The 57,671-nt window shown below is 41.1% G+C and carries 39 protein-coding genes and 1 pseudogene (1 of these 40 running past the window's edge); 22 read left to right on the forward strand and 18 right to left on the reverse strand.

The window, feature by feature from the left end; genetic code table 11:
• From VF06_RS40690 to VF06_RS13140, 4 genes and pseudogenes are all read left to right on the forward strand, one after another.
• A pseudogene (locus VF06_RS40690) lies at positions 1-185 on the forward strand (hypothetical protein); the annotation flags it as partial.
• A gap of 3 nt (positions 186-188) precedes the next feature.
• The gene (locus VF06_RS13130) at positions 189-1,466 is read left to right on the forward strand and encodes a sensor histidine kinase (protein ID WP_099072624.1); all 1,278 of its coding nucleotides are present in this window, start codon (positions 189-191) and stop codon (positions 1,464-1,466) included.
• A gap of 114 nt (positions 1,467-1,580) precedes the next feature.
• Positions 1,581-2,822, forward strand: coding sequence for a molybdopterin molybdotransferase MoeA (locus tag VF06_RS13135; protein ID WP_099072625.1), 1,242 nt, complete (start codon positions 1,581-1,583; stop codon positions 2,820-2,822).
• A 238-nt stretch (positions 2,823-3,060) separates the two neighbouring features.
• The gene (locus VF06_RS13140) at positions 3,061-4,824 is read left to right on the forward strand and encodes a Rieske (2Fe-2S) protein (RefSeq protein ID WP_099072626.1); all 1,764 of its coding nucleotides are present in this window, start codon (positions 3,061-3,063) and stop codon (positions 4,822-4,824) included.
• Positions 4,825-4,926: 102 nt separating this feature from the next.
• Here VF06_RS13140 and VF06_RS13145 read toward each other — a convergent pair whose 3' ends face one another.
• Positions 4,927-6,159 carry a cysteine desulfurase-like protein gene (locus VF06_RS13145; RefSeq protein ID WP_099072627.1) on the reverse strand — a complete coding sequence of 411 codons (1,233 nt, stop codon included), beginning with the start codon at positions 6,157-6,159 and terminating at the stop codon, positions 4,927-4,929.
• 505 nt (positions 6,160-6,664) lie between these two features.
• On the opposite strand from VF06_RS13145, the gene VF06_RS13150 reads away from it, so the two are divergent.
• Complete coding sequence (locus VF06_RS13150; RefSeq protein WP_099072628.1) at positions 6,665-6,898, forward strand: DUF4327 family protein; 234 nt, start codon at positions 6,665-6,667, stop codon at positions 6,896-6,898.
• 467 nt (positions 6,899-7,365) lie between these two features.
• On the opposite strand, the gene VF06_RS13155 is transcribed toward VF06_RS13150, so the two are convergent.
• On the reverse strand, positions 7,366-7,617 hold the full coding sequence (locus VF06_RS13155; protein ID WP_099072629.1) for a hypothetical protein: 252 nt from the start codon (positions 7,615-7,617) through the stop codon (positions 7,366-7,368).
• A gap of 1,225 nt (positions 7,618-8,842) precedes the next feature.
• On the opposite strand from VF06_RS13155, the gene VF06_RS13160 reads away from it, so the two are divergent.
• Complete coding sequence (locus VF06_RS13160; protein ID WP_099073089.1) at positions 8,843-12,718, forward strand: PAS domain S-box protein; 3,876 nt, start codon at positions 8,843-8,845, stop codon at positions 12,716-12,718.
• A 305-nt stretch (positions 12,719-13,023) separates the two neighbouring features.
• Complete coding sequence (locus tag VF06_RS13170; protein ID WP_099066345.1) at positions 13,024-13,407, forward strand: protein tyrosine phosphatase family protein; 384 nt, start codon at positions 13,024-13,026, stop codon at positions 13,405-13,407.
• A gap of 111 nt (positions 13,408-13,518) precedes the next feature.
• On the opposite strand, the gene VF06_RS13175 is transcribed toward VF06_RS13170, so the two are convergent.
• On the reverse strand, positions 13,519-13,770 hold the full coding sequence (locus VF06_RS13175; protein ID WP_099066344.1) for a HetP family heterocyst commitment protein: 252 nt from the start codon (positions 13,768-13,770) through the stop codon (positions 13,519-13,521).
• 590 nt (positions 13,771-14,360) lie between these two features.
• Here VF06_RS13175 and VF06_RS13180 point away from each other — a divergent pair.
• The 3 genes from VF06_RS13180 (at position 14,361) to VF06_RS13190 (ending at position 21,876) form a co-directional block, all read left to right on the forward strand.
• Positions 14,361-16,781 carry a sucrose synthase gene (locus VF06_RS13180; protein WP_099066343.1) on the forward strand — a complete coding sequence of 807 codons (2,421 nt, stop codon included), beginning with the start codon at positions 14,361-14,363 and terminating at the stop codon, positions 16,779-16,781.
• A gap of 240 nt (positions 16,782-17,021) precedes the next feature.
• Positions 17,022-20,021 (forward strand): beta-phosphoglucomutase, encoded by a 3,000-nt coding sequence (gene pgmB / locus VF06_RS13185; RefSeq protein WP_099066342.1) that lies wholly within the window; start codon positions 17,022-17,024, stop codon positions 20,019-20,021.
• Between the two features lie 439 nt (positions 20,022-20,460).
• On the forward strand, positions 20,461-21,876 hold the full coding sequence (locus VF06_RS13190; protein ID WP_099066341.1) for a PAS domain-containing sensor histidine kinase: 1,416 nt from the start codon (positions 20,461-20,463) through the stop codon (positions 21,874-21,876).
• A gap of 46 nt (positions 21,877-21,922) precedes the next feature.
• Here VF06_RS13190 and VF06_RS43375 read toward each other — a convergent pair whose 3' ends face one another.
• On the reverse strand, positions 21,923-22,750 hold the full coding sequence (locus VF06_RS43375; RefSeq protein WP_099066340.1) for a Uma2 family endonuclease: 828 nt from the start codon (positions 22,748-22,750) through the stop codon (positions 21,923-21,925).
• Positions 22,751-22,928: 178 nt separating this feature from the next.
• Here VF06_RS43375 and VF06_RS13200 point away from each other — a divergent pair, with 178 nt between their 5' ends.
• Positions 22,929-23,690 (forward strand): N-acetylmuramoyl-L-alanine amidase, encoded by a 762-nt coding sequence (locus VF06_RS13200; protein WP_099066339.1) that lies wholly within the window; start codon positions 22,929-22,931, stop codon positions 23,688-23,690.
• Positions 23,691-24,550: 860 nt separating this feature from the next.
• Here the strand turns inward: VF06_RS13200 and VF06_RS13205 are convergent.
• Both VF06_RS13205 and mnmG read right to left on the reverse strand, forming a co-directional pair.
• Positions 24,551-25,930 (reverse strand): hypothetical protein, encoded by a 1,380-nt coding sequence (locus VF06_RS13205; RefSeq protein WP_099066338.1) that lies wholly within the window; start codon positions 25,928-25,930, stop codon positions 24,551-24,553.
• A gap of 230 nt (positions 25,931-26,160) precedes the next feature.
• Positions 26,161-28,083 carry a tRNA uridine-5-carboxymethylaminomethyl(34) synthesis enzyme MnmG gene (gene mnmG, locus VF06_RS13210; RefSeq protein WP_099066337.1) on the reverse strand — a complete coding sequence of 641 codons (1,923 nt, stop codon included), beginning with the start codon at positions 28,081-28,083 and terminating at the stop codon, positions 26,161-26,163.
• Positions 28,084-28,476: 393 nt separating this feature from the next.
• On the opposite strand from mnmG, the gene VF06_RS13215 reads away from it, so the two are divergent.
• The 6 genes from VF06_RS13215 (at position 28,477) to VF06_RS13240 (ending at position 36,861) form a co-directional block, all read left to right on the forward strand.
• Positions 28,477-29,346 carry a D-alanyl-D-alanine carboxypeptidase family protein gene (locus VF06_RS13215; protein WP_099066336.1) on the forward strand — a complete coding sequence of 290 codons (870 nt, stop codon included), beginning with the start codon at positions 28,477-28,479 and terminating at the stop codon, positions 29,344-29,346.
• Between the two features lie 68 nt (positions 29,347-29,414).
• Complete coding sequence (locus VF06_RS13220; protein WP_218963832.1) at positions 29,415-30,569, forward strand: NYN domain-containing protein; 1,155 nt, start codon at positions 29,415-29,417, stop codon at positions 30,567-30,569.
• Positions 30,570-30,644: 75 nt separating this feature from the next.
• Entirely contained in the window at positions 30,645-31,220 is a 576-nt protein-coding gene (locus VF06_RS13225; protein ID WP_099066335.1) for a TIGR04376 family protein, read from the forward strand.
• Between the two features lie 324 nt (positions 31,221-31,544).
• The gene (locus tag VF06_RS13230; protein ID WP_099066334.1) at positions 31,545-33,779 is read left to right on the forward strand and encodes a hypothetical protein; all 2,235 of its coding nucleotides are present in this window, start codon (positions 31,545-31,547) and stop codon (positions 33,777-33,779) included.
• Between the two features lie 12 nt (positions 33,780-33,791).
• Positions 33,792-36,089 carry a COG1470 family protein gene (locus tag VF06_RS13235; protein WP_099066333.1) on the forward strand — a complete coding sequence of 766 codons (2,298 nt, stop codon included), beginning with the start codon at positions 33,792-33,794 and terminating at the stop codon, positions 36,087-36,089.
• 118 nt (positions 36,090-36,207) lie between these two features.
• Positions 36,208-36,861: a CheB methylesterase domain-containing protein gene (locus tag VF06_RS13240; protein ID WP_099066332.1), complete on the forward strand. Its 654-nt coding sequence runs from the start codon at positions 36,208-36,210 to the stop codon at positions 36,859-36,861.
• A 58-nt stretch (positions 36,862-36,919) separates the two neighbouring features.
• Here VF06_RS13240 and VF06_RS13245 read toward each other — a convergent pair whose 3' ends face one another.
• Positions 36,920-37,831, reverse strand: coding sequence for a hypothetical protein (locus VF06_RS13245; protein ID WP_099066353.1), 912 nt, complete (start codon positions 37,829-37,831; stop codon positions 36,920-36,922).
• Between the two features lie 590 nt (positions 37,832-38,421).
• Between VF06_RS13245 and VF06_RS13250 the strand changes: the two genes are divergently transcribed.
• Complete coding sequence (locus tag VF06_RS13250) at positions 38,422-38,925, forward strand: GNAT family N-acetyltransferase (RefSeq protein ID WP_099066331.1); 504 nt, start codon at positions 38,422-38,424, stop codon at positions 38,923-38,925.
• 160 nt (positions 38,926-39,085) lie between these two features.
• Here the strand turns inward: VF06_RS13250 and VF06_RS13255 are convergent, their stop codons facing one another.
• From VF06_RS13255 to VF06_RS13285, 8 genes are all read right to left on the reverse strand, one after another.
• Positions 39,086-39,286, reverse strand: a complete 201-nt coding sequence (locus tag VF06_RS13255) for a type II toxin-antitoxin system HicB family antitoxin (protein ID WP_099066330.1) — start codon at positions 39,284-39,286, stop codon at positions 39,086-39,088.
• Positions 39,270-39,536 carry a toxin HicA gene (locus VF06_RS13260; protein WP_099066329.1) on the reverse strand — a complete coding sequence of 89 codons (267 nt, stop codon included), beginning with the start codon at positions 39,534-39,536 and terminating at the stop codon, positions 39,270-39,272. Before VF06_RS13260 ends, VF06_RS13255 begins: the two co-directional genes overlap by 17 nt.
• Positions 39,537-40,318: 782 nt before the next feature.
• Complete coding sequence (locus tag VF06_RS13265) at positions 40,319-41,287, reverse strand: acetamidase/formamidase family protein (protein ID WP_099066328.1); 969 nt, start codon at positions 41,285-41,287, stop codon at positions 40,319-40,321.
• 187 nt (positions 41,288-41,474) lie between these two features.
• On the reverse strand, positions 41,475-43,145 hold the full coding sequence (locus tag VF06_RS13270) for an alpha-amylase family glycosyl hydrolase (protein ID WP_099066327.1): 1,671 nt from the start codon (positions 43,143-43,145) through the stop codon (positions 41,475-41,477).
• A 144-nt stretch (positions 43,146-43,289) separates the two neighbouring features.
• The gene (locus VF06_RS13275) at positions 43,290-44,003 is read right to left on the reverse strand and encodes a 2OG-Fe(II) oxygenase (RefSeq protein WP_099066326.1); all 714 of its coding nucleotides are present in this window, start codon (positions 44,001-44,003) and stop codon (positions 43,290-43,292) included.
• 103 nt (positions 44,004-44,106) lie between these two features.
• Positions 44,107-44,703 (reverse strand): CDP-alcohol phosphatidyltransferase family protein, encoded by a 597-nt coding sequence (locus VF06_RS13280; protein WP_099066325.1) that lies wholly within the window; start codon positions 44,701-44,703, stop codon positions 44,107-44,109.
• Positions 44,704-45,068: 365 nt separating this feature from the next.
• On the reverse strand, positions 45,069-45,233 hold the full coding sequence (locus tag VF06_RS40695) for a hypothetical protein (protein WP_180267646.1): 165 nt from the start codon (positions 45,231-45,233) through the stop codon (positions 45,069-45,071).
• A complete protein-coding gene (locus VF06_RS13285; RefSeq protein WP_099066324.1) occupies positions 45,230-47,695 on the reverse strand; it encodes an ATP-dependent helicase in 2,466 nt (821 codons plus the stop codon). Before VF06_RS13285 ends, VF06_RS40695 begins: the two co-directional genes overlap by 4 nt.
• A gap of 341 nt (positions 47,696-48,036) precedes the next feature.
• Here VF06_RS13285 and VF06_RS13290 point away from each other — a divergent pair, with 341 nt between their 5' ends.
• A complete protein-coding gene (locus tag VF06_RS13290; protein ID WP_099066323.1) occupies positions 48,037-48,705 on the forward strand; it encodes a Uma2 family endonuclease in 669 nt (222 codons plus the stop codon).
• Between the two features lie 366 nt (positions 48,706-49,071).
• Positions 49,072-50,919, forward strand: a complete 1,848-nt coding sequence (locus VF06_RS13300; RefSeq protein WP_099066322.1) for a vWA domain-containing protein — start codon at positions 49,072-49,074, stop codon at positions 50,917-50,919.
• Between the two features lie 213 nt (positions 50,920-51,132).
• Here VF06_RS13300 and VF06_RS13305 read toward each other — a convergent pair whose 3' ends face one another.
• From VF06_RS13305 to gyrA, 3 genes are read right to left on the reverse strand one after another with little or no spacing between them, the layout of a single operon-like run.
• Positions 51,133-51,996 (reverse strand): DUF6671 family protein, encoded by an 864-nt coding sequence (locus VF06_RS13305; protein WP_099066321.1) that lies wholly within the window; start codon positions 51,994-51,996, stop codon positions 51,133-51,135.
• Positions 51,997-51,999: 3 nt separating this feature from the next.
• Positions 52,000-53,616 carry an apolipoprotein N-acyltransferase gene (lnt, locus tag VF06_RS13310; protein WP_099066320.1) on the reverse strand — a complete coding sequence of 539 codons (1,617 nt, stop codon included), beginning with the start codon at positions 53,614-53,616 and terminating at the stop codon, positions 52,000-52,002.
• Positions 53,597-56,185, reverse strand: a complete 2,589-nt coding sequence (gyrA, locus tag VF06_RS13315; RefSeq protein ID WP_099066319.1) for a DNA topoisomerase (ATP-hydrolyzing) subunit A — start codon at positions 56,183-56,185, stop codon at positions 53,597-53,599. The genes lnt and gyrA overlap by 20 nt, the downstream gene beginning before the upstream one ends.
• Positions 56,186-56,776: 591 nt before the next feature.
• Between gyrA and VF06_RS13320 the strand changes: the two genes are divergently transcribed.
• Positions 56,777-56,977, forward strand: coding sequence for a hypothetical protein (locus VF06_RS13320; RefSeq protein ID WP_099066318.1), 201 nt, complete (start codon positions 56,777-56,779; stop codon positions 56,975-56,977).
• Positions 56,978-57,215: 238 nt separating this feature from the next.
• On the forward strand, positions 57,216-57,671 hold the 5' portion of the coding sequence (gene sat / locus VF06_RS13330) for a sulfate adenylyltransferase (RefSeq protein ID WP_099066316.1). 723 nt of this gene lie beyond the right edge of the window; 456 of the gene's 1,179 nt are visible here — the first part of the coding sequence; its start codon is at positions 57,216-57,218; the stop codon falls past the right edge of the window.

Here is a 57,671-nt window from a genome sequence, read left to right on the forward strand (position 1 = left end):
GGGGGAGACAAGGGAGACAAGGAGAGAAGTCTGAGCGGAGGTTTCCGACCATCAGAACTTCGGAGAGAAAGATTGCTACCTTGTCTCCCTTGTCTACCTTGTCCTCTTCCCATGCCCAATGCCCAATGCCCAATGCCCAATGCCCAATGCCCAATGCCCAATGCCCAATGCCCAATGCCCAATGACTAATGTTTGAACATAGCCGCCGTAATCTTGCTCACTGGTTTGCCCTGTCGATGGGTGGAATTTTGTTTGCCTTTGCTGGGGTGGGTTACTGTCTGAGTGTGGAAGAACAGTTGCGGGTTTTTGATGACGAAGTATTTTCACAAAGCAAGGCTTTTGCTGCTAAAACTGAATACTCGTTTTATCAAAGTCAATGGCAAAATCAGCGCAGGCAACAAAGTTCTCTGGAAAACGGTGCATCGTTAAATGGTGGGCTGGTGTACGCTCGATGGTACAACTCTAAGAAACAACTGGTGCAGTTTATTGGTTCGTCTGGCGATCAACAATTAATGACTGAACCAGGATTTCACACGCTGCAAACAGCACTCAACTCAGATTATCCTACTCAAACCACTTGGGTTCGCCAAGTTACGCTTCCTGTTTTGTCAGATAAAGAGTTAATTGGCTATTTCCAAACGGCAGTTCCCATGAACTCTTTACGCAATAGCTTGAACCAAGCCCGCTTGTTTTTAACTTTGGGGGTTCCTGTGACTTTTGGTGTGATTGGAATTACGGGTTGGTTTTTGGGCGGGTTGGCGATGCGCCCAAGTTTGCGGGCTTATAAGCAATTGCAACGATTTACGGCTGATGCTTCTCATGAATTACGCGCACCGGTGGCTACGGTATTGAGTAATGCCCAGGTTGCTTTGATGCCACCGGAAGATTTATCGGAACAAAGATTGCGGTTGCAAAATATTGCCGAAACTGCTAAATCTATGAGTACGCTGATTAATAATCTGCTTTTTCTGTCGCGTCACAATGGTTCGCTGACGGACACGATATTAAAACCCGTTGATTTGTGTGAAATTTTAAAATCCTTGAGTGAAGATTTTGCAGTTCAGGCTCCTGCTCAAAATCTGAATTTTAATGCACGATTTCCAGAACAACCCGTAATGTTAGAAGCTGATGCCAATTTGCTCAAACAAGCGGTGATTAATCTGTTGACTAATGCTTTCAAATATACACCAGCAGGGGGTAAGGTAGAATTACTACTTTTTACCCAATCCCACTGGGCAGTAATTCAGGTGAAAGACGATGGTATTGGGATTCCGGCTGCTGATTTACCACATATTTTCGATCGCTTTTATCGTGTAGATACTGTTCGATCTCGGCAAACTGGCGGCTTTGGATTGGGACTAGCCATCGCTCAACAAATTGTGCAAGGATACAATGGCCAAATCACTGTTAAAAGTACAGTTGGTCAAGGTTCAATTTTTCAAATTAATCTTCCCCTCAAAGTTTGAGTTGAAAAAATATTAGCAGGGTCGGCACTGGGCGATATCAGTACATCAGTTTGTTCTGTTGTGTGCGATCGCTATACTGATTAACTTAAGAGTACGAAACTAAAGCCATTAGTTATGCTATCAGTCAGCAATGCACAAGCAATAATCTTAAATTTGGTGCAGCCGTTGGATAATCAACGGGATACAGAAGTTGTAGATTTATTAGCGGCTGCTAGTCGAATTTTGGCAGCACCAGTCAGCAGCCCTCTAGATTTCCCCCATTGGGATAACTCGGCTATGGATGGGTATGCAGTCCGATACGAAGATGTGCAAGACTCCAGCGCCCAACAACCAACAGTTTTGGACATTATTGAAGAAATTCCGGCCGGGTATCAGCCTCAATCTATCATTGGCAGAGGGCAAGCGGCGCGGATTTTCACAGGTGCCGTTATGCCAGCTGGTGCTGACACTGTTGTGATGCAAGAAAAGACGCGTCAGGAAGAAAACCACGTTTTTATCCTTGCTGCGCCACAAGCCCAAGAATTTGTCAGACATAAAGCATCTTTTTACCAAGCTGGAACACAACTACTACCAGCCGGTATTCAGTTAAATGCCCCAGAAATCGCCGTTTTAGCAGCAGCCCAGTGTCCGCAATTAAATGTTTACCGCCGTCCCCGCGTGGCCATCTTTTCTACTGGCGATGAGTTGGTAACAGTTAATCAATCGTTGCAACCAGGGCAAATTGTGGATTCTAATCAATATGCGCTGGCTGCTTTAGTCAGAGAATGTGGGGCGGAACCATTACTATTGGGCATTGTCAAAGATGAACCAGTGGCCCTTGAGAAAGTTATTACCGATGCCGCTGCGATCGCTGATATAGTTCTATCTTCCGGTGGTGTTTCAGTGGGAGATTATGATTACATTGACAAAATTCTCCAATCACTAGAAGCCAAAATCCACTTTCAGGCTGTAAATATCAGGCCAGGTAAACCCCTCACCGTCGCCACCCTCCCCACTCCCCACTCTCCCCTCTACTTTGGCTTACCAGGAAATCCTGCATCAGTATTAGTAACTTTTTGGCGGTTTGTGCTACCAGCCATCAAAAAACTTTCAGGAATTCAGCAAGGTTGGGAACCAATATTTTTAAAAGTGCCATCGTATGATGAATTGCGATCTGATGGTCAGCGTGAAACTTATCTTTGGGGAAAATTACATCTAAATGATGGAATTTATCAATTTCATAAAGCTAGTGGTAGTCATAGTTCTGGGAATTTAATTAATCTCGCTCAAACCAATGCTTTAGCAGTTATTCCTGTGGGTAAAAAATTAATTTCTCCACAACAAGAGGTACAAGTTTTACAGTTAACTATTCCTTAAAATCAAGGATTTTTCAATAAAAAAATATTCAATTAACTCTTGTGGGTTTGGCGTCTCGCTCGCCATATAAACTGGGCGGGCAAGATGCCCACCCCACAATTACAGACCACTGTTTTGCAGCTTTATCTGGCAAAAACAGAGGTTTTATTCACAAAAATTAGAATTCAAAATCCTCAAAGCCAGCAAAATTTTGTCACAGTAGAAGTAAAGCTTTTTATTTCACTTGGGTGCTAATTAAATGACTCAAATATTTGAACTTCCAACCAATAAAGACCATTATACGCCTGTTGCTAAACTTGCCGATGTTCGGGCAGCAGGTAGTTTGTTAGTCCACAAAGAAAAACATACCATTGTTTTGTTTTATTCAGACAATAGAGTCTATGCCATAGATAACCGTTGTCCACACATGGGCTTTCCGCTAAACGGTAGTACTTGCAAAGATGGTATTGTTACCTGTCCTTGGCATTATGCCCGCTTCGATGTTGCTAGTGGTGGAACCTTCGATTCTTGGGCAGATGATGTGCCTTCTTTTCCTGTAGAAATTCGGGATGGTGAAGTTTGGGTAAATTTAGCACCTCCAGTTAACCTTGATGCTCACCAACGCCAACGTCTCCAAGATGGCTTAGAGCAGAATATTTCTTTAGTGATTGCTAAATCAACCATCGCCCTTTTAGATTTAGCAGTAAATCCCGCCGAAGCATTTCAAATCGGGCTAGAATTTGGCACTCGTTACAACAAAGCAGGTTGGAGTACGGGTTTAACCATCCACACCTGCATGATGAATTTACTACCTTATTTAGATAAAGAAGATCGACCCCGTGCCTTATTTCAAGGACTTTCCGCCGTAGCCAATGACAGTGCAGGTGCGCCGCCTTTGTTTCCCGTTCACCCATTACCCAACTCTACAGTTGATTTTGTGACTTTAAAAAGCTGGTTTCGCCAGTTTATTAAAGTACGGGATGGTGAAGCTGCTCAAAGATGTTTGGTATCTGCAATTCGCTCAGGAGCCAATGCCAACCAAGTTGCTGATATGTTGTTCTGTGCTGCTACAGACCATCGCTATCTTGACATTGGGCATACCGTTGATTTTATTAACAAAGCGCTAGAAGCCCTTGATGCTGTGAATTGGCAAAAAGCAGAATCGATTCTCGCTAGCTTAGTTTCGGGTTTAGCGGATGCATCTAGGATGGAAGAATCTAATTCCTGGCGCTATCCTGTAGATTTGGTAGCCATTTTAGAGTCGGCTTTCGAGCAATTACCCTCGGTTTTAACTGCGGGGAAATCTCTACAGGGAACTTGGTCTAACTGGGATGAATTAGTACCAATTTTATTAGGTGAAGACCCCCAAGCGATCGCCGATTCGTTGCTAAATGCACTCCAAACTGGTTGTACTGAAGAACAGTTAGCAAGGGTAGTTACCTATACAGCAGCGCTGCGTGTAGCTCGTTTCAATACCAATAATGACTTTGGAGATTGGGATTCTGCCCATCATCCATTTACTTTTGCTAACGCCGTGCATCAAGGCTTACGAAGAGTTACAACAGTGGAATTACTTAGAGGTGTGTTTGATGCAGCCATGAGTGTGTACTTAAATCGTTTTTTGAATGTACCGCCAGCACGGCTACCAGAACCTAAAGATGTTGTAGAAAATCCTGAAGAACTACTCCAGCAGCTACCAGATTTATTAAATCGTCAACAGCAAGTAAACCAGACAGGTAAATTAGTCGCTAGTTATTTATATAGTGGTGGTGCTGCTGAAAGACTCATGGCCATGTTGGGGAAAATGATGTTGCGAGAAAATCGTAATTTTCATGTAATTCAAGAAATTGAAGCCGCCTTTCGCCAGTATTCTCTATTGGGTGATAGTCAGGCTGGTATTCACGTGTTAGTGGCAGCTTCTCGGTATTTAGCAGCCCATTCTCCCACAATGCGATCGCAAGGGCAAACTTATCAAATTGCTTATCGATTACATCGGGGCGAGCGATTATTTGAGGAAAGTTGAGGGAGTTTGAGATTTTAAATTTTGGATTTTGGATTTTGGATTAAAAATTTGGTATCAGTCAACAGTCAACAATCATCACTTTTAATCTCCCCTTTCCAAATATTAAAACACCTGTTCAAAAGCCTCAATTAACCGATTAACTTCCTCAAGGGTGTTGTAATGCACCATACTCACCCTCACAATTCCACCTTTGGATGCTAAACCTAAATATTCAATTAACCGTTTAGCATAAAAGTCTCCGTAGCGAATTCCAATATAATGTTTGTCAATTTTTGGCGGAATTGTTGAACTATGGATGCCATCGACGACGAAAGATATAGTCGGAACGCGGGAATTGCGGTCGGCTTTTGGTTGACCGATGATTCGGACATTAGGCTTACTGTTGAGGTAATTTAGGAGGCGATCGCTAATCTCTTCTTCATGTATGCTAATTAAATCAAATGCCTGCACCATTTGATTTCTCAAATCCGTTGCAGTTTGATTATCGTAGTGAATTTGTGCTAGTTCGCTGAGATAATCACATAAACCCAACATGCCATAACTTAATTCAAAATTGACATTTCCTAGTTGAAATTTATAAGGTATATCTGTTTGGGAAATAAAATAATGGTTCAGCCCAGGTAATCTTAATAAATGTTCTTTTTTACCATAAAGTAAAGCATGATGTGACCCGTAAACTTTATAAAAACTTAGAGTATAAAAATCAACATCTAAATCTTGGACATCAATCAATCTGTGTGGTGCATAAGCAACACCATCGACGCAAATCATAGCATGGCGATCGCGTACAAATGCAGCAATTTCTTTAATAGGGTTGATAGTTCCTAAAACATTAGAAGCATGAGTTAAGGCTACTAATTTTGTGCGCTGATTCATCAATGGTTCTAAATCTGCTAAATCAAGTTCCAAGGTATCTGGACGAATTTGCCAGACTTTAATCTTTATTCCTTGTTTTTCCAAAGCAACCCACGCACCAATATTCGCCTCATGGTCGCAATTAGTAACAATAATTTCATCACCTGGTGTGAAGGTTTGACCTAAACAAATTGACAAAACTCTTAACATCATCGTAGTAGATGGCCCCATTACCACTTCTTGGGGGGAGTTGGCATTAATCAAAGTAGCTATTCCCCTAGTGGCTAAAGCTAATCGTTCTCCTGCAAGTTGTGAAACTCCATAAGAAGCTCCCAACTGAACATCAGAAGTTAAGAGAAATTCGCTAATTCTATCTACTACTTTTTTCAGAGTTTGTGAGCCGCCAGCATTATCAAAAAAAGTCCATTCACCAGCCAGGGCAGGAAAATATTGACGAACTTTATCAACATTCAGGAGCATGGTAGAAATTCTCTAGAGAACGTTCTTTACACTAGCTTATATTTTGGCAAGTCGCCCAGAGAACGTGTCCATCGTTTTTTGTTTACAGTTTGTCATACCAGCTTTCTGACCTTGCAAAAACCTCTATCTGAAGGGGTATACTTAGAAGACAAAAGATGATCTTACTCACATATCTTGTTTCCAACAAGCATTAATGTCTTGATTCTTCACAATTTTTCTGAATTTTTTTGATAATTTTAAGGTAGAGTCAAAGCAAGTCTTGTTTAGATTCTGAGAGTAGATTTTAAGGAAAATCAAGTACACAAGCTAAATTGCAAAACTAGCTATTAAGCTTGTTTGCCTCTTTGAAGTTTCCTTCGCCCTTGGTGTTGGCAAAGCCAAATGCTCGCAAACACGGGTTAACTGTGCCATCGCCCCAAGTCAGTGGTCTAATTTCTCAGCCATTTTTGTATTTTGAATTGTGAATTTTACTGTAATTCCTTGATTAAAAACAAAGGAACAATCTATGAAAACTACGGTTAAATATGACATCAAGCTGATCAAGGAAGAAGCACTTGAACTTGTTAAAAAGAAACTTGTTAACCGTCAGCAGCAAATTTATACTCTGTGTAAATATATTCCTCATCGGGACTGGATTAATTTTGAACTTGAGCTAGAAAAAAATGAGTTTCTACTCAGAGATAGAATTATTGACTTACTAGAACATGAATCTTGGGATGAAGACGGAAGTTGCATCTAAAAGCTGATATTATTAGCAACACCGTAATAAAAAGCAAATTACAAATTAACTTTTCAAAACGAAAAATCTTTAAATTGATTCGGGATTTAACCTTTTTCAAAAAACAAGGCAGTCCCGATGAACTTTGTACATCACCAAGGATGAAAATGTTCTTTCCCCCCACTCGCCACTCAATACGGTTCGGATAAGCAGTATGAAGTTCCCTTGTGGTCTGGGAAAAGGTTAAGGGGTAAGGGGTAAAGGATGTATTTGAAACCTTTCCCCTTTCCCCTTTAACCGAACCGTATTGAAAGTTTCCGAGCGTCGCCTCAAGATTGCTGAATTCTGAATTCTGTATTCTGTATTCTTCTTCAAGGTTTTGTGTCAGGTAATACTTAATAAGTAGACTATAACCTAACATTTTCTATCAATTCATTACTGAAATACATACTAAGAAATTATACCTATCTTAAATCAGATAAGTTGTATTAGGCAGGTAACTCTTGTAATCCAATCCATCCACTAATGGATCGCCGTTGCCTTGCGTAGCCAAATGTATTAGTATGTTCTGCTTTTTGTAGTTTATTAGGTAATTTTTCCATGACTGTCTCTGCAAACGAACTCACTTGATTCTGCTCATAAACAGGCATTTCTTGCCAACAGCGGCGACAGAACCAGTAAGTTTCTCTACCACGTAGATGTTCTAAAAGTAATCCGGAACAGCAAGGACAGTAATTCATATTTTGTCAAATCCTGTTAATAAAAGTGTTATTGCAAATCCAGGCAGCCAGTTGATAAAGCCGTAATTACTTAAACTAATTTGTCTATATTTTGACTATAGTCTCAGAATGTGAGGAAGTTGTGAGGAAATTTAAAATACTTATTATTTTTATAATATTTATACATATTTATTGAGTAATCACCCCAGGATATTGAACTATTTTCTTCTAAAATCCTGAAATTTTTCTATGGATTGTTGACTGTTGACGGTTCACAGTTAACAGGAGCCACTGTGGTCTCAATACTGCTCGCGCTTTGTGCATTTTCAACTCGGAATTTGGTTTTGGGAAAAGGTGAGCCAGCGCGGTCTTGGGGGTTTCCCCCATGAGCGACTGGCGAACCCCGAAGGGGTTAAAGGGTAAAGGTTTTTTCTTTCTCCTTCGCCTTTTCCCCAAAACCCGACAAGTATTGACTGTGGTCTTGGGGTTCCCCGACTTGTTCGGAGACAGGCGCGTGTATCTGTCACATTCTTTTCTCAAATTAGGATAGATTATTTAAATTTCCCGTTTTTATCGATGTTCTGATAGTCTTAGCGAAATACCGTACCCCTTGGTGCAGCATAAGGAAAAATATTTATTTCATAACAAAAAAATCAACTTTTCAATGAACTTGACTTTCATTTACATACTTCGGTTTTTTTTGCGCCATTCTACTAAGTTGGTGCTGAATTTGTGTAGTCTAATTCTCTACCTTATGGAATAGGAAAGTAACGATCGGTACTCCTTGAAAGAATCCGAAGCTTACACGCGCTGGTGACTTCTTTATTTACAATTTTATTTGTCTTCCCATATTTTCCTCCAATTCCTTACTGGAGCGGTATTTCATGCCTCGAATGCTATTATTAATTGCCAAAATTTGATTCTACGTAATACTACAAGCCCGTTAAATAAGGTAATCTCTTTAAATAACAGCTCATCTATATTGAATTTGACAATAGAATGAGTTTGTCTACTCTGAAATTCTATCTTCTCTCTACTTGGCGTTCCTGGCTTAGTTACTATATTGTGCTGTTTTTCCTGTATTCGTTTAGTGAAATTTACAGGGCATACTTATCAAAATCGTTAATTACTTGCTTATTTCAAGACAAAAATTATTGATTTGCAAGATTTTACCGACTTTTATTTATGCTAGCTTCTGCTAGTTCGTCCTATTATCAACAAGATAATTAGAATTGACTGATTAACTATGCAATTCAACGAGCGGCTGATTGATTTACCTACCTTATATCATGTTATTAATCGTACTCCCATAACGATTAATCCTGATAATTATGTAGTCGAAGCTATTGTCTTAATGAATCAGGAAAGATGTCATAAATATGCACAGTCTAGTTATATATCATGGGATTTCAGGCTACAAGAGCGATCGCTAACTGATTGTGTCTTGGTTATGGAAGCAGGAAAATTATTAGGTATTTTTACACAACAAGATGTAGTCAGACTCATAGCTTCTGCAATTGATTTATCGAAGACAACAATGGCCGAGGTGATGAGGCAGCCAGTTGTTACCCTGAGAGAATCAGATGCTCAAGATATTTTCATGGTCTTATCGCTGTTCCGCCACCGTCAAATTCACCATTTGCCAGTTTTAGATGATGATGGACAATTGGTAGGAATCATCGGTGAGGCTGACTTGCTACAAGCGTTTGATTTAGTCAAAATGGCTGGGGTTGTTGAAGGATTGCAACAATGTTTCCAAAAACCCACAGATGAGTTTACCCAAGCTAATGAGCAAGTTGAAATAGACCAAATGCGCTACCAAACTCAAAATTACTTGAAACTATGGGTTGAAGCACAATCTCGTGAAATTATCCAAGTTAATCAACAACTTCAGCAAGCCCTAGAAGAATTTCGGACGACACAAGAGGAACTGCGGCAACAAAATGAAGAACTGCTGACTGCTCGCGAGATCATAGAATTAGAGCGGCGGCGTTACCAAGATTTGTTTGAGTTTGCTCCAGATGGTTACTTGGTAACTAATACAGCAGGTGTTATCCAAGAGGTTAATCAGACGGCAGCAACGTTGCTGGCTATGCCCCAAGAATATTTGTTAAACAAACCTTTAGTATTGTTTGTTGCTCAGGAAGACCGCCAGATCTTTAGCACCCGATTGAAAAATTGCCAGCAGGTGCAGGAGTGGGAAATAAACCTCAAACCACAGAAAAAGAAACCTTTCCTGGCTAGGATTAAAGTGACTGCGATTTACGACTCACAAAACGAGCAAATTGGCTGGCGGTGGTTACTTTGCAATATTACCGAACGGCAACAAGCAAAAGAAGCACTGCGCCAAGCTCACAATCAGTTAGAAGCACGAGTGGCGGAACGAACAGCAGAACTTGTGTTGTCTAACGCACTGTTGCAAAAAGAAATTGGGCAACGCCAACGGATGGAAGAGGCATTAAGGCAAAGTGAAAACCTCTATCGCCAACTGGTAGAAAGCCAAACGGACATTATTATTCGCATTGATTTGCAAGGGCAGGTAACCTTTGCCAATGCGGCTGCTTGTCAAACCTTTGGTTGGAGGGCAGATGAGTTTCGTACTCAGTCGATTGTTGACTTTCTTCATCCAGATGACTTACCGCAAGCCAAGGAAAATATCACAAGTTTAATATCTTCCTCTTGTGTATTGACAACTGGTGAGCGACGTGCATTTACTGTTAACGGTATTCGCTGGTTTCAATGGAAGAGTATTGGGATTAGAAACGAAGAAGGAGAAATTGTTGAAATTCAAGGGGTAGGGAGAGACATTACCGAACAGCAAGCAGCAATGCGCGATCGCCAAATTGCCGAAGAAGCACTGCGCCAAAGTGAAGAGAAATTCCGCTATTTCGCCGAAAATACCGAAGCAGTGATTTGGATTGCTAGCGCTAATTCATTGAAACCTTTGTACATTAGTCCTGCTTATGAAAAAATTTGGGGTCGTTCTTGTGAGATTTTGTTTGAGCAACCAGAGTTTTGGATAGATACGGTTTATCCAGACGATCGCCAATGCGCCAGCCAATTCATAGAACAACTGCTGAAAAATCAGTCGGCTTCAGCAGAATATCGAATTTTCCAACTTGATGGCTCCTTACGCTGGATTTGGAATCGGGGCTTTTCTGTGTGCGATGACGAAGGAAAAATTAACTACTACAGCGGTATCGCCGAAGATATCACAGAGCGCAAACTCGCGGAAGAATCACTGCGCGAAAGTGAAGCGCGATTGAATTTAGCTCTAGAAACTGCCCACATGGGCATCTGGGACAGGAACCTCAAAGCCAACACCGTTATTTGGTCTGCCAATATGGGACTACTTTATGGTTTGCCCTCCGGTAGCCCATGTCCCAGCTTTGAAGAGTATCTAAATTTAATCCATCCAGAAGACCGAGAATCTGTGGTTACATGTATAACTCGCGTTCTTGAAGAAGGAAGAGGAACCATAGAGTATCGAGTCGTCTGGCCTGATGGCAGTATACACTGGTTAAACTGTACGAGCCAGGTATACTACAACGAAATCGGCGAGCCGATACGAACCATCGGTACAAACAGAGATATCACCGATCGCAAACTCAACGAACAAAAAATCTCCGAACAAGCGGCTCTACTTGATATTGCCACCGATGCCATATTAGTCAGAGATTTCCAATTCCAAATATTATTTTGGAATAAAGGTGCAGAGCGGATCTACGGTTGGCTCTCAAAAGAGGTGCTGGAAAAAGACTCTAGAGAGATTTTGTTTGCACCAGAAACTCAAACGCAATTAGAAGTGCCCCTAAAAAGTGTAATTGAAAAAGGTTGTTGGCAAGGTGAGTTAAATAAAATTACCAAATCTGGTAAGAAAATTGTCGTTGAAAGCCGTTGGACATTAATGCAGGATGGAAACGGTAAACCCAAATCTATCCTCTGTGTTGACACAGATATTACAGAAAAAAAACAACTCCAAGAACAGTTTTTTCGTACCCAGCGATTGGAAAGCGTTGGTACTCTTGCAGGCGGCATTGCCCACGACTTGAATAATATATTGACGCCAATTTTAGCTGCATCTCAATTGTTACAAAACAAATTGTTTCAAGAGGAAGAGCGTTGTCAACAACTAATGACACTTGTAGAAAGCAACGCTAGACGCGGGGCGACATTAGTCAAGCAAGTCTTATCCTTTACGCGAGGATTTCAAGGAGAGCGCAGAATTATCCAAGTTGAGTATTTGATTTCAGAAATTATCCAAATCACTCAGCAAACATTTCCTAAATCCATTGAATTTTCCACAAGCATTGCAGAAGATATTTGGGCTGTGACTGGAGACACCACACAACTACATCAAGTATTGATGAATCTCATAGTAAATGCTCGTGATGCTCTCCCAGATGGCGGCATTATTGCTATTTCTGCAACCAATCAGTTTCTTGATGAAACTTATACAAAAATGAATCTTGATGCCAAAGTTGGTAATTATATTGTGATTACTATTACCGATAATGGAATAGGCATACCGCCAGAAATATTAGATAAAATTTTTGAGCCATTTTTTACTACAAAAGGCGTTAATACAGGGACTGGGCTAGGACTTTCAACTGCACTTGGGATTGTTAAAAGCCACGGTGGTTTTATTAAAGTATCCAGCCGAGTTGGTAAAGGTAGCAAATTTCGAGTTTTTTTACCAGCGGTGCAAGCAACGGAAGTACTGAATGTAGAAAATTTAGAAGCACATACAGGACAGGGAGAATTAATTTTAGTTGTAGATGACGAACCTCAAATTCGTGAAATTGCTCAAATCATCCTCGAAAATCACAATTACAAAATGCTCGCTGCCAGTACAGGCATTGAAGCCATTGCCCTTTATGCCCAGTACAAGCATCAAATTAAAGCTGTATTAATGGATATCATGATGCCAGAAATGGATGGTATCATCGCTATTCGCACCTTACAAAAAATGAACAAAGAAGTTAAAATTATTGCCTGTAGCGGTTTGAATTCAATGGAAATGTTGACTGAAGCTGCTGATACCAAGGTGCAAGCAGTTTTATCAAAACCGTACACAGCAAAAGAATTGTTGAAAATATTAGACCAAATATTTAGAAATTGAGAATTTAGGTTAAGATTTGTTGACTGATGACTGGGAAGAGGATGGGGAGGCAATAGGGTTCGGTTAAAGGGGAAAGGGGAAAGGGGAAAGGGGAAAGGGAAAAGGGGAAAGGGGAAAGGGGAAAAGGGGAAAGGGGAAAGGGGAAAAGGGGAAAGGTTTCAAATACATCCTTTATCCCTTACCCCTTAATCTACTGCTTATGCGAACCGTATTACCTCATCTCTCTACTTCACTCACAACTTCCTCAAATTGTTGTTTTAATGTGGGTGTGTGGGTAAGATATTGCCAAAGTTGGGATACTCCCGATGAATATTGTTAGGAAGATTAATGATGAGTTAGCGATCGCTGGACAAATTACGTTAGTTCAGCTAAAACAAATAGCTGATGAAGGTTATAAGTCTGTAGTGAATTTGCGTTTACCTGATGAAACAGGTTTGTTAGCTAATGAAAAGGAAAAAATTGAGCTGTTGGGATTGTACTATCTAAACCTACCTTTCAAAGCTCAAGATATTAATGATGTAGTCATGCTGGAAATATTTCAGAGAATTGCTGAATTACCAAAACCGACGTTGATTCATTGTGATAATTCAATTCGCTCAGCCACTATAGTATTGCTATATATTGCCTTAAAACAAGGCATAGCTTTTGATAAAGCGCTGCAAAAAGTTATTAATTTAGGTTTAATTTAGCTTAATTTTATACAGTGATAGCCTGAAAAATTGGAAATATCGGAATTTTGTCCTGATTCAGCAAGCTCTACTTAATCATTGCCTAAAGTAATTCCAAATTAGGAATTTATCCTAGTGTTTAGACACAGAGGAATTGGCAATATAGTTATTTTCTTCGATTAAACGACTGTAATTTTCTTTGATTAAACGGCTGTAAGTTCTTTGGGGAATAAAATGAAGTGGATTGTAACCAATGAAACGCAAAATCAGCACACAGGCCCAGGAATATCGACCATCGGTAATTGCTGCAATTACCTGCTCTAATTGTTCTGGACTCATGGCTTTTTGAAAGTTTTTTTGAGAGGAAGAAATTTGGTAGTTCATGGTTAACCCTGGTGTAACTTACTAAAACAGTGTTATTCGATAGTGATTACTCAGCAATTTGGTCTGGTTCAAGGGTCTTGATTCGTCAATAAAAAATTTGGCTTTTGATTTTAGATAGCGTCTAGTGTCTTTGGTAAGTAAGCTCGTTGAATCAAGAATATACCAGACTTCAACCCGCAGAGTTTCAAACCAGTCCTCAATTACTAAGGAAAACTCTATCTCTGTATAACATTCCTATTTGATTTGTTAACTTACTTTTGGGAGAAGATGATAAACAATAAATGTTGTTTACAACTCATTTAGGATTGTTACAGTTATGCCTGATTGAGAAGTTATACACATCTAGAATAATATGTATTTGCGTCTGCTTTAGCCAATTTGGCAGTTTTTTTAATCAAAAAAATTTGTATTTTTTGATTCTAGAAGTTTGTATCTATCTTCATTCTTTCATACCACAGCTAGAAGCAGCAGTAGTCCTATTTATCTACCATTATAGTAATAATGTGTCTTCCAGAACTATCAAGAGAACAAATTGCAGGTAGAGGAGAAAAAATCAAGTTCTGAATTAGTTAAATCTCTGGAATTTGGTCATGTATGAATTATTTCAAGCTGTATTGAACAGTGAAGAAAAAACTGTTCTACGTCAGTTGATAGATATTTTGAGTGCTTCTGGTAAGCGCTACTTCCTGAGGAATGAGATTTTGCAAATTTTTGCTGACTACTGTCAGCAATGGCAAAAACCAGCTTACTTTTATCACTCTTCTTCTGTGGGGAAAATCATACACTACACCCATGAAATAATTTTAGACAATGAATGTAGTTGGTTTGTTGTTCGTCCCCGGATTGCTAGCCAAGAAGTTTGGCAATTGACAGCTGACTTTAATAGCTTTGAGCAGAGGACACCCCAAGCGTTATTAGATGTGAGCGATCGCTTGGTGAACCGCTACCAAGATCGCATCCTAGAAATCGACCTCCATCCTTTTTACCAAGATTCTCCCAGAATCGATGACCCCAGAAATATCGGTCAAGGCTTAGGTTTTCTCAACCGTTATCTTTCCAGTCAATTATTGACTGACCCCCAACATTGGCTAGAACTTTTGTATTTAGCTTTAGACAAAATTAGTTACGAAGGAATTGAACTGCTAATTGGCGATCGCATTACCTCAGGTATACAGCTAGCTAAACAAATTAAGCTAGCCATCAAATTCCTGAGTCAGCAACCCCCAGATGAACCCTATGAAAAATTTCACTCCCAGCTGCAACAACTCGGCTTTGAACCGGGTTGGGGTAATACTGTAAGACGAGTCCGAGAAACTTTAGAACTTTTTGATCGACTAATTTACTCGCCAGAACCCGCAATTCTAGAAACATTTGTCGCCCGTGTCCCCGCCGTATTTCGCATAGTTTTGATTTCCATACACGGCTGGGTTGGACAAGAAGATGTCTTGGGAAGAGATGAGACATTTGGTCAAGTGATTTATGTCTTGGAACAAGCCCGCAGTTTAGACAAGAAACTTCATGAAGAAATCAAACTCGCTGGTTTGGATTTTTTAGGAATTAAACCCCATGTAATTATTCTCACTAGATTAATTCCTAACTGTGAAGGAACATGTTGTAACCTGCGCTTAGAAAAAGTTGAAGATACCCAAAACACTTGGATATTGCGAGTTCCTTTTGCGGAATTCAATCCAGAAATTACCAACAATTGGATTTCCAAATTTGAAATTTGGCCATATTTAGAAACATTTGCCGCCGACGCTCAAAAAGAATTACTAACTCAATTCCAAGGTAAACCCAATCTGATAATTGGTAACTACAGCGATGGTAACTTAGTAGCTTTTCTTTTATCCCATAGCCTGAAAGTTACCCAGTGTAACATTGCTCATTCCCTAGAAAAACCGAAATATCTATTTAGTAATTTATATTGGCAAGATTTAGAAGAAAAATATCACTTTTCGGCACAATTTACCGCCGATTTAATTAGCATGAATGCAGCTGACTTCATCATCACATCGTCCTATCAAGAAATTGTCGGCACCCCCGACACCATAGGTCAGTATGAGTCATATAAGTGGTTTACTATGCCACAACTGTATCACGTAGTTGATGGCATTGATTTATTTAGTCCTAAATTTAACTTTGTACCGCCGGGAGTCAATGAAAATATTTTCTTCCCCTACAGTCAAAAATTACACCGAGAACCGCAACTTTCCACACAAATCCACGAACTACTTTTTAGTAGCGAACATCCCCAAATATTTGGTTATTTAGATAATCTTCAGAAGCGACCCATTTTTGCCCTCGCTACTTTCACTTCCATTAAAAATCTCACTGGTTTAGTTGAATGCTTCGGTAAAAGTCAGGCGTTGCAAGAACGTTGCAACCTGATTCTCTTAGCTAGTAAACTACATTCAGATGAAGCGACAAATCCAGAAGAAGCAGGAGAAATTAAAAAACTCCACGAAATTATTAATCAATATCAACTGCACGGCAAGATTCGTTGGTTAGCAATGCGTCTTCCCAGCCGCGACCTCGGCGAAGCCTATAGAGTAATCGCAGATTGCCAGGGCATTTATGTACAATTTGCCCGTTTTGAATCCTTCGGCAGGTGTATTTTAGAAGCCATGATTTCTGGCTTACCAACTTTTGCAACTGAATTTGGCGGCTCTTTAGAAATTATTGAAAATCAAGAAGATGGATTTAATATTAATCCTACAGATTTAGAAGGAACAGCAAATAAAATTTTAGACTTCCTGGAAAAATGCGAACTTCATCCCCAACACTGGCAAGAAGTTTCAGAATGGATGACTCAGCGAATTCATCATAGATATACATGGCATTCACATACTAATCAATTATTACTGCTGACGAAAATATTTAGTTTTTGGAACTTTATTGCTCCAGAAAATAACGAAGCCAGAGATCGTTACATGGAAACTTTATTTCACCTGATCTATAAACCAAGAGCCGAAAAGATTTTAGAAAAACATCTTAGTAGGCATAGGGCATAGGGGAGGCAGTGCGGTCTTGGGGTCTCCCCAAGTGGAGCAACTGCCTTCATGGGGCATGGGGCATGGAAGAGGATAAGGGAGATTTAAAACTGAAAGTTTTGAGCTTCAGAGGCTCAAAGTTAAAGTTCAAAGGTTCAAGGTTCCAGTTCAAAACCTCAAGGTTCAAACTTATTTCTCGATGCCCCATGCCCGATGCCCCATGCCCGATGCCCAGTCCCCAGTCACCACTCACCAGTCAACATGGAAACAAAAGGTCGTTCTCGCCATTTTATCTACACAGACTGGATATTAACCGAAACCCAGTTTGACCCCGATCAATTACACTCCAAAGAAACTGTCTTTACTATCGGTAATGGATATCTGGGAACAAGGGGTAGTTTTGAGGAAGGTTACCCCAGTGCATTGCCGACTACTTTTATCCACGGTGTTTATGATGATGTGCCGGTGGTGTACACTGAGCTAGTTAATTGCCCTGACTGGTTACCCTTGGTAGTGATGGTCAATGGGGAACGCTTTCGTCTCGACCAAGGTGAAATATTGCAGTATGAGCGAAGCCTAAATCTGCGTCAAGGACTTTTAGGCCGTTCTGTGCGTTGGCGTTCTCCCAGTGGAAAAACCATAGACTTTTACTTTGAACGCTTTGTCAGTTTTGCAGACCAGCACGTGTTAGCACAACGATGTCAGCTCACACCAGTGGATTTTGATGGGGTAATTGAAGTTCAGGGAAGCATAAATGGGTATACGGAAAATCAGGGTTTTAATCACTGGGTAGGACTAGACCAAGGAAAGACTGACGAAGGAATTTGGTTGCAACGCCGCACTCGCAACTCCCAAATTGAATTGGGTATCGCAGCTAAAATGACGATATCAGGGGCACAAGCATCGTTGCAAGTCAGTACTGCACCTGGTTATCCCACCCTCAGCATGACTTTTTTAGCGAAAGCACAACAAATTGTAACGGTGGAAAAATTCGTGACAATTTTTACGTCGCGGGAAGTTGAAACACCAGTTGCAGCAGCTAAAGAAAAACTCGCGTACCTACCAGACTATGCAAAATTACTAAAAGCCAGCGAACAGGCATGGCAGGAGGTTTGGCAACAATGCGATATTGTAATTGAGGGAGATGGCACGGCGGCTTTTGCTGTTCGCTACAATTTGTTTGAGCTGCTGATTGCTGGCCCACAGCATGATGATAAAGTCAGTATTCCGGCGAAAACTCTTTCAGGATTTGGCTATCGCGGTCATATTTTTTGGGATACAGAAATTTTTATGCTGCCGTTTTTTCTGTTTACCCAACCGACCATCGCCAGAAATTTACTGAGTTACCGTTGGCACACTTTACCAGGAGCTAGACGCAAAGCATCTCACTACGGCTATAAAGGAGCGATGTTTTCTTGGGAGAGTGCTGCTACCGGAGATGAAGTCACACCCCGTTGGTCGCTTCCCACTGATTTTTATGGCGAAGATGTGCGAATTTGGTGTCGCGATCGCGAAATTCATATTAACGCAGATATACCCTATGCTGTTTGGAATTACTGGCAAGCCACTGGTGACGATGAATGGATGGAAAAATATGGTGCAGAGATTATTTTAGATGCCGCCATTTTTTGGAGTAGCCGGGTAGAATTCAATTCTGAATCGCAAAAGTATGAAATTCGGGGAGTAATTGGAACGGATGAATACCATGAATTTGTCCACAACAATACTTTTACAAACCGGATGGTGCAATGGCATCTGGAAAAAGCGATGGCAGTTTATGATTGGCTGGCTCACAAATACCCACAACGAACCAGGGAATTAGAAGACAAACTGCAACTTTCTTCAGAGCGACAAAATCACTGGCAAGACATTATTGCCAAAATCTTATTGTTTTACGATTCATCAACAGAATTAATCGAGCAGTTCGAGGGATTTTTTCAATTAGAAGATATTAATTTAGCAGATTATCAAGACCGCGATCGCTCCATGCAAGCAATCTTGGGTATTGAGAAAACTAACAAATATCAAGTACTCAAACAGCCAGATGTATTAATGCTGCTTTATTTAATGCGAGGATACCTGGATTTTCCCTACAGTCAAAAAGCATTGCAAACAAATTGGGATTACTACGCACCCCGCACAGACATCACCTATGGTTCCTCCCTCGGCCCCGCAGTTCACGCCATCTTAGCCTCAGATTTGAATATATCCACCGAAGCTTACAAATTGTTTATGCAAGCAGCAATGGTAGATCTTGAAGATAACCGAGGAAACACCGCCGATGGAATTCATGGCGCTACTGCTGGCGGCGTTTGGCAAGCCGTGATTTTTGGCTTTGGTGGTATCCAATTTAAGGAAAATCGTCCCGTAGCCAACCCCCATTTGCCCGCTAACTGGACGCGCTTGAAGTTTAAATTGCACTGGCAAGGGTTATGGTACGACTTTGATTTATGTGGGGAAGTGGGCATAGGGCATGGGGTATGGGGAGATGAGGAGACAAGGGGACAAGGGGACAAGGAGACAAGGGGAATAACTAATGTCCAATCCGCAATACCCAATGCCCAATCCCCAATGCCCAATCCCCAATCCGCAACGCCCAATCCCAACATCCAAGGAGTCATTTTTGATTTAGATGGAGTGCTGACAGATACAGCAGAACTTCATTATCAAGCTTGGCAGAAGCTAGCGGATGAAGAAGGTATACCCTTTAATCGGGTGGCGAATGAAGCGCTACGGGGTGTATCCCGTCGTGCTTCCCTAATGCTGATTATTGGGAATAGACGGTATTCAGAAGAACAAATCCAGGAAATGATGGAGCGCAAGAATCGCTACTATGTGGAATTGCTGAAAAATATGACCTGTGATGATTTGTTACCAGGAGCCATCGCCCTTTTGGATGAACTGCGGCAAGCTGGAATTAAAATAGCCATTGGTTCAGCGAGCAAAAATGCCCGTACAGTGATCGAGCGATTGGGTATTGCTGATAAAGTAGATGCGATCGCTGACGGTTATAGCGTTAAGCAACCCAAGCCAGCACCCGATTTATTCCTCTATGCAGCTAAGCTGCTAGGAACCGAACCAGCACAATCTGTAGTTGTAGAAGATGCAGCAGCTGGTATTGAAGCGGCTCTAGCTGCTGGAATGTGGGCGGTAGGTATTGGCCCAGTTGAACGAGTTGGAGCTGCTCATGTTGTTCTCCCCAGCCTAGCAGGAGTTAAATGGGCAGATATACGAAGTCAATTACATAACTCCAAAAAATAGCCCACAGAGTGATACCAATTCAAAATTCAAGAACAAGGCTTGGGGGAACTCCAAAAAATAAATTATTTCAGTTAATGCGTTGACTGTTGACGGTTCACACTTAACAATCAATGGACAAGAGTGGGTAGTGATACCATTTCACGAAATACCTAATACAGATAGATGGGTAGGGGTGTACGGCTGTACGCCCTTGAATCTCACGTCTTTACAAGGGTTTTACGTTAAGTTGACACCAATGTCCCCCTAAATGATAAGTTTTCAACCAGACTTGATATTAGCTCTGCTATGCGGTTAAAAGTAATCAATTAACAGCTTTATAACTGATAATTACAACTGATAATTCAAAACTAATATTTATATAAATTTCAAAAGCTAAAATCGTCCAAAGAAGGAATCTGAAAGGAAACCCAACTTGAGATATCGAATAGGAGCAAAAAACGTGAATTTGGACGATTTAGCCCTACAGATACAAAATATACGTAAACGCGTCGGCATTTTGCAAAGTAAAAGTGAACAGCAAAAAGTAGAACAAAACATTGAACTCGTTACCGCAGTATTTGAAGAAGTCTATTTAGCTTTGGAAGGGCTGCAAATAGCTAATGAAAATCTACAGCAACAAAATAAAGAATTATCTAATGCTCAACAAGCTTTGGTAGTAGAACATCAACGCTATCAAGAACTTTTTGAGGAAGTGCCAGATGCTTATTTGGTAACTGATACACAAGGGATAATTCAGGAAGCTAATTCTGCTGCTAGTAATTTGTTTAATATTTCCAAAAGTTTATTAGTGGGTAAATTATTGGAAAATTTTACCTTTGAGAAAGAGTTGATTGCTTTTCATCTGAAACTAATTCATCTGGGCGTAGGCGTAGCCCGTCGTAGACATCGCCAAATTCCAGAATGGAAAACCCAAGAATGGGAAGTATACCTGCGACCCCATGAGAAAACACCGATTATTGTTGCAGTGAAGGTAGCTGCTGTGCGTAATCAACAAGGTGAGTTAGTCGGTCTACGCTGGCTATTGCGGGACATTAGCGAAAGCAAACGAATCCAAGCAAAGCTAGAATGGGCAGAAGAGGCTATGCGACAAGCACTTGCCAAAGAAAGGCAACTGAGTGAGCTTAAATCGCGTCTGCTGACTACTACTTCCCATGAATTTCGCACACCTCTAGCTGCTATCCATTCTTCTGCGGAATTACTAGAATATTATCGCCATCGATGGACTGAGGAGCGACAAAATACTCACCTGCGTCGCATTCAAAAATCTGTAATGCATATGACTCAACTATTAGATGATGTATTAGTGCTGAATCAAGATGAAATGAGTAAATTAGGGTTTAATCCCAGACCATTGAATTTAGCAGAATTTTGCCAATATTTATTCAAACAATTAAAACAATATGATGGTTCTCAACATGCCATCACTTTTAGCTATGAATCCCAAAGTACTCAAGCTAACTTCGATGCTCAACTGCTGCGACAAATATTAAATAATTTATTTTCCAACTCTTTAAAGTACTCTCCTATTGGTAGTCAAATTAATTTTTTTGTTACTACCACCAACGATGGGGCTATATTTGAAATTCAAGATTTTGGTATTGGTATTCCTAGTGCTGATATCAAACATATTTTTGAACCTTTCCATCGCGCCACTAATACCGGCAACATTCCAGGGCTAGGATTAGGGTTATCTATTGTCAAAAAAGCTGTAGATTTGCACGGCGGTGAGATTACTGTCAAAAGTGCAATTAATGTAGGAACTACTTTTAGAGTTATTGTGCCATTTGCAAGTAATGTTCACAATACTTATGCAGAGGTACGCGAAAATCTAACCACAGAGGATGTGCAAGAATAAAGGACTTCTAAGTATTTGTTGATTGTTGATTGTTGACACTTTTTCTTTATTCGGGAAAAAAGAAACGGATAGAACAAGAAAATCCAGGTAACAATGGCGATGTAATTTTTTCGTCATCTAATAAAGTTGCAACTAAAATTAATTGTGCTTTTTTTCGGCGATAAACTTCAATTTTTTGAGTAAAGCGATCGACAATCCAATACTCACGTACACCGGAAACTGAATACAGTTTTAATTTGGCTTTTTTGTCTTGAAGTTCATTTTGTTTACCAGGCGATAAAACTTCTATTACTAACTCTGGTGCGCCTGTGAAATGTCCGGCTTCGTCTTCAATTTGTGCTAGTCTTGCTCGACTTACCCAAACTACATCCGGGATGACGCTATCTACTGGAGAAAATAGCATTCCTGGAGCTAAAATTGTTTCGCCTAAACTACTAAATTCAGACCAAATATCCAGGGATCGAGCAATTTTCAAACAAACTTGTTGATGGCGGCGGTGACGAGTGGGAGTTACAAAAAGTTCTCCATTCATTATTTCATAGCGTGTCGATTCATTTGCAGCTAGAAACTCTAAATTATTGGTATCTTTTTTTGAACTTTGTTGACTATTGGAAGACTGGTGGTAAGAACGTAAAACAGTTTGGATATTTTTTTTACATACTTCTCGACCAAATAACTCAGATAGCGATCGCCACAACTGGCAACCAATTTGTTTAATATAGTCGTGTTCATAACTTATCTGCACCGCGATTTCCGCATAGGTACGTCCTAGCCAGCTTTCTAGAAATACCGCACATTGAACATCATTGAGCCTTTGCCCAAACGTAGAGCATAAAAGGCTATCCACTAAATTTAGTGCCTCTTCTGCCGTCATTAGTCAGCTTGGTTTATTTATAGGTTAGACTTATGAGATTTCTGTTTTATAACAGATGATTACGTTAATCGTTACAAATTTTTACAGTAAGTACTCACTTTTTCTCACTGACATACCATTGCGTTTAGCTGAATAATTAATACACTGTAGGGAGATATATAACCAGGAGATTAATCCTATGAAATTTGGTATTGATATGGGACACAATTGTCCTCCAGATACAGGAGCAACAGGCATTAAACAAGAAGATACTTTAACTAAAGCAGTTGGTACATATTTAATTCAAAAACTCAAAGCAGCAGGTCATACTGCTATTGATTGCACTCCTACTAGTGCTAGCAGTGTTACGGATTCTTTGAGACAAAGAGCTAATAAGGCAAATGCCAACAATGTTAATATTTTTGTTTCGATTCACTTCAATAAATTCAACACTCAAGCTAATGGCACAGAAATTTATGCCATTAGCAATGCATCACAAGGTATTGCTCAATCAGTTCTCAAAGAAATTGTGAAACTTGGTTTTTATAACAGAGGAGTGAAAAATACAGGTTTCTTTGTTTTGAAAAATACACAAATGCCAGCTATTTTAATTGAATGCTGTTTTTGTGATTCCCAAAAAGATATGGGTATCTTTGATGCCGAAAAAATGGCTGAAGCAATTAAAGATGGATTAATTGGTGAATCAGACGAAGTTCATGTTAAACATGATAAAAAATACCTTTTAGAAATTACAACCAAAACTGTTCTTAAACCTTCCACAGAACAGAGTTCAGATTTGCCAAAAGAATCTCTAGTTGATATCGAGCCAGGAGATTACCCAGTTTTAGACGTTCGTTTTGAAGAAAATCATTATTGGGTGAAGTGGCCTGATAAAAGTAAAGGAAATCGAGACGAACATTTTGTTTTTGCTGGATATAGCAAAGTTATAGAGAAATCTTAGGTATTTTCAAGTAAAAGAAGATTTCCATAGAAGAATGTTGACGGTTCGCAGTAGTAGTTTATCGCATTAGTTACGAGGGGTAAGCGTCCTTCTCTAACGAGACGCTACGCGAATGTGGTAGCCTGCGGCAAGCCGCTACACGTCTACGTTCTCTTAACTCAGCAAAATTAATGCGATAGACTACTACGCTATAACCCTACATATACTCATTTAAGTAGAACGATTTGAAAAAACCAAACTATGTAAATGAATGTAAAAAGCTTGGCATTTAGTTCGTAGTAAGGACTTTAGTCCTCTAATAAGGACTAAAGTCCTTACTACAAACCTTTCATTATTTACACCGTTCTACTTACATGAAAAACACTGTATCAAAATGCGTCTTCATCCGACTTTGAAGAGGAAAAACTATGTCATTATTAAATGATTTGGTGGATAATTACCTGCAAAAAGACTTGAAGGAAGTTCTGACTACAGTTGGCAATTTGATTTCGTGTTTAAACTTGGTGGGATTTTTTGGTCGAGTTCTGAATATGATGTAGATGCTACACGAGCCATGCTTCAATCTATTCGCAAGCACAAATTAGTCAAGCCAAAAGCAGTTTTTTTAAAGTTCCCAAGCTAATTACAGGGGACTTTGTACATATTTGAGCGGTCACGATCGCCATATTCATTTTTAAATTAATCCACCACTGAAAAGCTAATTCTGGGTGAGAAAATTTGAGATTTGAGATTTTGGATTTTGATGTGGTGTCTAGGTAAACACTTATCCTGGGAGCTGACGTTGGGATGCGGGGAGGCGGAGAGTTTTTTTGATAAGTGATTAAGCAAAGATAATATTATTAGACCTTTTTAGGAAATCCTTACAATTTTTGCCCTGCATAAATCGATCGCACTTCACCGTTACGGCGAATAACTGCTTCCCCATTACTCACATCTACAAGTGTCCAACCACTAGAACCAATGGTTTCACCCATATTGATGCGGCGAGTCACGCCATCAATTTTAAACAAAGCAGCAGATTTATTGCCTAATTCTAGCAATCCTTCCAATGTACTACTGGGAGTCTCGGCGATCGCAGTTGGCAAATAAACTTGATGCTGGGTAATAGTTGGTTCTGATTCTGGTGCGAGTGCTGCACGTAATGGCACAACTGGTAATGCTGGTAGAGGCTTGGGTGTTTGGCCCACGCTAATGGGGGCAGTTTTTGTGGCCACAGCTTTGATGTCTGGGCGTACAGCAGCAGCTAACATGTTGACGGTGGCGGGTTTAGCAGCTTTTTGCACGGTATTTAAGGCAGTTTTTACAACATTAGGTTGAGAATTCTGTAATGCTGTTGCAACTTGTGGCAAAAGTGTGGGAGCGCCAGGAATGGCTGGTAGAGCATAGCGCATTGGGGGACGGAGGTAGATACGTTCCACAACCTTGCCAGGGTTAGGAATTGGTGATGTGTTGTTAGCTGCTAGAGGTGGTAGTGGTGGTAGATTATTAGCTGGTAGCTGGTTGGCAACACCTATTTGATTAGTACTGGTTTGATTGTAAAATCCTGGTCTGACGTAGTTTTGATGATTTTTTACACCTTGCTTATCTATAACTGATAAAGCGCCGATCATGTAGTCAACTAACTCTGCCTCAATTTCTGGCTTTGTTGATGATTCTGAGGCCTGCTGCGCTACTACAACAGCTGATTCGGGCAATTTAGTATTTAAAAGATGGACAACGCCAGACTGTACCATGTAAATCATACTAGCGATGGCTACGCCCAATGTTGTGCCAACAATCAGCAGTCTGCCCAAAGCAGAACTGGATTTCTTGGGCTTTCTAGTAACTGGTTTTACGGTGGCGGTGTCAAACACAACGGTAGTCAATTGCTTGTGGTTGCCTTGAGTAACTGACTGTGCCGAACTATCGCCTGTGTTTGCGAAAATAACCTGCGGCATGGTAACTGTTTGTAGTGGGTTCCCTGTACCAGTTGCTACAACTGGAGAGAAGTCAGAGAAGCGGCTTTTGCCGATGTGAACTTCGGGAGAAACCCCGCCAACGGACTGGCTCGATTTTTTCTGACTACTTTGTCTAAAGGTTTGAGAAGCCAGATTACCACTAGCATCGAGAATATAGTCGATATCCGCAAAGAGTTCATCCATTAGCCCATCTGCATAGATTTCTATCGACCAAGGTTCGTTGGTGATTAAGTCTTCTGATGGTTCTGGAACTATGAGACCGGTGGTGGCTTGTTGTAACATAGACGCTCTGGGTTGTTGCTAGGACAGGGAAACGCCGCTCCTACTGCCTGTTAATCAAGATTTATCCATCGAATAGCCAATTCCCCGTCTGATGAAGACGAGTTATTGAGCGGTGGTATTCAAATCAATTTCAATCTGGGGATTGTTAATGAGGGCAGTACTAAGACTTATGTCATCTATCATACCCATCTCCCTCTTTTCTACTATACTCGCCCTTTATAAAGTTTTTGTTAAATTAACGCTGAAAACTCTGACTGGCTCTTTGTTTTACGCAATTCCAGATATAATAACAAGGCGTTAATATCGGCTGGGTTGACACCACCTATACGTGCAGCCTGACCGAGTGTGAGTGGTTTGACGTGAGTTAATTTTTCTCGCGCTTCTTTGGAAAGAGTATCGATTTTTGTGTAATCCAAATCCGCAGGTAACTGGCGGTGGGCTTGGCGGGTGATTTGGTCGATTTGATTTTGTTGCCTAGCGAGATATCCAGAATATTTAATGTCAATTTCTGCGCCTTCTTTCTCGGCGCGGTTGAGGTCTGGGTTTCCCAGTCCGAACCTGTCGAGGTCAATGTAATGGAATCCCGGACGCCGCAGCAGGTCATTTAAGGTAATGGAACCTTTGATTGCTTGTTGAGTATGAGATGCGATCGCCATACCAATTTCATCATGTTCTTTGACGCGGGTATTATGTAACCGTGATTTTTCTGAGGTGATATGTGCTTGTTTTTGGGTAAATAAATCCCAACGACGATGGTCAATTAAACCAATTTCCCGTCCCAAGGGTGTCAGGCGTTGGTCGGCGTTGTCAGAACGCAAAATCAACCGATACTCTGACCTACTAGTAAGCATTCGGTAAGGTTCCCGCAGGTCTTTGGTACACAAGTCGTCAATGAGTGTACCGATGTAACTTTGTTCGCGAGGAAAGACAATCATTTCCTGCGAATTCACAAATCGAGCGGCGTTAATTCCCGCCACAAGACCTTGAGCTGCGGCTTCTTCATAACCTGTAGTGCCGTTAATTTGCCCAGCACAAAACAGTCCTGCTATCTTCTTAGTCATCAGCGTGGGATAACACTGAGTTGCAGGTAAATAATCATACTCCACAGCATAAGCCGGACGCAGCATCACACATTTTTCCAAACCGGGGAGACTCCGCAACATTTGGAGTTGCAAATTTTCTGGTAACCCTGTGGAAAATCCTTGAATGTAAAGTTCGGGTATATCTCGTCCTTCTGGCTCAATAAAGATTTGATGGCTTTCCTTATCAGTAAAACGCACAATCTTATCTTCAATACTCGGACAATAACGCGGCCCTTTGGCTTCCACCCAACCACCATAAACTGGTGATAAGTGTAAATTTTCTTGTATTAAGCGATGTGTTTCAGTAGTTGTACGGGTGATATAGCAAGGCATTTGTTCCCGTTCTACCCACACATCCGGGTCAAAGCTAAACCAGCGTACATCTTCATCTCCTGGCTGGATTTGCATTTTACTGTAATCCACCGATCGCTTGTCTACCCTAGCTGGAGTTCCTGTTTTGAGCCTACCGGTTTCAAATCCCAAGCGATTTAGGGTTTGCGTCAGTCCTTCTGCCGCAAATTCCCCAGCCCGTCCCGCCGCCATTGATTTGTTACCTACCCAAATTTTCCCACCCAAAAAGGTGCCAGTTGTCAAAATCACGGCTTTGCATTGGAAGGCTACGCCAAAATAAGTTTCCACACCGATGACTTCATCGTTAGCGCCCAACACTAAATCCACAGCCATACTTTCACGGATGGTGAGATTTTCTTGGTTTTCCACAATATTTTTCATCACCGCCGCATATTCGCGCTTGTCTGTTTGTGCGCGTAAAGCCCAAACCGCAGGCCCTCGTGAAGAGTTGAGGATGCGCTTTTGTAAATAGGTGCGGTCTGCCATTTTGCCAATTTCCCCGCCAAGGGCGTCTACCTCATGGGTCAATTGGGATTTCGCTGGGCCACCCACTGCTGGGTTACAAGGTTGCCAAGCGATTTTATCCAAATTGAGCGTCAATAGCAAGGTACGACAACCGAGGCGGGCAGAAGCTAGAGCTGCTTCGCAACCGGAGTGACCTGCACCGACGACAATCACATCAAAAGCGTCTTGGAATTCAACAGAGTTGTGCATGGTCATACTTACAGGAACGGCAAGCTGAAAGTTCTCTCCAATTTTAACCTTTCCAGTGATTTCATGGATGTAACTTGCTGATAAATAAGTTATCAAATTGACTATTACTCAATAACCAAGAGATTTCTATTTTTTACATATATTTTTCATCTTGTCAGTCATAAATGTCAGTTGATTTATGCAAGATGTATATTAAACAACTTGCCTGTATAGATAACTTGAAGATATGGCGACAGATGCACACAGATTTAGTAGGGGCGCACAGCTGTGCGCCTCTAGCTGTGTAGATAATTTTGGGATAAATTATCTTTATAGTTACTATTTTTAAGTCATCAATACTGATTAGCACAAAAAAGCTATGAAAATAAATTGGTAAATATATTTAGGTAATTATTGAAAATGAAGCCTCTCACTAACAAAAAGTTTTTCACGAAAAAAATTGTCAAAATTGCCACTTTCACCACTATAGTAGTTTTAATGATTTTTGCTCTAGTAGCTAGTAATGAGATTACGCACCATAAATTAGCTAGAACTGCCCAACTAAACACATGTTTAGGCAGTGATTTAGTATCCTGTACAAATACTGCCAAAGATTTAACGCCAGAACCATTTATTCCCGACCAAAAATTAAACGAGCAACAGCGTTTTTTATCGGCGATCGCCAGAAATTTATCGACGATTCCCCAGCCCAATACTTATGAATATACTTTGCTACGTACATACGGCTCGGTGTTTGTCAGTCCAGATGCAGCAATTAAATTACCGCCAAAAGAAGTTTTTGCTAACGAACAAGAAACCCAAAGTTTTCAGACTACTTTGACAATGGGTCATGTTGAAGGAACTAAAGATTGTTATTTACAAAAACCAGCAGCAGACGCCTTAAATCAAGCGCGGAAGTTAGAAAAAATTCCACTTAAATCTGGTTATGGTTCTGGAGATTGTACTCGCACTTTTAACACTAATTTAAGATTTTGGCACAAATACGCAAATAATCAAACTTTGGCAAGAGTTCAACAAGGTACAGAAACAAAAATTCTCGGTGTAGTTGCACCTCCTGGAACTTCACAACACCTCTGGGGATTGGCAATTGATTTACGCGTATCCAGCGAACAACAGAGAAAAGCCCTCAATGAAAATGGTTGGTTCCAAACTGTAGAAAATGATGTCCCACATTGGACTTATCTAGGTTTATCTCAGGATAAATTACCTTTGTTTGGTTTCAAAAATAAACTCGTCCGGGGTATTAATTATTGGTTGACTCCACTTTAAGTGTTACAAGTAATGCAAAGTTGGGAAAACTTAACTAAAGAGTTACATTTTGAATCAGGGATATGGCTATGACAACCAAAATCGTCCATGAGTCACAAAATTTTCTAATTAATTTGTTAAAAGCAACCTACCAAAATCAACAAATATATTCACTTTTAAGGGAGAATTTAGACAAACTAAATCATGACTTTGCTTTACTATTGCGGCAATGGGCTGTTGACCAGTTTAGCAATCAAACTACCACATCTGCTAATTTAGCTAAAGTAATTGTAAAATTTAGTAACCTGATTCAAGTATTTGCAGAAGGAAATTATGCTATTAATTTAGAAATTGCGATCGCTGGTTATGAATCAGTGATCAATTTTTTTACCCGCGACGCTTTTCCAGAAGAGTGGGACGCTATGCAGCAAGATTTAGTAGCTGCATATCAACAACGGGAAAAAACTTTGAATCAAATTATTGAAGATTTCAAAAACACAACTGTTCAAACATCCTCTGAAATTCATGTATCAAATAAACAGTTACAGCAGGAATTACAAGAAGCAAAACAGCAAATTGATGATTTAGAACATACAAAGCAAGAAATTGATAATCTTAAAACCAATTTGGCCAGATTAGAACAGGTCAAAGACAATTCCATCACCCCAATTACTTTAGAACTTATATTTTCAGCAATTAAAAATATCAAAACATCCATCCAAAATTTTAATACGGTAATATTATACGATATTGAAAACTTGACAATGGGTAATAAAAATCCTAATTTTAAATTTTCTTTAACAAAAATTATCAAACAAATTAATGAAATAGAATTAGTTGATAAAATCGCTATCCAATGTGCTTATGCTGATTGGAGTAATAGTAATCTAAAAACTATAAAAAGTGACGTTCAAAAACTTGGTATTGAACCAATACAGATTTTTGGTTTTTCCTTTCAAAGAAATGCAGCAGATATTCAATTAACAATTGATGCAGTTGAATTAATTCACAGCCGACCATCCTTGCAAGTCTTTGTCATTGTATCTGGCGATGGGGCATTTGCTTCTTTAGCAAAAAAGTTACATGAGTATGGAAAAACAGTAATTGGATGTGCTTATAAAAACCAAACCAACAAAGTACTTGCTGCTGTTTGTGATTATTTTATTTCAATACCTGAACCAGAAGTAGAAACTGTGAACCAGAATATCAATCGGGTTAAGCCAATAATTAGTAGCAAGATATGATTGTGACAATTTTTTCCTTGGTCGATAATTTACTACAATAAAATAATCACACACGCGACCTCTGGAGTTCTGGCAGTGGGTTTATTTGATGATTTGAGTCGGTTTCTAGAAAACCGTTTAGAAGAATTCTTGCGTAACAATCCACATTTGGAGTTAGAGGCGCTGCTAGAACAGCTGCGTGAGCAAGAGGAAGATACATTAAAGCTGATTGCAGATTTACAATTACAAGAGAAGCGATCGCAAGACGATATTCTAGCTACAGCTCAAGAAATTCAGCGTTGGCACATCCGGGTTCAAAAAGCCAAAGACGCTGGGAGACAAGATTTGGTGACTGCGGCCAGCGAACGAGAAGCAGCCTTGTTGCGAGAAGGAAATCAGCGCTGGGGACACATGCAAGGGCTGAAAGAACGCATCAACCAATCCCAAGAATTACTGCGGAAAATCCAACAGCGACGACAAGAGGTACAAGCCAAAGCCGCCGAAGCACAAACAGCCCGCGCCAAAGCCCAAACTCAGCAACGCCTGGAAACTGATGCCTGGTGGAATCAAACTAGCAGTTCTTCTAGTAATTTTGACGATTTAGAAGAAAAGTTCCGCCGTTGGGAAACACAAGACGAATTAGAGCAAATGAAGCGGAATATGGGAAAATAATCCCAAATCATACTACATTCAGGATGAAAGTAAACTGTTCTGCATTTCAGGGACTTGCAAGTAAAAAAATATTCCACGCAAGACCGTTGACCGTTGACAGTCAACGACCCCAAGGGGAATAATTTATTTTTTGGAGTTACCTAAGTTGTACATTGACTCGATTAGATTGCTGACCGTTGACAGTTAACGATTAACAGTCAACAACTACACTAGTGTAGTTTGGGACTTCCAAGTAAAAAAAATATTCCATAGAATACTGTTAACTGTTGACTGTTGAGTGTCAACGGTCAATGGTCAACGACCTGAATTATAAATAATCAAAATATGGAAAAAAATGGTGTCAGTGCTAGCCTTTCAACTGAAAACCTAACCTTTCGTCCAGGTGATACTCCTGCATCCTTTGAGGTGACTGTCAATAATGACAGCGATAGCTTTGTAAATTTTCAGATAGAAATTACCGCAGCAGGAGAAACTCGCAACCCAGGATATCGCTGGTATACACTGCAACCAGAAGTGGCAGCAGCAAAGCCACCGGGCAGTAGTACAATATTCCAAGTCTTTGTTTTCAATACGCCGATAGTCGGATTTGTTGGTACTGTTAATCTCATGGTGAAGATTTTTTCACCACAATTAGCACAACAATGCAGACTTGTGCTGCGCCTGAAAATTGAGCGAGACAATAGACCAACACATTTAAGTTTAGAATTACCTGTACGAGAGTTCCAAGTTTATCCCCGCAATTCTGTAGATATACCAGTCAGGGTAAGGAACTTGAGTCAGCAACCGACAAATGTAGTGCTACGTTTTACAGGAGTCGATCCCTCTTGGCTGACTAACAGCGCAGAACGAAGGTTACCTGTAGAACCAGGTGGTTTAGCAGAAGTCACATTCCAATGTCAGCCTCCTTCTGTGGTTCAAGCGCCTAGTGAAAATTATCCTTTTGTGATTGAAGCTGTTAGTAATAATGGTTACCCGACCAGTATTCAAGGCAATATTGAAGTTTTACCTGTGGGTTTTGTGGAATTTAGCGTCACACAAAAACAGCTAAAAATTCCTAGTAAAGCAGCATGGTTACCAGACTGGAAATCTCACACAGCTGCTTTTGAATTGCTATTTAAAAATGCTAGTAATTTAAATCAGCAACTAAATGTGCAAGTCCAAGGTAGAGACGAACGAAAATGTAGTTTTAAGAAGCTACCTGAAGTTGCTAATTTAAATTTAGGACAAACAACTAAAGTTATTCTTGAAGTCAAAACTAAACGCCCTTGGGTAGGAATAGGCAAAACTTTGTTGCTGGAGGCGAAATCAGAGTTATCCGACCAACGTTTAGGTAGTACAGACCCAGCCACCCAGACATTGGAAGTGCGGGTTTTGCCGATGATACCTCTGTGGTTACAATTAGCGGTCATTGCATTACTGACGGCACTGATAGCATGGATTTTACAACCAACGGGTGTTATGCATACGCGTTCTGTCAACTCAGTGCGTTTCAGTGGTATTGGTTTGTCTGTTGTCAGTGGTTCTGATGATTGTACATTAAGACTTTGGAGCATCGGTGCCCGTAGCTTAGACCCAGATGACAGAGTCACATATCGTGGACAGCCTGTAGCTTGCGATAAAGCCCAACAACCAAAAGGTTTAATGGCCATTACCGATGACGCTGTAGAAGTGTTGCGTTTTATGCCATTAGAAAATAACCGTGTTGCAGTTGGTTTAGATAATGGTGTAATTGAACTCAGGGATGTACCCTCAGGTGATAAAATTAGCGAACTTCAAGACCTCAAAGATCCCAAAGCAAAAGGCGATCGCGTTTTTGATTTAGCTTTTACTTCCAATTCCCTTAATTTATTTAGTGGTTATGGCAGTGGTAAAGTGAGATTATGGTCAAGACCAGCACCAAATACTAATTTTCTGCCAGAACCGCAAGCGATCGACATCCAAACTCAATTAAAATTATCAGGTTTCCAAGTCCGCGCCTTAACTCTGAGTCCAGATGCCACAACTGTTGTAATTGCTGGAAACTATAAACGCTTCATATTATGGCGGTGGAATCCAAATCAAACTAATAAGCAATTTCCAGGTTTATCAGTGCAAAGTCTGGAAAAATTAGATCCAGGAGTAGGGCGTGAAGACTATATTTGGGCACTAGCTTTTGTGCCTAATTCCACAGAAAAAATCCTCGCCACCTCTGATTCTGCGGGATATATTACAATTTGGAATTTAAATCGCTGCCAAATTTCCAAAAATGCCAATCCCCAGGTGCAAGTAAATGAACTTAATTGTCAACCACTAGACCGCTGGTCAGCCTCAAAAACATCTGTGCGTAGTCTGGCATTTAGTGAAGATGGTAATCTGCTAGTAAGTGGTGGCGATGATGGACGAGTAGTTGTTTGGTATTTAACCCCCGAACATCTATTGGACAAAACAAAAGCAGCAGAAGGTGAAACAATTTATCAAACCTCTAAAAAAATCAATAGTATCGACTTGAAAACTAATCAAGGAACCATGATTGTGAGTGGTAGTGAAGATTTTCAGGTCAAACTACACCGCATCAAATAAGGAAGTCGAGACATGCAAGGTAAATTCAATCCATTACAAGTTTATATTAATCCACCAGACATTCAATTTGGAATGCCAGGAGATACCATTGTTCTTTATGTAATTGTTAGCAATCAGGGAGATAAAAGTGCTGTTATTGACTTATATTTTGCTTTTGATGAGGAATTTCAAAATTTAACAGGATGGTCTACTTCTCCTAGAGAAAGCTTAGCCTTAGATCCTGGGCAAAATAGCAACGAAGTAATATTTGAAATTCAAATTGCCCCTGATGCCTTCGTCGGTACTTACGACTACACCTTAGTGGTAGACTCTCCTCTGCATTATCCCCAAGATACTCCCATTAGCTTCCCAAATAAAATTAAGGTTCTACAAAAAGAACAAACCGCAATTCGACTCAACGACCCGACATTTTTTATTAGACCTAACACCAACCCCAACAAACAATTAATTTTCAATTTTAGTGAACCTTTGCAAGTGGAGGTGATAGTTGACAATCGTTCTCCTCGTGTAGACCGTTTCCGGTTGACTTGTCCAGATTTAGATGATGACTGGTTCACCATTAATTATCCCGCCACTGGATTCGAGGGACAAGGACTAGTCTCTGATGTCACAGCACTGGAACTCAACCCTGGTAATCAAGGTCAAATATTCTTAAAATTTCATCCACCCGCGGATACTCTGGCGGGAAATTATTCTCCAACTATCCGCTTGTATTCGGAAAACTCTCCAGATTTAGTGCTACTGGATTTGGTTTACATCCAAATTCCGACAAATTACCGCTTGGATATAGAACTTAACACTATTTTGGCACAAGTTAGCCGTAGCCTTGGCAAGTATGAATTGTCACTAGCTAACCGGGGTAACATTGTCCGCGAACTAATATTGAGCTTGAAAAATCGGGATGAAGAAGAACTGTATACTTATACTTTCGAGCCTATTGAGGTGAGATTGTTACCAAGTAGAAGTGCGATCGCTAATTTAATGGTCAAACCTAGACCTTGGTGGCGACGACCGTGGTTTGGTACAGGACTAACTGTTAACTTTCAAGTTGATATTAAAGACCAACACAGTTTACCTTTACCGAACACATTTCCCCAAGGAACATTGGTGTGGAAACCTCGTCCTTGGTGGCAATTTCTACTGTTGCTTTTAGTAATTTTGGGCTTGTTGGCAGGAATAGGATTTATTATTTGGCGCATTTTAAACCCAGAACCTTTAAGATTAGCATCTTTCGATGCTACTAACTCTCAAATTACTGAAGGCGATGAAGTAGCCTTAAACTGGAAAATTCAACAATATAAACAGCTACAAAAGTTGATTATCGCAACCAAAGGTTCCCAATCCATCGAACCTATTACTTATGATTTTAGCAATGGTATTCCGGAATCGCTAGGTAAAGGAGCCGCCGATCGCATACCTCCTTGTCAGGTACAAGAAAAACAAGAACTCATTTGTAGCAATGTCAAAACTGGAGTCAAAACCAGAGGAAATTATACTTTTGAATTACAAGCTGTTTATCGCAAAAAAATACAATTATTTTCTAAGAAAGAACAAGTAGTAAGTAAAACAACTCAAGTAGAAATAGCTGAAAAACCAATTGCTCAAGTAATAGACTTTAAAGCAGATAAAACACAATACACCAAAGGTCAAAATATTCTTTTAAATTGGACAGTAGAGCGTCCATTACTGCTAGGACAAATTCAAATTACTGGCAGTGGAGATGATGGTACTTCATATAGCGAACCCATTATTTATAAATTTAATGAAGGTAATATCACTGACCCGAAACTGCAAAAATTATGCACGCAACAAAATCAACAACTGCAATGTAAAAATATTCCCCTAGCAGCATCTAAAGCTGGAAATTTTGCTTTTGAAATCAAAGCTTTTCCTAATAATGGCAGCCAAAAAATTGATGCTAAAAAGACTGAATCTAAAATTGCAATATTACCAAAACCATTTAAAATTGTCTCTTTCACAATCAACAATAGCGAACAACCAAATGTAGTTCTTAACGAAGGAACAACAGCCACTCTCAACTGGAGAGTAGAGGGAGAAAATATTCAAGTTAAACTTCTGCCATACGGCAATGATGTTTCAGCAGTTGGTTCAATTAAACTACCAGTCAATCTAGCTTTTCCACCTCAAATTGCTCTGCAAGTTAATGATATATCTGGTAAGCAACAATCCCAGCAGCGAGGATTTGCCATCACCGTACTCAAAAAAGTAGAGCCTACTCCCACACCTTCCATTACCCCACTTCCAAATACTCTTCCACCCAGTAACCCATTTAAGAGTCCTTTTCCTTAGCTGATTCAAAAATGCCAAATTATAGATGGACTGGGAATAAGTAAGGGGATTAAAGTTTTAATGGGGGTTAAAATTTTTACCCGCCACCATACAAGAATAGACAATGGAGAATTAATTAATGAAGTCTGTTACACGCAAAATTGGCAACGAAGGATTCAGCCCAAAACTTGCTAAGACTTCTCAAGTTTCTCCACTCAAAATTGTAGCCATCGGAGCCTCCACAGGCGGCCCCCAGGCATTGCACGCGATTCTTCAACAGTTACCTGCAAACTTCCCTGCACCGATCCTGTGCGTGCAGCATATCAGTGAAGGATTTTTGCAAGAGTTGGTGAATTGGTTAGCAGCAGAATGCTCTGTCCACATAACCATCGCCCAGCCTGGAGACTTTCCCCAACCGGGGACTGTTTACTTTGCCCCGGAGGAAAAACACCTGCAACTCGATGTTTTAGGACGATTTCTCACTACCAGCACACCTGCGGTTTCCAGTCATCGTCCTTCCGTAACCGTGCTATTTCAAGCCGTTGCTGGCTGCTATGGGCCATCCACTGTTGGCATTCTGCTGACTGGTATGGGACGGGATGGTGCAGAAGGACTGCAAGCGATCGCCCAAGCTGGAGGTGTTACCATTGCTCAAAATGAGCAAACCTGCGTTGTATTTGGGATGCCGAAGGAAGCCATCGCTCTGGGAGCCGCCCAATACATTTTGCCAATTCACGAGATTGCTCCAATGCTTTTGTATCGAATGTTAACAGTCGTTATTGATGACTGTTGACTGTTGAGTGTGAACCCTCAACAGTAACAATAGCATCTTTTTTTACTCACAAATTCCCTTAACCCTCTTCCTTCCCTTCAATTAATTTTGTTCCTTCTCCACTCGAACCATATAGCTCCACAAATCTTTTAAAAAGCAACCCCGTTTCGTGATTGGAAATTCGATTTGAGTGCAGTAAACGCTCTATGTTCCTTTCAGCTAGAGCTTTTAAATATGGCAAGTCTTCAAAGAGTGTCAAACAAGAAGCAAAATGTAAGATTATTTGCAATAATGGCTTTGGCCATTCTAAATCGCTATAAATATCTATAAACAAATGATGTTCGGAATCGCTCAGTGGAAAGACATTAAAAATCACAATTATGCGTTTGTTATTGTAGACTGGAATACTCAGTTCAACAGTATATGGAGTATGCAATATTAAATCTACTTCTACAATTGGCTGTCGCCAAATTCTCAAAGGATTAGCTGGCGAATCTAATATTGTTTGAAATTTAATTATTCCACCAATACTTGTAGCTTGAAAGTGGCTGATATTTAAAATTTTCAGGTTATTTAAACTAAATTTATGAACTGTTTCTAAATGCTTGAGGCTCAATAAATGATAAATTTGGCAAACATAAGGAAAAGGTAAAATATACTCTTGGCTAATCATGTGTAGCCTTTTAATTTTTAACTTTTCTGCTTGGATGCGATATAGATATTCTTGATATTGGCTAGGGCTGAAATCATTACTATTAAAGCTTTCTTCTGGTTTGAGATATAACCAACTCAAAAAAAAGAAAGATGCTGTAAATAATTGAAAAATCTCTACAGCAGATACATAACCATCAGTAAATGCCGCTAAACTTCTGTCTGTTATCCCAAAAAGCCAAGACGGAATTCCAAAAAGCCAAATTCCACTTTTTATTTTATCTATCAAAATAGCAATATCAACTTCTAAAGATGGATTTTTAGATTGATTACTACTCATTTCTGATAAATGAGATTTTTCATTATTTTGATAATAATTATTAGGCATAATAAGATTGACTTACTTGTTAGATAAATAACTATAAAGTTTAATAATTATTCTTATCTTAAGCAAATCTAGTATTACTAACCTCTATCTTTAGCTGGAGATATAAGTAGTGTTTATCTGTGTCTGTATTTCAAGCATCAAATGAAAATTTGTTATCTATATATATTATTAATTTAACAAAATTAATATTGTATCTTTTGATGCATATATGCAATGTATGGCTGTTCTATAATGGACTTACTCAAGTTTTTTAAAAATTGAATTATTCCTATATCTTGCGAAGTATATAAATTTATATAGCAATTCTATTGAGCGTGTGAAAAATATTGGTGTTGAGTGTTAACTGTTGACTGTTAACACTCAACAACCCTAATATGTAATATTTCACAGATTATTTGGGATTGCGATAGAACTTTTATTTTATTTTTGCAAATAACTCCGTACACCTATATTCTCTCAAATCCCATTGCCTATTGCCTGTCGCCTGTTCCCTGGTATGATTTTTGAATATTTGCGCTTAGATTTTTTCCACGACCTTAACAATGAAAATTCGCCATGCGATTGAAACAGACTTAGCCACAATTGTGGCAATTTACAACTCTGCGATTCCCAGCCGCATGGCAAGTGCCGATTTAGAGCAGGTATCTATAGAAAGTCGGCTTGCTTGGTTTAGAGCGCGATCGCCTTCACACCGGCCACTTTGGGTAATCGAAGTAGAAGGAGTAATTGCTGGCTGGCTGAGTTTCCAATCTTTTTATGGCCGTCCTGCTTATAATACGACTGCTGAAATTAGTATTTACATCGCACCTGCCTTTCATCGGCGTGGCTTAGGAAAACAGCTTTTAACAAAAGCAATTCAGGAAAGTCCGAGCTTGGGTTTAAAAAATTTAGTCTGCTTCATTTTTGCCCACAATGAACCCAGTTTAAAGTTATTTAAAGCATTTGGGTTTCAACAGTGGGGATATTTGCCTAAAGTTGGAGAATTGGACGGTGTTGAAAGAGACTTAGTGATTATGGGATTTAATATTAATCAATTTGTTAAATAATCCAATCTTGAAAAACGTCAAATAGAGTCTTGGTGATTACTATCCTTCTCTAGAAGAAGCTAAAATTGAATGGGAAAACCAGCGCAAGCGCCATACAAAATTAACAGTTAACAGTCAACAACTTCAACTATATTAATTAAAGTTCCCTGAAACATACACACTAACGTGGTTTAGCTTCAGGAATTACACGGTTTAAATCCTTAGCTGTTTCTATCCACTCTTGCATCACGATTTCTACATTATACAGAGCTTCTTGATAAGTCTCGCCATCAGCAGCACAGCCTGGTAATTCTGGTACTTCGGCAATAAAAGCTTGGTTTTCTCTACTCCAATAGAGAATAATTTCATAGCGAAAGTTCATTTTTGCTTCCTAGCTGATATTTAAGAATTACTGCACGAACTTGTTTAACTTGATAGCTTTTAGCTTTGCCTTTTTTATGTTGTAGATTTAGTATTTCTTCGACACCATTTTTCACAAAAATACGATGATCGCCACGAATCCGTTCATCAAACCCTAGTTTGTATAAGAGTTGCCATAACTGGGCAAAAGGGATGTCTGTATCAGAAGTCCCAGAGAGGATTTTTTCTAAGATTTTATCTTGTTGACTCACGTTTTTCTGACTATCTGAATATTTCTATAGTCTCATATTTTTTGAAAAATTTGTTAATGTTCGCAAAAAACGTGTTTTATTTGGGCACTATCAGGCTATGTCTAGGATAAGTTATTTTATATTCTATAGCAATTCTATTTGAGTTGTGAACAATGTTGGTGTTAACTGTTGACAGTAAACAGCCATAACACGTGATGTTTCACAAATTATTTGGGATTACTATATAATTCAGCAAATATCAAGCGTTATACAACTGAATAAACTTGATGCTAAATTTTTTCATCATGCTAATTGGAAAATTTTACCGGACATCTTGAAGATTAGGTGTAAATCCAGGTAGTGTATCTTCTGTTGATGAACTAATTGGAGATTCCAGGAATTCATCTTGTTATAGGACTCCTATTTGATTTTTGAACAAGATTCAGTACACATCTATACCCTTCTTTTCTGTTCCCTGTTCCCTATTCCCTGTTCCCTACCTACGCAGATAATTTCAGGAATCAAATCGGATTACTATAGTTGGGTTGATAAATTTATACTTTCAGAATTTTTCAATCAATTCGTCAGCATTATTTAGCACCATTATCTCCATATTCTTGGATTTATTACTATCTAAAAATAGAAGCGATATTTTTGGCGATCGCTTTTGAGAAAAAACAGAATAAACTGTAGGCTTGGATATTGCACTACTGATTTCGTTGATTGAGAAAAATCTGACTTATTTAGATATAACTGATACCAATTCAAAATTCACGCATTAAGAAAATCACAGTTAGTCAGACTCAAGTTAAATTAAGAGTCTTCGATAAAATTGATTTCGGTAACATTCCGTGTACGCCTTTTTGGGGACTATTTACAACTTGAGTGATGCGGAAATTTACGGCTAAACTACACAATACATAAGCATCTTCTGGTGACAAATGGATGAAGCGTTCCAGAAAATCAATCATGTTTTTTAAAGCTAGTTCTAAGGCTTCATCTAAGGTTTGAGCAAAACCCATTGTGATAATATCGGTTGGAGTTTCGGCAATTGGTGTTGTTAATTGTAAATCTTTGCGGAGTTTGAGTGTAATTCTACCGTTCATGGAAGTTTCTATGGCGGTGACATTAACTTCGCCATCTCCCTGTGCGGAATGTCCATCACCAATGGAAAATAATGCACCTGGGACAAAAATTGGCAAAAATAAACGAGAACCGGCTTGGAGTTCGCGGTTGTCGATATTACCGCCATAGTAGCCTGGTGGGACGGAAGTCCGAGAAGTTTCTTTTGTCGCAACACCAAGAATTCCAAAAAAAGGTTTGAGGGGAATTTTAATTCCAGCGCCCGGTGGAAATTCAGCGATATTATTTGCTAAATCCAAAGGAATGAATCTTAAGGCGGGTTGAGAAAATTGATGTGGTAAAGCTCCCCAACCCGTGCGAATTGCATTAAAGCCTACAGGTAAACGAGGTGCGATCGCTTCTAATTGTACTTCTAAAACATCCCCTGGTTCGGCATCCCGTATGTAAATCGGCCCTGTGAGTAAATGCGGCCCTCCAGCTATTTTCCGTTCTGGTAAAAGATTTTCGCAGATGTCGAGAAATTCTGGTGTGAGAAACTCTGGTGGCGCTTTGTCGTAAATATAATAACCAGTATAAGTTTCCACATCTACTGTATCGCCGGAATCAATAGTAAGTGCTGGCTTTAGGAGATGCGAAAAACCACCTAAATGTACAGTATTTTTAGTAGCTTTTAAAGTATAGTGAGCGATCGCTCTACCTCCTTCTAACTATGGGAACTTCCCATCTCAGGTGATGGAAATTTTTTTAACTGACCCATACAGAGGATAGACATACTATGGCTACTATTGCAACACCTACCCCACAAGCAATTCAGAAGGCAGAAGGGAACCCACCCTTAAAAGAGTGGGATTGTAATATGGTATTAGTCCTATAAAATTACTGCCAAACAAATACCTTGGCTGTATAGCTTGGTAAATTAGTGACTAAACTATCTTCTTGGGTTTCCACTTCACAGTTACCAAACCAATCTCGCCAATACTCAGCAGTGGGAAAGTTTGAAATTTCGTACTTAGTTAAATTTACGCCAGAAAAATTTACCGCCACGACGACATGAGAATCCTGTTTATCCCAACGGCTGTAAGCCAGTACTTTATTGTTTGCGTCTTCGTGGAAAAATTCGATGTTGTCGCTTTGCAAAGCTAGATTTTGTTGGCGTAAAGCAATCAGTTTTCGATAATACTCAAATAAATTATGATTCTGGTGGCTTGTCAATAATGACCAAGTAATCTTTTGTGGTTGAGTCACACTTTCGCTTTTTTTCTGGTACTCAGCAAATTCTTCTCCCATCCACAGCATTGGTATACCCATTGCTGTCATTAACAGCACTGCTGCTAACTTTGCTCGCTTAAATGCTTCTGCATCAAAGATACCTGCATCGCCTAATTCTCGCAACAGACGTTGGCGATCGTGTGTTGCTAAATAATTTATCACGTTGGTGGCAGTTGTGTAACCCTGTTTTCTAGGGTCTAAAATTTGCTTTAATTGTTCTAATTCAAATGATTTTCCACAAATATATGGAACTACAAAGTAACGAAAACTTTCATGCCAACAAGCATCTAATGGCCCGTTCGGTTTGACTACGGTGTTTGTATCAGGAATGTGTTCGGCAATATTATAAAAATGTTTGGATGCGGCGTGTTTTTTTGTTTGTTTAGCGAGCCAATCCAGAAATTCATAGTTAGCCAATTGGCGCACGGCATCAAAGCGAATACCATCAATATGATATTCTTCAATCCAATATTTTACTACATCACCGATGTATTTCCATGCAGGCTTAACATTTAATTTTTTGTCGTAATTATCGTAGTTAAATTCTGGCCCCCAGTAATTATCTGGGTCTTCTGGATAATGCTTGTGTTCGTAGTACCAATAATTCCTATCTATCAGCAATAATGGGCATTCTTCGTCTGTATGATTGTAAATTGCATCCATAAAAACACGAATGCCTCTAGCATGACATTCGTCTATCAATTGCTTTAAATCTTCTGTGGAACCGTAACTAGATTCTGTGGCAAAGTAGTGACGGACTTTATAACCCCAACTATAATTACCTGGATATTCGTTGACTGGCATTAATTCAATTGCATTGATTCCCAATTCGCACAGATAATTTAATTTGGCAATTACCCCTAAATATTTGCCTCGTTTATCGGGGTCAACTTCATCACCAGTAAAATCAGCAACGTGCATTTCATAGATAACTAATTCCCGATTTTCAGGCAACAGTTTTTCGTCATGTTGCCAAACATAAGTATCAACAATACGTTGCCCGTCTTTAATTCGCACTATAGCGTGTTTTCGTGTTTCATTAACATTTGTTGCCTTGGGATCGATAACATCTATCCATTGGTCAGGCGCAAAATTGGGACTTTTGGTTTGAACGCGAAATTTATATTGATAAACCCCGTCTTTTAGTTGTATTTGAGTGCGAAAATAACCATCTTCGCCTTTTTGCATTGGGACATCTTGCCAATCAGAAAATGACCCAATTAAAACTGCTCCTTGGTTACGAGGAGCAAACAAGGTAAATTCAATTAAATTTCCCATTTCCTAATTTATAGAGATTTCTATAAATACAATCAATAAAATGATTTTCTATTATTAAAAAAATTATAGCTTCTTTCTCAAGTAATAAATATTTTCGGTCTTTTTCACTTAACTTGAGACTTACATCCAGCGATATTTGTCACCCTAACGCCCAAAAACTTGGCGAAAACCAAAATAGGCGATTGCATCCTTCATATTGGAGATAAAACGTTTTAATATACCCATACGAGTATCGGTGACATACTCCAAAGTCAAAACGATTCGTTGTTCGTTCTCGCCTAAAGGAGTAACTCTATGGTAAAGTTTGTCACCGTTAAATAATACTAAAGTTCCAGGAGTCAAGGAAAGCGATCGTACTTGTGTTTCTCGGTCAGGAATATCTTTATAGAGTTGATATTCCAACTTACTGGAGGAACGGTCAACTAAACCGAGTAAAACTGTGTAGCGTTTGCCTTGATAATAAGATGTATCGTAGTGATATTGAATACGATCTCCAGGTTCAGTGTAGTAATATAGCGCGTAAGTATGGGGATCGGCATCAGGACAGGAAAGCAGTTTTTCACCTGTAATTTCGTTGAGAAAATCAAAAACAGTATTTAATTGATAAAATTCTCCAAAAATCGGCGCTAGATTGTCTAAGTGATAGCGGCTAATACTACCGCCTTTCTTATGATTGGGAATATAGTTGCGATTGATAGCAGGTTGCAACGATGGTAACAAACTCAAAAACTCATTGAGAATTGCATGAGGAAGGAAGTTTTCAACCACCAAAAATTCATTCTGTGCTTGAAACTCAGCCTTAAGTTTTTGAGAATCAACAGCTGCTATGGCTTGAGAAATTTCAGTTTGAAGTTTCATTAATAATTGTGGGGGGATGAGGAGATAAGGAAGACAAGGAAGACAAGGAAGACAAGGAGAATAACTGTTAATCTCTTACTCATCAGTCAACAGTCCCTAATCCCTAAGATTTTGACAGTGCAAAAAATTGCCAAATTACCCATATAGCAAATGTTGGCGCACCAATAGTAGCTGCAATTAGTAATGGTTGTAGTCCGTTGAATAAGGTGACTATGGGAAACAAATACAGCACGTCTTCAATGTCAAAGCCGGCAAAATTCGGTTGACGGGTGGCGTCTTTACCTAAATGTTGTTCCATTTGGTTTCGCAAATGAAAAATGCAAGCAACGGATACGCCGGATATTATGCCCATAAGCAACGCCCAGGAACCAAGTTCGCTTTGCCTAAGACCGCACCCAATACCTATAAATAATAGAATGTGGATAATGGCATCACTCAAAAGGTCGTACTGATGTCCCCATTTGCTGGTTTTGCCACTTAAACGAGCTAATTCTCCATCTGTATGATCTAAAAAGTTGGATAAAGCAAACAGTATTGCTCCAATGTTAATCGAGATATTATCGCCAACTGCCAATGCAGTAGCCGCCGCTAGTCCTGTTATTAGTCTAATTGTGGTGAGATGATTGGGATTTACCCAACTGTCTTTTAGAGGTCGAACTAGCCAGTAAGCAAGTTGAGCATCCCAAGTCTTTGTGGTCATAGATAAACTTATTGAATATGTGCACAACCAAGAGAAACCAGAATAAGTTGTTGCTTCGCTTTTTATAGCAACAACCAAGGTGGTTAGGACATTAACAGAGGAGAAAACTCAGACATCAAAAGACTTGTGACCCAGTCCCCAGTCACCAGTCCCTTGCTATTACTGGTTTCGCTAACCTTACCTACAACGAAGTTTAGGTAAGGACTGCGCTCAAGATTTTTTGTTCAATTGTTCAATCACAGCTGCACCCCCCTTAACACTTGCAATTTTATCAAAGAAATGGGTATAAAGCCCCGTCCTACAAGGACGGCTTTTCTTCCTGTAGTCTGTCAATCCAGTCTTCAATCATTTGATATCATGTCCGCCTAATCACTTATCAAAAAAATTCCCCACGTCCCCGCGTCCCCGCGTCCCCACGTCCCCGCATCCCCGCGTCCCCGCGTCCCCGCGTCCCCGCGTCCCCGCGTCCCCGCGTCCCCACGTCCCCGCGTCCCCGCGTCCCCGCGTCCCCAGGTCAGTCCTAGTGTCATTTGGCTATCATCTCCGAAGTGACGACATATTGAGGAAATTGGCGCTTTAATGCAGGAAAAACCGGACAAGGGGCTTGTTCTTGCAAATTTTCTGGTTTACTCCAAGTAAAGGGGGCTTTTTGCGCCGCAGACATCCATAACAAAAGCTTTGCTCGTGTCATAGCGACGTAGAGTAAACGGTACTCTTCAGATATTTTTAGCTGCTTTGCTAGCTCCCATGCTTGTTTAACATCTGGTATGGTAGATTCTCCGTGAAGAGCAGCACGAATTTGGGCACGGGCTACTTCTGATAAGGTAAAATCCCCTAAAAACTGACTTTGGGGAGGAACCCAAAATCTGCCAGGAATTAAATTTTCGTGGAGAAAGGGAATAAAAACATAATCCCAGTCCAGCCCTTTGGCTTTATGCATAGTAATAATCGTCAGTTGACCGCGACGGGTGTAACGTTCTTCTGAATCTTCGGTTTCCACTGGTTCAAAACGTTCAGAACTGACGATTTCACTTAAAGCTGACAGCATTGACCTCATTGAACTATTGCTAGCTATCTGCTGGTTTACCCGTTCTGCGAGTTTATCAGCGGTGGCCAATTCTGCTTGGTCGTAATTTAAGGTCAAGGCGAGGAAAGAAATTAGCTGATACAAAGGCAATTCCAAGCGAGCGCGGAGTAAGCTCCGACACAAGTGTGCAGCTTTTTGTACTGGTTCCGGTTGGGATGGTGCTAAGGGGCTGGGATATAAAAATTCTTCTGGGAGACTAGCAAGGGTGTTGAGGTCTTGGGTAGGAATTAGCTGACGCTGCACCAATGCTTCTAATGCAGCTTTGAGGTAATCAGGAGAGTGGGGGCGATCGCAAAATTGCAGCAATGCTAAAATTTCTTGGGGGACATGAGAACGGCGATCGCGTTCTCCCACATCATAAAGTGTAATGTTATGTTCTTTACACACAGGTGCTAAAGCCTCCGCCAACCATCGTCCTTGACGATTTTCTCGCACTAAAATCGCCGCACTATTTTTTGTGGGATCTTCCCCAAATAACTCGATGGCTCTTTGAGATAACAATTCAACGGTGTGATGAATATCGCGCGGAGTGTATAATTCCAGTCCCCGCCCTACTGGTGCTGGGTTGGCGTTAGTTTGCGGATCGCCAGCGTCAACAGGACGAATTGTTTGCAAGCGAAATGGTACTTGTCGGTTATCAAATGGGGATTGGGGGCTGGTGATTGGGGACTGGGGATTTGTTGCTGACCACTGATTATTGATCCATTGGAGAGCAAAGTTAGCAGCTTCAATAATAATTCTCGTACTGCGACCGGCTCGATCCATCGTCGCCAATCGTTGAATGCGATCGCACTGTTCGCAAAATTGCCGAAAATAAATCGGATCGGCTGGGGTAAAAGTAGAGTTAATCGCTTGGTTGGGGTCGCCGACGCGCACCAAGTTGAGTGCTGAGTGGGGAGTGTGGGAGGGTTGGGGTGATGGGGTGGTGGGGTGATAGGGTGAAATTCTCTCCCCATCTCCCCATCTCTCCATCTCCCCATCTCCTCCATTACTCGCCAAAATTTCCAACAACTGAGTTTGTAGCGGGCTAGAATCTTGGGCTTCGTCTTCAAAGACGGCGAATACTTGACTTTGTTCGATGCGGCGGGCGCTGTCGTTTTTTAAAACTTGCAGTGCGGCTAAAATCATATCGTCGTAGTCAATGAAGTCACGCGATCGCATTAAATTTTGATACTGTTCGTACAATCCCGCCGCTACACTCAAAATTGCATATTCGTCTGTGGTTTGTTGGCTCCATTCTTGCAACAATTCTTGCGATATCCCCGAACTTTTGGCTTCATGGATGACCGTATTAGCTAATTCCGGTAAGACTTCTGTCCGTAACACTGATTGACGACGTAACCTTTCTGTTTCTTCACCGTCAAATTGATGACCTTCTAATAACCGCAAATATCGTTCTGGATTATTGGCAATCCATTGCTCTACGGCTGTGCGGATAAATCTATGACTTTGAGTCGGCGTAATTAATGTCACATACTCTAACTGCAACCCTGATAAATCCGGATGGCGGCTGGCAATGTTCAACGCTAAACCATGCAAAGTATAGACAAAAAAGCCTGTTTGTGGTAAAGATAAATCATCTCGTAAGTATTTACGAATTTTGGCTTTTATATTGGCAGCAGCAGAGCGAGTAAAGGTAACTACCACCAACTGACGGCGCAAGGAAGAACCCGATTCAGCAGAACGTTCATATTGACGTGCGATGGCGATGGCTGCCGCCGCCGCCATGCCGGTGGATTTGCCCGCCCCAGGAACAGCAGAAATAGCTAGAGGCCCGGATTGCCAGTCAGCCATTTGTTGCTGTCCGGGGCGCAGACTATTGCGGATGCGTGCAATGGCTTCTGCCCGTACAGATGACACGGGCGATCGCTGCAATACTTCTGAATCGAGATGTTCTTGAGGCACGGTAACAGTAAGGCTATTCTTTCTGAATATAGCGGTTCTTGCGCTTTGTGTGTAACTTTGCGTTTTTAGATGAATTAGATGAAGGGAATGAGGGAGATGGGAGAGTTTGTCCTATCGACGGTGAGTCGTGGGGCTTCTGTTGGTTTTAGCTAAATCATCCCTTAATTCAGCAACCCCGACGTTATCATAAGGAAACTCCAAAAAATAAATTATTCCAGTTAATGCGTTGACTGTTAACTGTGAACCGTCAACAGTCAACAATCTTCTATGGAATATTTTTTACTTGGAAGTCTTTAAAAACTATCTGAAATCACTAAATCGGACTTGCGAGGTGTCTAGCGATGACCATCTCCCTAGAACAATCTAGCCAATCTCCCCTAATGTTTCAGCAGTATGATGCGACCTGGCAAGACTATGTGGCAGTTCGAGATAACCCAGATATTGATTGGCGTAAGATTGCATTTTATCAGGGATGGTTATGGGTTGATATGGGAACAGAAGGACTGGGACATTCTTCTTTTAGCGATTTGATAACAATGATTTTTGGATTCTGGGCATTTTTGCACCCAGAGATAGTTCTCCAATCCTACGGGCGCTGTCTCATTGAAAACCCAGAGACTCACGCCTGTGCCCCAGACCTAGTGCTATATAAAGGTAAAGATATTCCTAAATGGAAACCAGGCCAACCCCGTCGAATTATTCTCGATCGCCATCGTCTGCCCGATTTAGTTGGAGAAATTGCCGATACAACCTTGGGCATCGATCTTGATGAGCAAAAACAACTTTACGCTAGTTTAGGAATTACTGAATACTGGGTGATTGATGTCAAAGGAATGCGGCTGTTTGCATTTGGTTTAACACCAACAGGTATATATCAGGCAATTCAAGTTTCCCAGGTGTTGACGGGTTTACCAATTGCCCTTGTAGAACAAACCTTGGAACGATTAGCTGAAGAAACCAATACCGCAGCCGCCAATTGGTTGATGCAGCAATTACAAATGCCGAAGTAATCTATACATAGACTTCTTGCAGAAGTCGGGATAAGGGGAAGGGGAAAGGGGGTGCATGTTTGGTATTTTCCCTTTCCCCGGTTGGTGAGCTTGTCGAACCATTAACCCCTTCGGGGTTCGCCAGTCGCTCATGGGGGAAACCCCCAAGACCGCGCTGGCTCACCTTTTCCCTTTGACCACAAAAGTGCTTTTTGCACTTTTGCAACAGGTATAATGCCATGTTTATTTTGTATTGATATAAAACTTTACATCAAATAGACCCCTAAACACTGAACACACTGGTTTCTGGGTAAACTAAAAACAGCACTGGCTATCCCAGCAAAATAGGGCTTTTAGCTAATCACAGAAACTCGAAGGGGTATAAAAATGCTCAAGACAAGTTACGACTTTGACCAGGCTATCTTACCCGCAGGCTCTTCATTAAAGACTAATATTCTGCTACGTTTTCGTGCTGACATAGCTGAATCTCCCCGACGGAACCTGAATCTTTCTTTGGTGATTGACCGCTCAGGCTCTATGGCAGGCGCTCCCTTGCATCATGCCCTGAGAGCCGCCGAGTCTGTGGTGGAGCGACTTGAGCCAGAGGACATTCTCTCTGTGGTGGTTTACGACGATGAGGTGGACACAGTTGTAGCGCCGCAGCCTGTAAAAGACAAGGCTGCACTGAAAAATTCTATTAATAAAGTCAGAGCAGGCGGTATTACTAACTTATCTGGCGGATGGCTCAAAGGCTGCGAACATGTCAAAAAGCAACTCGATCCGCAAAAAATCAACCGGGTTCTCCTGCTGACGGATGGTCACGCCAATATGGGTATTCAAGACCCGAAAATATTGACAACAACATCCGGGCAAAAAGCTGAGGAAGGCATCACCACAACTACCTTGGGCTTCGATCAAGGTTTCAATGAAGACTTGCTCATAGGAATGGCAAGGGCGGCTAACGGCAATTTCTACTTTATTCAAAGCATCGATGAAGCTACTGAAGTGTTTAGCATTGAGCTAGATAGTCTCAGAGCTGTAGTAGGCCAGAATCTCACTGTGACAGTTGAGTTGGCTGATGGTGTCAAATTGATAGATACCTTAAGTTTGGCTAAAGTCAACCAAAATCAAGCTCGTCAAACTGCGATCGCCTTGGGAGAACTTTATGAAGGTGAAGACAAACTTTTGGGATTGAGTTTAGAGATATCCGCCGCTCAAATTGGCGAATTACCTGTGATGAAGTTACATTACAGTGCTGATGTTGTGCAAAATGACGTGATTCAAAGTGTGTCAGGCACAGTGGATATTGTTGCCAAAGTTGCTAGTGTTGAGGAAGCAGCCCTCGCTTCTTCAAGCCACATCATCCTAGAACTCAGCCGCCTCACCATCGCTAAGGCAAAAGAGACAGCCCTCGATTTAGCCGAACATGGTAAACACGAAGAAGCTGAACAAATTTTGCGATCGCTCGTGAAAGATTTACGCGATAAAGGGCTGAATGAGAATTTTGAAATTGCTGAAGAAATAGATCAGCTAGAGTATTTCGCCGGTCGCATCGCCCAAAAAGCCTTGGGTAATGCCGGACGTAAGGAACTGCGGGATCAAAGTTTCCAAACAATGACCCGCAATCGCAGTGATTTAGCGGCTCGTGGTGTCACCACTGGCGATGAAATCTATGGAATGACTGTTGTCAACGAAGTCGGTTCGGGTATAGAATTACACTGCTTGCGTGAAGGCGGTAAACTGCGAATCAAAGTTATATCCGATGGCTACGATTCCACCAAGAACGTCCAATTTCCTAGAGCGATTCGTGCCGAGGGCGCACGCTATGTAGTTGAAGCACTGGAACCTTCAAGTGATGGCTCTTTTTACCGCGTGCGTGGTAATATAACCAGGCTAACTAGACCTGGTGAAGCAGATATCTTTGCTGCTCCCAGACAATCAAGGTCAACTAGCACAGGTAAAGCATCCAAAGGCCCTGCTAGTGCCGCCGACCTACCCACAACCGATGCTATCAAAGATGGTATTCTCGTTCAATGCGTCAAAGATGGCAGTAAGTTACGTGCTAGAGTGGTTTCTGACGGATATGAACCGAATTGGAACATGCGTTTTCCGCGATCGGTTCGCGAAGAAGGAATGCTTTACGTGGTAGATGAAATCAAAATCGCCCCCGATGGCAAGTCCTATATTGCCTGCGGTGAAATCAAGCGATTTGTACAACCCACCATCACCAATTAATATCCGCAACCAACCAAAGTAGGGGCGAACGGCTGTTCGCCCTCACCCAATACGTTTTGGGGAAAGGGGAAAGGGGAAAGGGAAAAGGGGAAAGTGGAAAGGGGAAAGGGGGAAGGGGGAAGGGAACAGGGAACAGGGAACAGGGAACAGGGAACAGGGAACAGGGAACAGCAATTTCTATTGGATGAAAAATTTTCAAATTAAATCTACCCTCTAGGGATTGCAGTACATACATTGTGCTGGTTCAGCATATTCAATTCCATTGGGAAATACTTTTTCTTGAATAAACCCACATTTTTGACATTGATAAATAACATTGAGGGTTAAAGCCGTTGGCATACCGCACATTGCACAAGGTAATCCGGGAATTCTTTCCATGACTTCAAAACCAGGCGTAGAACATTGTGGGCAACAACTTTGAATTTTTCTGATTAAATCTTGAGTAGCTTTAGCAATGTTATTCATGCGGGTAGGGTTATACATTGCCCGCATATCTGTTTCTAAATGTGCTTTACCTGTGGGGGAATTTGCAATGGCAAAATTCACGGCTTCTACAAGTTGCTTTTCTGTAGTAATTCCTTTAATAATTTGCTGACTATCTTGAGGATATTCGCTAAACATCACCACTAAACCATGTTCCGGAAAGCCGATTTTTTTAGCAAATTGCAATGCCTGGTCGATACTTTCCACAACAATGTGGCTATGATTGGTTTCTAGAGAAAATTCTTCTCCAATAATTTCTAAATTATTGTTTGTATCTAAAAGTATTACAATTTCTCGATTAGTAGAAATAAAAGGTATGCTAGGGTGAGGTACAAAACTCCCTTCACTAGCTAATGCTAAACTTTCGCCAGTCAATTCTAATGCTTTTTTGGCTTTCAATCTAGCGGTTGCAATTTGATTACCTGGACGTTGAACATCTCTAGTAAATGTCCCAAAAGCATCAGTATTAAAATTTTGAGGAACAATAACTTGAATTCCTAATTCTGCTGCTAAAATTGGAGCGATCGCTTTTTCTTTTTGGTGCATTGTTGCCAATACTGCTATCCGATGAGTAAATAATGAATTCCTTTGCATTTTTTACCTCTTTTGAAATAGCCAAAGTCCTCCAGAGGAGATTAACAACAACGGTGTCAACCAATCACCCCAACGCACATATAAAGTTTTTGTTTGTCGGCGATAAATTGTTTCGGCATGAGTTTCGTAAGTATTATATCCAGATATCCACAAAGTTCTCCCGTGAGGATTTATAAAGGCTGAATATCCTGTGTTAGTTGCCCGTGCTGACCATCTATCAGTTTCAATTGCCCGCATGATATCCTGGGCGTGATGCTGGAATGGCATGGATGGACTGTAATGAGCATCATTAGAGGAACTGAGAATAAATTGTCCCCCCGCCGCAGCTTGATAGCGAAATTGTTCGGGAAAAGCAGATTCATAACATATACTAGCGATCGCTCTCCCAAAAGGAGTGTCAAATATCTGATTTGCTGCACCCGCAACTTGATGTGCTTCCAAAGGCGACAACCGCTCAACTATGCCACCTAAAATTTCTTCAAAGGGAATATATTCTCCCAAAGGTACTAATTTCGCTTTGTCGTAGCGACTGACTATTTCCCCTCGATTATTAAAAGTAAACAAGCTAATTGTATAACTGCGCCCTGTTTCGCCAAAAGCCCCAATCCAAGCCACTACGCCTTTTTCCTTCACCGCTGCCACTAAAGCAGTTGCCATCAAGTTACGCTGGAAAACAGGTAAAGCCCCCTCGGCGGTAAGAACTGCATCGACACCTTGATTGGCTAAACTTATGTATCCCTTGGTATAATTTTCTTCGGCGCGACGAAATCCTTCGGAACTCCGCAAAAGCCGATTAGGAATATTACCTTGAACAATTCCCACTTTCAACGCCGCTTCTGGTGGTTGGGCGATGGGACGACTGTATAAAATAAAACCTATTAAATGTAAACTAATTAATAGCCCAACGCCAGTAGCTAAGTATTTATTAACGAACCACAGAGGCGCAGAGGCCGCAGAGGAAATTCTCTCTGCGTTCTCTGTGTCTCTGCGGTTCGTCCATGCTTCAGCAATTAACCCATTCACAGCGACTATTGCCGCAGTCACAGCATTGGGGCCGGAGAGTTGACCAAGGTGTAAAATTACGAGATTATACGTACTTTGTGTGTAAGCCAAAGAACTCCACCACAAAGGCCCAGCACTCCAGAGACTCTCTAAACCACACCACACAGCTGTACCAATTAGTATACGCAGCCAAGATTTTTGCTCGCCCAAACGCACCATTACAGCTGCCCAAATGCTAACCAGTATTCCCCCCAAAACACTGATAAATCCCCAACAAAAAAGTGCGATCGCCAAACTCGGCAACCACGGCACACCTAACCAAGTCATGGGGTGAATTCCTCTAATCCAGGAGAGGGCCATACCGTGAAAGGCGACGCCCCAGAGAAAGGAGGGGGAGATGGGGAGATGGGGAGATGGGGGGGATTGGTTTTTAGGTTTTGAGGAGGTAACAAGCAACACCCACAGGGGAGCTAGAGCAATCCAAGCTAGGAACCACGCACCGACGGGGGCGACGGTCACCCCCATCAAAATGCCACTGGCTAAGGCAATCAACCAAGGAGGTAAGGAGGTTAATTCCTCTCCTTGCCTCCCCTGTTTTTTACTCTGCTTCTTCTGCATCACCACTATCAGGGGGAACTATTGCTACTCCGGTAATGGCGTCGTCTTCATCTAAACGCTGCACTCTGACTCCAGTTGCCGATCGCGATTGTACGGAAATTGCATTTACGGCTTGCCGAATAATAATACCGCGATTGGTGACCATCATGATTTCGTCGCCATCGTTGTTCACAATGCGTAGAGTTGCTAGTTGGTCTTTGGTTTTACGGTTTTTGAATTTGGTGGCCATTAAACCTTGACCAGCACGGTTTTGCAGGCGGAATTGAGCCACTGGTACGCGTTTTCCATAGCCTCCCATTGTGATTACCAACACCCAAGGGCCGACACTGCCATTACCAGGAACTTCTGCTGACTCTTCATTGATTTCGATTTCTTCGGTTTCAATTTCTTCAACTTCGGCTTCTGTAACTGTATCCAAGGTTTCGAGAATTGCCGCAGGTAAAATATCCATACCCACCAATTCGTCTTTATTTTTCAACTTCATGGCTTTCACCCCACGAGTCGCCCTACCCAAGGGGCGCAGTTGGTCGTGGTTGCACCGGAAGTGAATCGCCATTCCTTGACGAGAACCAATAATCACGCTGTCTTCTACTCTGGCGCGTCGTACCCACCGGAGTTGGTCGCCTTCTTCTAGGGAAATGGCAATTAAGCCATTGGCGCGAATGCTGTTAAAAGCTGCCAATTCGGTTTTTTTGATATTACCGCCTTTGGTGAGCATCACCAGATATTCCTCGTTACTAAATTCGTCAACGGGGACAATGGAGGTAATTTTCTCTTCCTTGGGAATGGGTAGCATTTGCACGATGGGAGTACCGCGACTGGTGCGGGAACCCACAGGAATTTGATAGGCTTTGAGGCAGTAAACTACACCGCGTTCGCTAAAGAACAAAACGCTGTCGTGGTCGCAGCAAGTTAAGAAATGCTCAACGGTGTCATCATCTTTGACCTTGGCGGCGGCTTTACCTCTGGTAGCACGGCTTTGGGCTTCAAAGGTGTTGACGGGCATCCGTTTAATGTAGCCTTGTTCTGTCAGTAAAATTACGGCTTTTTCGTTGGCAATTAAGTCACGTTCGTCGATTTCGCCTTCCCCTGGTAAAATCACTGTGCGTCTGGGGGTGGCGAACTTAGTTTTTAGTTCGGTGACTTCGGTTTCAATGATTTCCAATACCCTCTGCCGCCGTGCCAAAATATCTTGCAAATCGGCAATTTTGGCTTGTAATTCTTCGTGTTCCAGACGAATTTTGTCGGCTTCTAAGGCAGTCAACCGCCGTAATTGCATCTGTAAGATGGCATCGGCTTGCACTTCCGAAAGTCCGTAGGTTTCGATTAATTCGCCTTTGGCTGTGGGTGCATCTGGGGCATGGCGAATCAAGTTAATAATTGCATCTAGGTGGGACAGGGCAATTAATAACCCTTGTAAAATGTGGTCGCGTTCCTCAGCTTTTCGCAATTCGTAGCGGGTGCGTCTGGCAATGGATTCGATGCGGAAGTCCAAGAAGACGCTTAAGAATTGCTTGAGGGTGAGTACTAGGGGTTCGCTATTCACCAATGCCAACATGTTAGCGCCGAAGTTGGCTTGCAGTGGTGTTTGCTTGTAGAGGTTGTTCAAAACCACGCGGGGATAAGCATCGCGCTTGAGTTCGATGACAATCCGCATCCCGTCGCGATCGCTTTCGTCTCGGATATCTGCAATGCCCTCTAGCCGCTTTTCGTTCACCATTTCGGCGATTTTTTCAATTAACGCCGCTTTGTTGGTTTGATAGGGCAATTCGGTGATGACGATTGCTTCTCTATCTGGGCGTCCCCGCTGTTCGATGGTTTCAATGCTGGCGACACCGCGCATGGTAATGGAACCGCGTCCGGTGGTGAAAGCTTCCCGAATGGCAGCTGTCCCCAAAATTTGCGCCCCAGTGGGAAAGTCGGGGCCGTGGACATACTGCATTAATTCGATATCGGTGATTTCTGGATTGTGAATTAGTGCCACCAAGCCGTCAATTAATTCCCCCAAATTGTGTGGCGGAATGTTCGTTGCCATACCCACGGCAATCCCAGAGGAACCGTTGAGCAGTAATTGGGGAATCCGGGCTGGGAGTACTGTGGGTTCTTGCTGGGAACCGTCGAAGTTATCCGCAAAGTCTACGGTTTCTGATTCAATATCGTGTAATAAGCCAGCAGAAGTTAAAGCTTGCAAGCGACATTCTGTATATCGCATTGCCGCTGGCGGATCGTTATCCACCGAACCAAAGTTACCATGCCCGTCTACCAAAGGCGATCGCATGGAAAAATCCTGCGCCATCCGCACCAAAGCATCATACACAGCCGTGTCACCGTGGGGGTGATATTTACCCAACACTTCCCCCACCACACGGGCACATTTCTTAAACGGGCGATCGTGCAGCAGACCTAGCTCGTGCATTGCGTAGAGAATGCGACGATGCACAGGTTTTAGACCATCCCTTGCATCTGGCAGCGCCCGACCCACTATCACGCTCATGGCGTATTCCAGATAAGACTGCGACATTTCGTTTCGCAAGTCTGTCGGGATAATCCTCTCCTGTGAGGTTGTCATAACCTAAAAATCTCCAAAAATCGTAGATTTTAGCTTTTTTACTCGACACAGCGCAAAATTATTCTAAATTGCTCTTGAATAATTGCCATTATCTGATATAATTCTAGCATGTATTACCTTTTCCTGTCTGAATAGCTAATTAAAGTATCTAGTCAAAAGTTAGTAAATAAATATACTAAATGTAGATACAATGGCAGGTACAGAAGCCCACATTTTAAGAGTCTAAGATAAGTCAGGACTTACGCAACCCCGATATTGTCATTGCAAGCAAAACCTAGTGTAGGGAAGTAATCCCCGCCTCAGGTGGGAGATTACTAAGCTATAGCTTGTAATGACGAAATGACGTTATTTTTGCGTAATTGATGTAAGTAGATTAACGTAATTGAAAATAATTCTGTAAAATAACTCACTAATTTAACTGAGTTCGATTATTTACAGAAACTACTTAATTTAAAATGTTATTAATTAGACTTTATTATTTAAAACATCCTGTTAATTGCGAATTGGTATAAATAACAATTTAAGTCCCAAGGTAGTGTATGCCTTGCAACTAAAAAATCTAAGCTTGGCCTATGAGTCCGGGTAAAAACCATGAATAAGGAAACAGTTCCTAACCAAGCAGAAAAGATGAATCCAGAAAGCGATACATCACAATTAAGTCCAGAGGTACTTGACAAAATCAAACACCCTCCAAAAATGGACGATGTGATTCGCGAGCAATCACCAGACGAGCGCAAAACAAACCAAGCTTTAGTACCTGAAATGCTAGAGCAACCAAGTGAGGAATTGTAGCAAGGGGCTGGGGCATTGGGCATTGGGCATTGGGCATGGAGACAAGGGGGACAAGGGGGACAAGGGGGACAAGGGGGACAAGGGGGACAAGGGGGACAAGGTAGCAATTTTTCTCCCCTATCTCCCCCATCTCTCCCATCTCCCCCATCTCCCCATCTCCCCATCTCTTTTGTCCCACCATTTGGTAAGTTAGTACATAGTCTGAAACAATAGCAGTAATAACTCAGAGGGGATTACGTTGAGTCACCAGAAAGATGCCATTGCCCCCCACGGTGGACAGTTAGTTAACCGTATCGCCACACCAGAACAAAGAGAAGAATTTCTCTCAAAAGCGGACTTTTTGCCGCGAGTGCAGCTTGACGATCGCGCTGTATCCGATTTAGAAATGATAGCGATCGGTGCTTTTAGTCCACTGACGGGTTTTATGAACCAGGAAGACTACAATGGCACCGTCACACAAATGCGATTAGCTAACGGTCTTGTGTGGTCGATACCAATTACACTATCGGTAGCCGAAGAAGTAGCTTCCCCTCTCCAAGAAGGCAGCTTAATTCGCCTCGATAACCCCGCAGGTAAGTTTATTGGAGTTTTGCAACTCAGCCAAAAATACCAATACGACAAAACCCGCGAGGCAATTAATGTCTATCGCACTGATGATGCCAATCATCCAGGAGTGCAGGTAATCTATAATCAA

Origin of the sequence: Nostoc linckia z4, from assembly GCF_002608075.1 — a bacterium.
In the GTDB taxonomy this organism is placed as follows: domain Bacteria; phylum Cyanobacteriota; class Cyanobacteriia; order Cyanobacteriales; family Nostocaceae; genus Nostoc; species Nostoc linckia.

What these genes read in the sequence shown, in the direction of transcription:
- VF06_RS13130 (WP_099072624.1), top strand. Translation starts at nt 189, where the DNA reads ATGTTTGAACATAGCCGCCGTAATCTTGCTCACTGGTTTGCCCTGTCG.
- VF06_RS13135 (WP_099072625.1), top strand. Translation starts at nt 1,581, where the DNA reads ATGCTATCAGTCAGCAATGCACAAGCAATAATCTTAAATTTGGTGCAG.
- VF06_RS13140 (WP_099072626.1), top strand. Translation starts at nt 3,061, where the DNA reads ATGACTCAAATATTTGAACTTCCAACCAATAAAGACCATTATACGCCT.
- VF06_RS13145 (WP_099072627.1), bottom strand. Translation starts at nt 6,159, where the DNA reads ATGCTCCTGAATGTTGATAAAGTTCGTCAATATTTTCCTGCCCTGGCT.
- VF06_RS13150 (WP_099072628.1), top strand. Translation starts at nt 6,665, where the DNA reads ATGAAAACTACGGTTAAATATGACATCAAGCTGATCAAGGAAGAAGCA.
- VF06_RS13155 (WP_099072629.1), bottom strand. Translation starts at nt 7,617, where the DNA reads ATGAATTACTGTCCTTGCTGTTCCGGATTACTTTTAGAACATCTACGT.
- VF06_RS13160 (WP_099073089.1), top strand. Translation starts at nt 8,843, where the DNA reads ATGCAATTCAACGAGCGGCTGATTGATTTACCTACCTTATATCATGTT.
- VF06_RS13170 (WP_099066345.1), top strand. Translation starts at nt 13,024, where the DNA reads ATGAATATTGTTAGGAAGATTAATGATGAGTTAGCGATCGCTGGACAA.
- VF06_RS13175 (WP_099066344.1), bottom strand. Translation starts at nt 13,770, where the DNA reads ATGAACTACCAAATTTCTTCCTCTCAAAAAAACTTTCAAAAAGCCATG.
- VF06_RS13180 (WP_099066343.1), top strand. Translation starts at nt 14,361, where the DNA reads ATGTATGAATTATTTCAAGCTGTATTGAACAGTGAAGAAAAAACTGTT.
- pgmB (WP_099066342.1), top strand. Translation starts at nt 17,022, where the DNA reads ATGGAAACAAAAGGTCGTTCTCGCCATTTTATCTACACAGACTGGATA.
- VF06_RS43375 (WP_099066340.1), bottom strand. Translation starts at nt 22,750, where the DNA reads ATGACGGCAGAAGAGGCACTAAATTTAGTGGATAGCCTTTTATGCTCT.
- VF06_RS13200 (WP_099066339.1), top strand. Translation starts at nt 22,929, where the DNA reads ATGAAATTTGGTATTGATATGGGACACAATTGTCCTCCAGATACAGGA.
- VF06_RS13205 (WP_099066338.1), bottom strand. Translation starts at nt 25,930, where the DNA reads ATGTTACAACAAGCCACCACCGGTCTCATAGTTCCAGAACCATCAGAA.
- mnmG (WP_099066337.1), bottom strand. Translation starts at nt 28,083, where the DNA reads ATGACCATGCACAACTCTGTTGAATTCCAAGACGCTTTTGATGTGATT.
- VF06_RS13215 (WP_099066336.1), top strand. Translation starts at nt 28,477, where the DNA reads ATGAAGCCTCTCACTAACAAAAAGTTTTTCACGAAAAAAATTGTCAAA.
- VF06_RS13220 (WP_218963832.1), top strand. Translation starts at nt 29,415, where the DNA reads ATGACAACCAAAATCGTCCATGAGTCACAAAATTTTCTAATTAATTTG.
- VF06_RS13230 (WP_099066334.1), top strand. Translation starts at nt 31,545, where the DNA reads ATGGAAAAAAATGGTGTCAGTGCTAGCCTTTCAACTGAAAACCTAACC.
- VF06_RS13235 (WP_099066333.1), top strand. Translation starts at nt 33,792, where the DNA reads ATGCAAGGTAAATTCAATCCATTACAAGTTTATATTAATCCACCAGAC.
- VF06_RS13240 (WP_099066332.1), top strand. Translation starts at nt 36,208, where the DNA reads ATGAAGTCTGTTACACGCAAAATTGGCAACGAAGGATTCAGCCCAAAA.
- VF06_RS13245 (WP_099066353.1), bottom strand. Translation starts at nt 37,831, where the DNA reads ATGAGTAGTAATCAATCTAAAAATCCATCTTTAGAAGTTGATATTGCT.
- VF06_RS13250 (WP_099066331.1), top strand. Translation starts at nt 38,422, where the DNA reads ATGAAAATTCGCCATGCGATTGAAACAGACTTAGCCACAATTGTGGCA.
- VF06_RS13255 (WP_099066330.1), bottom strand. Translation starts at nt 39,286, where the DNA reads ATGAACTTTCGCTATGAAATTATTCTCTATTGGAGTAGAGAAAACCAA.
- VF06_RS13270 (WP_099066327.1), bottom strand. Translation starts at nt 43,145, where the DNA reads ATGGGAAATTTAATTGAATTTACCTTGTTTGCTCCTCGTAACCAAGGA.
- VF06_RS13275 (WP_099066326.1), bottom strand. Translation starts at nt 44,003, where the DNA reads ATGAAACTTCAAACTGAAATTTCTCAAGCCATAGCAGCTGTTGATTCT.
- VF06_RS13280 (WP_099066325.1), bottom strand. Translation starts at nt 44,703, where the DNA reads ATGACCACAAAGACTTGGGATGCTCAACTTGCTTACTGGCTAGTTCGA.
- VF06_RS40695 (WP_180267646.1), bottom strand. Translation starts at nt 45,233, where the DNA reads ATGACACTAGGACTGACCTGGGGACGCGGGGACGCGGGGACGCGGGGA.
- VF06_RS13290 (WP_099066323.1), top strand. Translation starts at nt 48,037, where the DNA reads ATGACCATCTCCCTAGAACAATCTAGCCAATCTCCCCTAATGTTTCAG.
- VF06_RS13300 (WP_099066322.1), top strand. Translation starts at nt 49,072, where the DNA reads ATGCTCAAGACAAGTTACGACTTTGACCAGGCTATCTTACCCGCAGGC.
- VF06_RS13305 (WP_099066321.1), bottom strand. Translation starts at nt 51,996, where the DNA reads ATGCAAAGGAATTCATTATTTACTCATCGGATAGCAGTATTGGCAACA.
- lnt (WP_099066320.1), bottom strand. Translation starts at nt 53,616, where the DNA reads ATGCAGAAGAAGCAGAGTAAAAAACAGGGGAGGCAAGGAGAGGAATTA.
- gyrA (WP_099066319.1), bottom strand. Translation starts at nt 56,185, where the DNA reads ATGACAACCTCACAGGAGAGGATTATCCCGACAGACTTGCGAAACGAA.
- VF06_RS13320 (WP_099066318.1), top strand. Translation starts at nt 56,777, where the DNA reads ATGAATAAGGAAACAGTTCCTAACCAAGCAGAAAAGATGAATCCAGAA.